This is a genomic window from Nocardia sp. NPDC050413 (assembly GCF_040655475.1).
GTDB classification, from domain to species: Bacteria; Actinomycetota; Actinomycetes; order Mycobacteriales; family Mycobacteriaceae; genus Nocardia; species Nocardia coubleae.
The window spans coordinates 339690-395310 of sequence record NZ_JBFAJZ010000001.1; the positions used below are offsets into that span (position 1 = coordinate 339690).

Sequence of the window (55621 nt, forward strand, 5' to 3'; positions counted from 1 at the left end):
AGGGCATCACCGGCGGCGGTTTTGGGCTCGGCGGCTCGATCGACCTGGCGGTGCAGCGCTTCCATCTTCTCGTCGAGCTGGGTGGCCGCCTCGGCCGCCTGGGCGAGGTCGCTGCGCAGGTTCGGCGGCACCTCACCCCGGTATTTGTAATAGATCTTGTGTTCGAGGCTGGCCCAGAAATCCATGGCGATGGTCCGGATCTGGATCTCCACCGGGACCCGCTGGGTGTGCCCGGCCCGAAACACCGGGATCGACACGATCAGGTGCAGGCTCTGGTACCCGTTGGGCTTGCGGTGGGTGATGTAGTCGCGCTCCTCGAGCACGGTGATGTCGGCCTGGCTGACCAGCAGGTCCCGGATGGTGGCGATATCGGAGATGAAGCTGCACACCACCCGCACGCCGGCGATGTCGAGCACGTTCTCGCGGATGGCGGCCAGGTTCATCGCGTAGTTCTTGCGCCGCACCTTCTCGAGCACGCTCTCGGGCGACTTGAGCCGCGAGCCGACGTGCTCGATGGGGTTGTAGGCGTGGGTGTTGTTGAAGTCCTCGCGCAGGATGTTGATCTTGGTGGTGACCTCGTCGATCGCGAACTTGTACCCGAGCATGAAGTCGACGAACTGGTCGCGCAGCGCGCGCACGTCGTCGACATCGACCAGTTGCCCGTTGGATGCCGAGCCGGTGTCGGGTTGCCAGGGTTTCACCCCGACCATTGTGCCCGTTACGTGGCCGACGGCCCCGCGGGGGCGTCACAGCCCCGGCTCGTCCTCATCGAGCCGATGGTGGTTGAGCTGGGCGAATCCCCACGCTGCCAGGGCGGTGAAGCAGGCGATGTAGAGCATGTAGGCGGTGAGCACGAGCACGATGCCGTAGTCGTGCATCCAGTGCCCGAGGGGGAACACCGCGAGTGCGCCGAGGGCGAGCATCACCACCGAGGTACCGAGGGCGGGCAGTGCGAGAGGGGTGAGGTCGGTGCGTTTCGGTTCCGGCGCGGGAGTGGGTTCCGGGGGAGCGATCTCGGGGCAGCGGTCGGGTTGTGCGTCGGTGATCATCGAGAATTCCTCGCGTTCGGGCTCGAAATATCAACGGGGGCAGCGGGAGTGGGGCGTGTCGGCGGTGACTCGCGAGGATCGCCACCCGCCGATGGGCGGTGACCCGTCATGTATTCGGCCCGGCGGGCCGATGGGATGGGACCGATCTGCGTGTCGCAATTTTCCAGCTAAATCGTGTCGCCGAGCATGAAAGTGGTGGTCTCGTGGCATGGAGTGAGCGTCAGCGCTCGTGCGCGCCACCGCGCCAGCTACGTTTTGGCACACCGGTACCGTTTGCGGCGCGGTCGGCGGGGTAGGGCCACGGCATGACCGAACCAGACGACACCTACGACCCACCCCAGGACACCGGCGCGCCCGACTCGGTCGAAACCGATCCGGCCGCGCTCAACAGCAGTGAGGACCTCGACGAGGACCGCCTGCGCGAAGACCCGCTGGAAGCGGGCATGGACCCGCCCGAGCACTGGACCGGCGTCACGAAATACGGGATGACCCCGGCCGAAGAGGCCACCCCGCGTGGGCTGGACGAACGCCTGGCCGAGGAGGAACCCGATGTGGTTCCCGGTTCCGCGCCGCAGGCGGCCGGGTCGTCCTCGGTCGAACTCGATCAGGACGGCAACGAGGTCGCTCCGCGGGTCGGCTACGAAGAGGACCTCGGCATCGCCGCCGACGTGGCCGGTGGTTCCGTGCCCGACGAGATCCGCAGGCCGGAGCCGCCGGAGTGATCCGGACCGTTCAGCTGCCCGCGTATTTCGCGGCGTAGAGAGCCTGATCGGCGCGGGTGAGCAGGTGGTCGGGCCCCTGGCCCGCCAGCTCGACGAGGACCGCGCCGATGCTCACCGTCACGTCGATGCTCACGGTATCGACGGTGACCGGGGTGCTGAGCGCCTTGTGGAGCGCGGCGACCAGCCGGTCGAGGAGGTCCTGGTCGGCCGGTGGCTCGGCGAGGACGACGAACTCGTCGCCGCCGGTCCGCGCCAGCACGCACCCGTGCGCGGCGGCCGCCGACTCTAGCCTGTGCGACACGGCGGCGAGCAATTTGTCGCCGACGATGTGGCCGAACGAGTCGTTGACCTCTTTGAAGTTGTCCAGATCCAGCGCGCACACCCCCGCCCTCGCCTGCGGATCCGCCTCATCGATGACGGTGTTCAGCCGGTCGAGCAGGTACCGCCGGTTGGGCAGGGCGGTGAGCGGGTCGTGCATCGCCTGCCACTGCAATTGCTCTGTGGTCGTGCGTCTTTCGGTGATGTCCTCGCCGAAGCCGAGCAGGTACCGGCGTTCGCCGTCGGCCGAGGCGCAGCGGGTGACGGTCCAGGAGGTCCACACCATCGATCCGTCCTGGCGGGGGAATCGGCCTTCGATCTGGATGCTGCCGGTCGCCGAGTCTTCGAGGGCGCGCATCACCCGCTCGCGCACCTCGGTCTGCCGGTCGGCCGGGAACATGGTGAAACCGGTCGTGCTGCGCAGCTCGGCCAGGTCGCGGCCGATGAGCCGTTCGAAGGCCGGGTTCGCGTCGAGGATGATGCCGTTCTCGTCGCCGATGGAGATGCCGATGGAGGAGTGGTGGAAGGCGATCTCATAGCCCTCGGCATGCGCAGGCCCGGCGCACAGGGCGCGCGCGAAGCCGGTGCCGAATCCGCCGAGCAGGGCATCGCCGACGGCGAGATCGCGCGGCCTCGCCGACTCGGCGACCGCGCGTAGTACCGGAACCGACGCGGCGATGACGGCCGGGTCGCTGAGGCCGAGGTCGGCTATCGCTCGCGCGGCTCGTTCGCCTGCCTCGAACGCGGACTCGTGCGGTGCCTCGCCGAGCTCGGCGACTATGCGGCGGACCTGTTCGACGAGCGAATCCCGCGAGACCGGACCGAGCTCGGCCAGGCGCCGAGCCCACTCGTCTGCGTGGTCGTCGAGGTTCATAGCGAAGCCGGTTCCAGGTGGGCGGCGTCCTTGCCGCGGCCGATGCGGTCGGTGGTGATCATGCCACGTCGGGCCCGGGCAGCGTCCGCTCGGCCGCACCGATACGGTGCGGCGGGAGTCGGGCGGGCTCAGCTGTCGAAGTGAACGTCCAGCAATCGCTCGCTCGCGCGCAAGTGCTCGGCCATGGTGACGAGCAGGTCGATCGAGTCGCGGGACAGGCCGATCGTCTGCACGAGGAACAGGCGCGGCCGGTCGAGCTGCAAGCGCGCGAGCAGGGTGCTGTCGTCGACGTTCGAGTCGTTCAGGTCGCGGCCGAAGAAGTAGTCAGGTTCCACCTGGAAGTAATCGGCCAGTGCGGCAACAGTTCTCCACGAAGGGTTGCTGCGACCGCCCGACCGCAGCTGGGACAGATACGGTGCCGAAATGCGATGCCCCGCCGCCTGCAACGAGCGTGCGACCTGGCGGTTGGTGCACCGGTCCGCGACCTGCTCGGGTGGATTGCGGAAGAGCTCGTTGAGGCGGGTAGCGAAGTGCGACACGGCGATTCCTCGACATCAGGTTGGTCAGAAGACCATCTTCTGCCGCTCGCTGTGTCGCTGGCAATAGTGCCAGCTAACTTGTGGCTTCCATCACGAAATTCGGCCGGGGCGTTTGTTCCACGGCGAAACGCGGTGGCCTGCCTCAGTAGGCGAGAGGGTAGTCGTCGTCCGGCATCGGAGTGATCCACGACTGGTCGAATACGTCGGCCGGGTCCGCGGAATCCCAGGCGGCGCGGGCGAATTCGCTCGGGGGTGTGAGCGCGTCCAGATCGAGGCCCGCTTCGCGGTCGGCGTCGTCGGCCACCGCGAGCTGTTCGGCGAAGTCGGCGTCATCGCGGGTAGGGATCATTCTCGACCTCCAGATGCGGATTCGGCGGGGTGGGCCGGCTGCCGGACCGGCCCACCCCGAGGTGGAAGAGCGACGTGACTTTCGAGGTGTTCTCGCCGTTGCGGCGGGGGTCCGCGCTGGGTCGGCGGACGCTGCAGCGGGGTCATGACGCGCCTCCTCGCAGGGAAGCGTCCGGACGGGTCAGGCGTTGATCGCCTGGCGCTGATGTCCGTTGGAGTGTGCGATCTCGATCTTGCGCGGCTTGGCCTTCTCGGCCACCGGGATCGTCAGGCGCAGCACGCCGTCGGTGTATTCGGCGCGGACGTTGTCGGTGTCGAGGCCCTCGCCGAGGAACAGCTGACGGCTGAACACCCCGCGCGCGCGTTCCGCGGCGATCATCTCGCGGCTCGAGTCGAGTTCGGGTCGCGATGCTCGCACGGTGACAACGTTGCGTTCGATATCCAGGTCGAGCGAGCTCGGGTCGATACCCGGCAGGTCGAATTCGACGAAGAACTCGTCGCCCTCACGCCAGGCGTCCATCGGCATCACCGTCGGCCGGGCCGCGGTGCCGAGCACCTGCTGCGTGAAACGGTCCAGATCGCGGAAAGGATCGGTACGCATCAGCATGGTCGCCACCTCCAACTCACTCCATTTCTCTCTCGTAGGTCAGGTAACCTATGCCGTGTGGCATAGATTTGTTTTAGCACTCTCGGCATGAGAGTGCAAGAGAGGAGTGAGATGTCGCTGGACCCGCACGCGGGATCCCCGCTACCCGACCCGGCGCAGGCCGTGTACGGGATCTCGGTGACAGCTGAACTGACGGGGGTCGGTGTGCAGACGCTGAGGCTCTACGAGCGGCACGGGCTGCTCACCCCGGCGCGCAGTGACGGCGGTACCCGTCGCTACAGCAGCAACGACCTGGCGCGCCTGCAGCGCATCGTCGCGCTCGCGGCCGCGGGGGTGAACATCGCGGGGATCGGTCGCATCCTCGAGCTCGAGGACGCCAACGCCGTCCTCCGTGCTCGGCTGCGCGGCGAGCTACCCCCGGATTAACGCCTACCCGATGGTCTGTTCCTGTGGGTGAGCATGGGGTCGCGCGGAAAGTGTCGTGAATCTTCCAATGACTTCGGTTAACGGTTTTTCCTGGTGAGGGCGGGTCCTAGGTTTCAGGGCGGCTGTCCGGCCGAATTTCGCCTGCGAAAGACCGAGTGTGCGTGTGACGAGTTGGGTGCCGATCCTGCGATCGGTGCTGGTGATCGCCCTGATGACCGGCGCCGTCATCGCCCTGCGCGGTCGGGTTCCCGGGGTCGTCCCGGCGGCGGGGGAGCGGCCATCCGCGCTGACGGTCGCGGTGATGCCGGTGCTGTTGCTCGTCTCGGTGGTCATTCTGGCGGCCGGGGTCCTGATCAGCCAGCACCGCTTGCCGTTGGCGATGCCGCAGATCGAGACCGCCGGTGGCGGGCTGCCACGGTTGCGGGTCGGACGGCTGTCGGTGCTCCTCCCGGTCGCTGTCGGGGCCGCGGCGCTGGTGTTCGCCGGTGGGATCGTCGCCCTGTTCCTGCTGCCCGGCGCGAAAACCGAGCAGACGCCGCCCGAGGACGCGCCGGTACGCGACCGCCCGACCTCGCTCGATGCTACAGCTCCCGAATCCCCTTTCAGCACACCGGATCTGAGTGGTCTCACCCTCGTCGTCGCGACCGTGCTCGCCCTGCTGTTGGTGGCGATCGCGATGGTCGGTCTGGCAGCGGCGTTCGGTTCCGCGCGTCGCGTCCCCGACCACGTCCCACCGGCCGACACCGAACTGCCCGCGCCCGAAGTGGATTCGCTCACCCGGGCCGCCGAAATGGGTCTGGCCGCGATGATCGCCCCCGGCCAGGACACCCGCGAGGCCATCATCGCCTGCTACGCCGCCATGGAACGCGGCCTGTCCGCCGACCGCGCCGCCGCCCCCCTCATCTCCGACACCCCCAACGAGGTCCTGGCCCGCGCCTTCACCACCGGCGTCCTGCAGGACTCCTCCGCCCACGAACTCGTCACCCTCTTCGAAGAAGCCAGATTCAGCCCCCACGACATGCTCGGCTGGCAACGCATCCGCGCCGAACAATCCCTACGCGCCGTCCTCGCCGACCTCCAACGCCGCACCGCCGAACTCGTCGCCTAGCGCCCGGCGAGGTGGGGAGGTACGCCGCGTCTTTGCTACGGTGGCGGTGTGTGCTGGAGCACACCTGTTCGGGTAGCAGCTGGTGGCGGGCCCGTGAGGGCGTGCCGCGGTGGTCGGTGGTGAGGTCGGTGTCCCACGACGAGAGGCCGTTCGATGCGTGCGCAGATCAGTTTGACCGTGGACGGGCATACGCGGGAGGTCGGTGTCGATACGCGGGCCACGTTGCTCGACGTCCTGCGTGAACAGCTCGGTGTGACCTCTCCGAAGAAGGGGTGCGATCACGGGCAGTGCGGTTCGTGCACGGTGTTGCTCGACGGGCGTCGCGCCACGCTGTGTCTTGCGCTGGCCGTCGCGCACGACGGTGCGACCATCGTGACCGCCGACGGGCTCGCCGACGGTGACGACCTGCATCCGGTGCATCAGGCTTTTCTCGAGCACGACGGTTTCCAGTGCGGTTACTGCACGCCGGGCCAGATCTGCTCGGCGGTCGGCATGCTCGAAGAGGTGAAGGCGGGTGCGCCGAGTCATGTCACCGCCGACCTCACCGGTTCGGTCGAGCTCACCGACGACGAGATCCGGGAACGGATGAGCGGCAACCTGTGCCGCTGCGGCGCCTATCCGCATATTGTCGCCGCGATCGCGGAGGCCGCCCGGTGAGGGACTTCGGCTACGAACGCGCGATCGGGCCCGAGCAGGCGGTGGCGACGATGCTCGCCGAACCGGACGCCGTATTCCTCGGCGCCGGAACCAATCTCGTCGATCACCTCAAGCTCGGTATCACCGCACCCGGCCTGCTCGTCGACGTGAGCAGGCTGCCGTTCGACGACATCACCGAACGCCCGGACGGTGGCGTGCGGGTCGGCGCGACGGTGCGCAATGCCGACCTCGCGGCGCACCCGGTCATCCGCGCCCGCTACCCGATGCTCTCGGCCGCGCTGCTCGCCGGCGCGTCACCCCAGCTGCGCAATCTGGCCACCACTGCGGGCAACCTGCTGCAACGCACCCGTTGCCCGTACTTCCAGGACGTGACAACGCCGTGCAACAAGCGCACGCCCGGCAGCGGTTGTTCGGCCATCGGGGGATACGACCGCGACCAAGCCGTCCTCGGTGCCTCGGACCGGTGCATCGCCACCCACCCCTCCGACATGGCGGTGGCCATGACCGCGCTGGACGCGACGGTCCACGTGCTCGGCGCCGACGGCGAACGCGAGATCCCGCTGGTCGATCTGCACCGGTTGCCCGGCACCGAACCCGAACGCGACACCGTCCTGGCCCACGGCGACCTCATCACCGCCGTCGACCTGCCCGCCCTGGACTGGGCGGCCACCTCCACCTACCGCAAGGTGCGCGATCGGGCGTCGTACGCCTTCGCGCTGGTCTCCGTCGCCGCGGCCGTCGACATCGTCGACGGGCAGGTTCGCGATTGCCGCATCGCGTTCGGCGGTGTCGCGCACAAACCCTGGCGCGCCCACGCCGCCGAAGCCGCGCTGCGCGGTCGGCCCGCCACCGAAACGAGCTTCGCCGCGGCCGCCGACGCCGAACTCGCCGCCGCACGCCCACAGCGGCACAACGCCTTCAAGATCCCACTGGCACGCAAAGTCCTCGTCGCGACCTTGCGCGACCTGACCGAGCAGGGGGCGCGATGACACCCGCGATCGGCAGTTCCCCCACCCGTGTCGACGGACCGGCGAAGCTGCGCGGCCGGGCACCGTACGCGATGGAACATTCGCTCCGGGATGCCTTGCACGCCTTCCCGATTCAGGCCACCATCGCGCGCGGCCGGATCGGGGCGATCGATACCCGCGAGGCCGAGACGATGGACGGTGTCGTCGCGGTGCTCACCCATCTCAACGCGCCACGGCTGGCCGCCGACGACGACAACGAACTGTTCATCCTGCAGAACGACGAGGTCGCCTTCCGCGGCCAGCTGATCGGGGTGGTTGTCGCCACCAGCCCCGAGGTCGCGCGCGAGGCGGCCACACGGGTGCGGGTGAGCTACGACGAGAGCCCCGCCGACGTGGTCTTCGACGCCGACCGTGACGACCTGTACGCACCCGAGGACGTGAGCGGCGGCTTCGCCACCGACACCACCATCGGTGATGTCGAGAAGGCACTCGATCTGGCCCCGGTGACCGTCGACCACACCTACACCACCGCGATGGTGCACAACAATCCGATGGAACCGCACGCCACCATCGCGCACTGGACCGAGGACGGCCTGATCCTCTACGACTCCACCCAGGGCCCGCACGTGGTGCGCTCGACGCTGGCGCCGCTGTTCGGGCTGGAACCCGAACAGGTGCATGTCATCGCACCGTACGTCGGCGGTGGGTTCGGGTCGAAGGGCGAACCGCACGCCAATATCGTGCTCGCGGCCATGGCTGCGCGGTTCACCGGCGGCAAACCCCTGAAACTGGCACTCACCCGCCAGCAGCTGTTCTCCCTGGCCGGTTACCGCACTCCGAGTGTGCAGCGGATCCGGCTCGGCGCCCATCACGACGGTACCTTGACGGCACTGAGTCACGATGTGGTCCAACAGGTTTCGAAGGTCAAGGAATTCGCCGAGCAGACCGCGATCGTGTCGCGAGTGATGTACGCGTCCGGTACCCGCGCCACGACCCACCGGTTCGCGGCGCTGGACGTGCCGGTGTCGTCGTGGATGCGGGCGCCGGGACACTGCCCCGGGATGTACGCGGCCGAAACGGCGATGGACGAGCTGGCCGTCGCACTCGGCATGGACCCGATCGCGCTGCGCATCCACAACGAACCGGAGGTCGACCCGGAATCGGGGCGCCCGTTCTCCAGTCGTGGGCTGGTCGAATGCCTGCGTACCGGGGCACGGCGGTTCGGCTGGGCCGACCGCGATCCGGCGCCGAGATCGCGCCGGGACGGACGCTGGCTGGTCGGCTCGGGGGTCGCTGCGGCCACCTATCCGGCCGATGTGAATCCGGGCAACAGCGCCCGGGTGCGTTTCACCGGCGGACGCTACGAGGTGGCCATCGACGCCATGGACATCGGCACCGGCACTTGGACGACACTCGGCCAGATCGCCGCCGACGCGCTCGGTGTCGCCGGTGACCGCATCGACCTGCGCATCGGCGACTCCCGGCTGCCCGCCGGAACCGTCGCGGGTGGTTCGAGCGGGATGGCGTCGTGGGGATCGGCGGTGGTCGCCGCTGCCGAGGACTTCCGCCGCCGCTACGGCGACGACCCGGCCGACGGTGCCGAGACGACGGTGGAAACGTCGAAAGACCCGGCGCGGGAGAACTTCTCGACTCACGCCTTCGGCGCGCATTTCGTCGAGGTGCGGGTCGACACCGACACCGCCGAGATCCGGGTGCCCCGGGTGGTGAGCGTGTTCGGCGCGGGCCGCATCATCAACCCGCGCACCGCCCGCTCGCAGTTCATCGGTGGCATCACCATGGGCATCGGCATGGCCCTGCACGAGGAGAGCGTCTTCGACACCCGCATCGGCGAGGTCGTCAACCACGACCTGGCCGGCTACCACGTTCCCGTCAACGCCGACATCGGCGAGATCGACGTCAGCTGGATCGACGAACACGACCCGCACGTGAATCCCATGGGCGCCAAGGGAATCGGTGAGATCGGCATCGTCGGCTCGGCGGCGGCCGTCGGCAACGCGATCTACCACGCCACCGGAGTCCGCGTCCGCCATGTTCCCATCCACCTCGAGGACCTCCTCGACGCCGTCTGAGCCCATCGCCTAGATTCGCCGGATGACCTCCACCGCCCTGTACTGCGGCACGCGCTGGGACGAGCAGGGCCGATGGTGTTACGAATTGCTGCGCGCGGACGGCATCGTCGACCTGCTGCCCGGTCTCGGCACCCGGCTCGCGTTCCGGGTCACCGAGGGCCGCTACTGCCTCGGCTATCGCGCGTTCGGCGGCGAACCCGGGCGCCGGATCTGCCCGCACGAGGCGCGGATCGACACCGGTCACCAGTGCGAACGGTGCCGGATCCGGGAGGGGTGGTCGGTGGTGCACAGTCATCGCGGCCCGCTCGCTGCCCTGCCCGAACAGGTGCGCGACTACATGGCCCGCCCACACCACCTCTACATCGCGTACTTCGGTGACGGGATGGCCAAGGTCGGGACGGCTTCGGCGATGCGCAGGCACCGCAGGCTGTTCGAACAGGGCGCACTGGCCGCCCGCTTCATCACCGATTCGCCCGACGGGTTGCATGTGCGCGAACTCGAACGGGTGGTGACCGAGCGGGCCGGGCTGCGCCAATCGGTGCCGGGCGTCACCAAGACGCGGATTCTCACCCGCCCGTTGCGGCCGTGGTCGGCGGTGGAAGCAGGAGTGGCCGAGGCCGCCGCACACGCGGCAAGCGCCCTGCCCGACGACATCGTCCGCACCGATATCGCGTGGTCGGGCGGTCGCGACTTCTACGCGACCATCCAGGCCAGCGGCCGATTCCCGGATCCCATCGAAATCACCGCCGCCGCAGGCGAATACGTGTTCGACGCGGTAGCCGCCCACGGCCACACCCTGGCCTGCCGTGATCCGGCGGGAGCCGCTGAACTCGTCTTGGTCAACGACTCCCGCCTCGTCGGTCGCCGGATCGAACTCGATCCGGCGATCAGCGTCACCCCGGAACCGGCGCAGACCAGCCTGTTCTGAGGTGCCGGATCAGGCGGGCACGGGGGTCCACTGCTCGGCCGGTGGGCGGCCGGGCAGTGGCTTGCCGATGAGCGCGAGCGGGACGAAGAAGTTCACCTGCCCGATCGCCATGGCGAGGGTGGCCAGAGCCGTCTCGTCGTAATGCTTCGCGGCCGCGTCGTAGAGCTCGGCGGTGACCCGTTCGCCGTGCGCCGCAGGAAGCAGGACGGCCTCGGTGAGCGCGAGCGCGGCGCGTTCGGGCTCGGTGAACGACGGTGCGTCACGCCAGGTCGCGACGGCGGCGATCCGGTCCTCGGATTCCCCTGCGGCGCGCAGGTTTCCGGTGTGCAGCGCCGTCAGATAGGTGCTGCCGACGATCTGGCCCGCGCGCAATTGGATCAGGCTGATGGTCGAGCGGGGGATCGCCCCGTTGCCGACGGCTTTGAACAGTGCGGCGCCGACCTCGGCGAGGGCCGGGACGAGCTGCTGGGGGTTGGGCAGGCGGGAACGGTCGGACATGATGATTTCCTTTCCGGTGGTGTGATTCTCAGGCGATGCGGGTTCGGGAGCCGGTGAGGGAACGCAGGGCCGCGGTGGTGGATCCACCGGTGGGCAGCCAGGCGCGGGCGGCGAAGGTGGCGGCGGTGAAGAACAGGGGCATGGCCCATTTGTCGGGGCCGTCGCCGACGGCCAGGTGGGACGCCGCCGCACCGCCGTAGACGAAGACCAGTCCGGCGTAGGCCCATTCCTTCGTGCGCGGGTGGCCGGGCGTGAGAATGGTGGCCAGCGCGGCGGTTTTCGCGACTCCGAGGACGGTGGCGAAGTACATCGGGTAGCCGAGGTGGTCGAAGGATTCGCGGACGTAGGAGATCCGGGCGAGATCCCAGTAGGCGCCGACGGCGGTTTCGGCGAGGACTGCGGCAACGGGCACCCAGCGCGCGAATTTCGCGACGCGGGTCAGGCGAGTAGTCATGAGTGAGTTCTCCTGTGTGGGAAGGGAATCGGTCAGGCGGCGGCCGCGACATTGGTCGCGGCCCGGTGGAGGACGGCGGCGAGCCGGGCGTTCTCGGGGGCGTTGAAGGCGAAGGCGGCGCGACGGCGGGTGTAGCCGTAGGTCAAGCCGCTGTGCGGGTCGGCGAACCCGTCCGATCCGGCGGAACCGGTGTGCCCGATGGCGTAGGCGCCGAGGAACGGAGTGAGCAGGCTCTTGGCTTCGAAACCGAGCGCGTACGGTGCGTTGTCACCGCGCACCAGGTCGCGACCGCCGGAGTGGACGGTGGACACCGTCGCGATGGTTTCCAGCGACAGCAGTGGTTCGCGTCCGTCGATCCCGGTGGTGGCCGCCGCGTACATCGCCGCGATACCCGCCGCGCTGCCGACCCCACCCGCCGAGGCCTGGCCGAGCCTGCGCACGGTGCTGTCGTTGGGCAGCGCCATCACGTCGGCGGCGGTGAAGCCGTGGGCGTTGAGGTTGTAGGCGATGCCCGCGATGCTGTGCGGCGCGGGGGAATTCGCGGCGAAGGCGGCTTCGGCCTCCGGTGTGGCGCGCCAGGGCAGGATCGGCAGGTAGCGGTGCTCCAGGTCGGCGGGCAGGCCGAGGTGGATGTCGAGGTCGAAGGGCGCGCGGATGCGCTGCTCGAACAGTTCGCGCACGGTGGCGCCGGTGACGGCCCGCACCACCTCCCCGACGACGGCGTAGGTGACGAACCCGCCGTATCCGTGCACGGTGCCCGGCTCGAAGTAGGGTCGCTGCCCGACGAGCCGTTCGGCGATCACCCGGTCGTCGGCCAGTTCCGCGACGGTGAAGCCACCGTCGACCCCGACCACACCGGAGCGGTGAACCAGCATGTCGCGCACCGTGATCCGTTCCTTGCCCGACTGGGCGAAGCGCGGCCAGTAGTCGGCCACGGGCCGGTCGATGTCGAGCACACCGTCCTGGATCAGCAGCGCGATCACCAGGGCGGCGGCGCCTTTGCTGGTGGAATGCAGCCCGGTCAGCGTCGTACCGGACACCTCGTGCCCGGACCAGAGGTCGACCACTCGACGACCACGCACGAACGCTGCCAACTGTGCGCCCGGGTCGCCCTCCTCGCTCACTACGGCCGCGAATTCGGCCCGCACCTGTTCGTATCCCTCGGCGACGAAGCCGTGCACCTCGACCATGATGTTCTCCTTTCGGCCGCAGCTTCCGGCCGCGGCGGATCGTGTTCTGACGCACTGACGTAAGCCACGGGCAGAACGTGACCCGGTCGTGGAAAAACACTGGTCACGGCACTACGGTCACACTCGGCGCCCCCCTTTCGTCAGAGTGGTGGGACGACATCGAGGAGGACCCCGTGCAGAACGCACAGTTGCTGGCCGAACAGTTCGAGGACAACCGCGCCCACCTGCGGGCGGTCGCCTACCGGATGCTCGGCTCGCTCACCGAGGCCGACGACGCGGTACAGGAGGCCTGGCTGCGGCTGGCCCGCACCGACACCGCCGAGGTGGACAACCTCGGTGGCTGGCTCACCACCGTCGTCGGACGGGTCTGCCTCGACATGCTCCGCTCACGCAGGAGCCGCGGCGAGGAACCGCTCGACAACGATCGTCTGCCCGATCCGGTGATCACGAGCGAGACCGTCGCCGACCCCGAACAGGAAGTGGTGCTCGCCGATTCGGTCGGCCTGGCCCTGCTCGTCGTGCTCGAGTCGCTGCGTCCCGCCGAACGGCTCGCCTTCGTGCTGCACGACATGTTCGCCATGCCCTACGAACAGATCGCTCCGATCGTGGACCGCACGCCACAGACGGTGAAGAAGCTGGCCAGCCAGGCGCGCCGCCGCGTGCAGGGCGCAACGCCGGGTCCCGATCCGGATGTCGCGCGCAGGCGCCGCGTCGTCGACGCCTTCCTCACCGCCGCGCGTGGTGGCGATTTCGACGAATTGCTCCGCCTGCTCGATCCCGAGGTGGTGTTGCGGGCCGACGCGGGTGCGGCGATGCGGGTGATCCGTGGTGCCGCCGCCGTCGCGGGCCAGGCCGAGACATTCCGGCGCATGGCCACCCTGTGCACCGTGTACCCGGCCCTGGTCGACGGCCGCTGCGGGCTGGTGAACACCGTGGACGGTGACCCGTTCTCGGTCATCGGCTTCACCGTCGCCGACGACCGGATCACCGCGATCGACATCCTGTCCGACCGGGAGCGGCTGGCCCGTCTCGATCTGACGCCCGTCCTGGGATAGCTCGATCAGTCCGTGGCCAGCTGGGTGCGCAGGGTGTCCAACCCCATGCCGCCCAGCTTCAGGGCCCGGGTGTGGAAGTGCTGCAGGTGGAATTCCGCGCCCGCGCGGCGCCGGGCGTCGTCGCGGGCCGCTAGCCAGGCTTGTTCGCCGAGTTTGTAGGCGGCGGCTTGGCCGGGCCAGCCCAGGTAGCGGTCGATCTCGTCGCGGGCCGTGACCGCGTCTTTGAGAGTTCTCGTCAGCAGGAATTCCCGGCCGAGGTCCGGGGTCCAGCGTTCGCCGTCGTGAAAACCGGTGCCCGGCGGTATCGGCAGGTCGAGGTGCATGCCGATATCGAGGACGACGCGGGCCGCGCGGAAGAGTTGCTCGGAGAGCATGCCGAACAGGGCACCGTCGTCGTCGAGAAAGCCGAGTTCGCGCATGAGACGCTCGGCGTAGAGCGCCCATCCTTCGCCGTGCCCGTCCACGAACGACATGAGTCGTTGAAACCTGTTGAGCGACTTTGCCTCCCGCACAGCCGTGGCGACCTGGAGGTGATGACCCGGCACACCCTCGTGGTAGACGGTGCTGATTTCCCGCCAGGTGCTGAACCGCTCCCGGCCCGCTTCCACCGACCACCACATACGGCCGGGCCTGCCGAAATCCTCGCTCGGGCCGAGGTAGTAGGCGCCGACTCCGCCACCCGGCGGTGCGATGCGGCACTCCAGTGCCATCAGCTCGTCCGGAATCTCGAAGTGTACGGCGCGCAACGCGTTCAGTGCTCGATCGGATGTTTCCTGCAGCCAGTTCGCCAGGGCGTCGTGCCCGTGCAGGTGGTACCGGGGGTCGGCGTCGAGGACCGCGGCGGCTTCGGCGAGGGAGGCGCCCGGTGCGATCCGGCCGGCCACGGTCGTCATCTCGTCATGGATACGCCCGAATTCCGCCCATCCCCAGGTGTATGCCGCATGCGGGTCGATCTCGGCCCCGGTGAAGTACCGCGACCACAGCCGGTAGGTATCCGCACCCACCGCGTCGGCACGAGGAGCGTGTGGCGCGAGCTCGGTCCGCAGGAACCCGGCGAACTCGCTCAAAGCTTGGTCGGCGGCCGCGGCGACACCGGACAGATCCGGGGCACCCGGCACGTGGGCGGCGGGCGCGGCGAAGGCGGTGAAGAACCCGGCTGCCCACGTCTCGACCTGTCCGGCCGTGCCGAGGACCTGCCGCAGCGCCGCGCCACGGCCCCGCTGCTGTGCGGTGAGCAGGGAATCACGCAGTCCCGCGATACTGCCCGGAACGGCGGCGAGGCGATCACCGATCACCGCCCAGTCCTCGGCGGTTTCGTCGGCCATCACGTCGAACGCCATGCGCAGGTCCTGGACCGGCGAGGCGATGACATTCAGGGCGCCGAGCCGCAGACCCGCATCGTGCAGCTCGACCTCGAGGCCGATGCGTTCGGCGAACACCGCCGCTGCCACCCGCTCATCGTCGGCGGGCGTGGTGGCGGCGATGGTATGTGCGGCTCGGCGGGCGAGTTCGGCACGGGCTTCGTATCCGGCGGGGGAGTAGTCGGTGAGCCGATCGTCGTGGCCGGTGATGCCGAGCAGGGTCGCCGTCACCGGGTCCGCGGCGGCGAAATCGTCGACATACCGGTCGCAGATCCGGTGCACCCCGGAATCGGTGCGCACGCCGTCAGCTGTCGGCGGAACGGTTGCCGAGCGCCTCGCGCAGATCGGCGTTGATCCGATGGGCCTCGGCGAGCTGGTCTTCGAGAATCACGATGCGACAGGACGATTCGAGGGTGTTGCCGGCGTCGACGAGTTCGCGTACACGCGCGGCGATGCGCAGCTGATACCGGGAGTAGCGGCGATGACCGCCCGCGGAGCGCTGCGGAGTCAGCAGTTCCGCGGCGTCGAGGGCGCGCAGGAACGCCTGGGTGACGCCGAGGATTTCGGCGGCGCGACCCATGCTGTAGGCGGGGTAGTCGTCGTCTTCGAGTCGGTCGGCGGCACTGATGCCGTCGTCGGTGTTCACGTGCTGCACTGCGCCTCTCGGTCAACGCTGGCAGGCCCGGCGCGCTGGGCGCCGGGCCTGGGATCTACAAACGAGGGATTGACTTCACATTCACTCCGCACCCCGACACTTTCCGGGACGCGGGACTGGTAAGTGACTGCTCAGTGACCACCACCTCCTGTGACTGCCGGTTATGTCGAAGCTCGTGTACATCAGCGACTGTACAACTGCTCTCGCAAAATGTCTACAGTCATCACTGCAGATTTCTTCGACCGGCGACAGGTCAGTTCAAGATCGGCATCGGCGCGGTCTCGGGGAAGGTGACCGGCAGCGCCGTCAGTGCCCGGTGGAAGGGGCCCGGACGCCACGTCAGCTCCGATTCGGGCACCGCGAGTTTCATCTCGGGCAGAGCGTCGAGCAGTTGATCGATGGCCTCCTGGACGATCAGATAGGCGGGGGATTTGGCCGGGCAGCCGTGCGGGCCGGTACTCCACGCGAGGTGGGCGCGATTGTCGAGGAACTCGCCGGTGCCGATGGCCGGATCGGTGTTGCAGGCCGCCATGCTGATGAGCACCGGCTGATGCGCGGGCAGCCACACACCCTCGACCAGGATCGGCTGACGCGGATAGGTGATGCAGTGGTTCGCCATCGGCGGATCGGTGTAGAGCACCTCGTCGAGCGCGTCGCGCGTCGACAGGCTGCCGCCGAGGATGCTGCCCGCGAAGCGCTGATCGGTGAGGATCAGTCGCACCGTGTTGAGGATCAGGTTCAACATCGGTTCGATACCCGCGCCGTACATGGTGAGCAGCTGGTTCATCAGCTCCTCGTCGTTGAGCCGGGCGGGGTGCTGCACCAGCCGGGTGGTGACGTCGTCACCGGGATCGAGCTGTTTGTGCCGGATCTGTTCGTACAGCGCGTCCTCGAGCATCTGGCCGCCCTGCGCCGCGCTCGCGCCGCCCTCGAAGATCGCCGCCATACCCGCGGCCGCTCGGGCGCCGATGTCCTCGGGGACACCGAGCATCGAGTTCAGCGCCGCGAAGGCGAGCGGGAAGGCGTACTGACTCAGCAGTTCCGCACTGCCGTCGGCGCAGAAGGTGTTGATCAGGGGGATCGCGAACTGCTCGACGGTGCGCTGCAACCGGTACAGGTCGACCCCGGCCAGGCTGGCGACGGTGGCCTGCCGGTAGCGGGCGTGCTCGGCCCCTGCGGTGCGCAGGGCGTTGGGGCGGTAGCACATCATCGGCAGCACCGGGCAGTCGTCGGGCACGGTGCGTTCCCACATGCGGGCATCGGCGGGGAAGTGGTCGGGATCGTTGAGGATCTGGACGGCGGTGCGATAGCCGATCACCAGGGTGGCGGGCACGCCGGGCACCAGATCGACCGGGACCAGCGAGCCGAAGCGGCGCCGCATCTCGCGGTAGGTGCTCTGCGGGTCGGCGGCGAACTCCTCCGAGTACAACGCCACCCTGGCCTGCCCGCTGTTCGAGTCGGGGGAGATCGGGGTGGGGCCGAAGGAGGTCTCGAGCGTCACAGCGACGTCTCCGCTCGACGGAACTCGTCACGCCGGGGCGCGGCACCCAGCTCGCGGCCGACCCGTTCGGCCAGATCGTTCATCCGGTGCGCGACGAGTCCGAGATCGACATCGGCCGTGGTCGCGACACCGAGCAGGGTGCCCGCCCCGGCGGCGGTGATCAGAATCATCCCCTCGTCGTACTCGGTCATGTTCTGGCGCACCGTATTCGCGAAACCGCCGCAGAACTCGCCGAGCGCCTTGCCTAGCGAGCGCAACCCGGAGGCCGCGGCGGCGAACCGCTCGGCCTCGTCCTTGCTGATACCGGGCGAGTGGGCCACCCGTAGACCGTCATCGGATAAGAGGACCGCGAACCGCACGCCGTCGAGCTCCAGATCGTCCAACAGCCAAGCCAGGCGGTTGGTGCTGTCGGTGAGGGAAGTGCTCATCAGCTGTCCTGTCCGTCGATGGAACGTTCGGCCGCGGCGCGGCCGTGCCGGGATCCGCTGTGCCAGGCGGTGACCAGTTCCGGTCTGCCGGGCGATTCCGCGCCCGTGGCACCGCCGGTGGCGGGGGCAACGACTCGTCGCGTGCGTTTGGGTAAACCACCGGGGGTCGTGTCGGGTGCCGTGTGTTCGGGTGGGGCCGCCACAGCCACCGCCTCGACTTCCCGTGGCTCGGAAACATCTTCTCGCACAACGGGTTCCGGTGGCACATCGGCCTGCTCTAGCTCGTTCGAGCGGGCGTCGGACTTGTCGACGAGCAGCGCGGAGGGGATGAAGACCATCGCGCGGGTACCGCCGTAGACATTGGGACCGTCGACGTAGGCCGCGAAGCCGTAGCGGCGGGCCAGTGCCGCCACACCGGGAAAGCCGATCTTCGGTGACGGCCCGAGTGCGTTGATATCGATCACGCGCTCGCCCGACAGGATCTGGCGCGCCTCCTCCATCTGCTCCTGGCTCATCCGCACGCCCGCGTCGTCGATGATCAGGGTGACGCCGTGGTGTCCCTGCTGGAAGGCGACATCGACGAACGACGAAGGCGGCGAGTAGCGCAGGGCGTTGTCGAGCAAGGTGGCCACGGTGTGCACCAGCGGCTCGACGGCGCGGCTGATGACCACCCGGTCGCAATGTCCCGCCCGCACCCGCAGGTAATCGCGTACCCGGCTGGTCGCGCCCGCGACCACGTCGTCGACGGTCTGCTGCGGCCAGCGCCTGCCGGGCAGGCCGCCGGAGACGAGCACATACGACTGCGCCTGCCGGATCATCTGCTGCACGGTGTGGTCGATGCGGCTCAGGGTGCCGTACACCTCGTCGTTGCGGTTCTCGCGCAACGCGTTGCTGACCACCTGGCCCACGTCGGCGCCCAGGCTCACCACGGTGGTGCCGAAGGCGCGCACCGCGTTGCCCGTCGCGGCACGGGCTTCGGCGGCGACCTGCGCGCGGGTCTCCGCGCGGACGGCCTCCACCCGGTCGTCGGCGCGCTCCTGCGCCTCGTGTTCCACGGCGAGGCGGGTTTCCTCGCGCACCAGGGCGAGATCGTCGGCGTGCTCGGCCGCGATCCGGGCGATCTTGTGCGCGAACGGCGAGTCCCGCAGCTGGGCGGGGACCTCGGCGGTGACGTCGGGTTCGTCGTTGCGGCGGATGGCTTCGGTGATCCTCGGCAGGGTTGCCTCGATCAGGCGCGTCATCGCCTCGTCGTGCGCGTAGAGCTCGCGTTCGGCCGAGGACAGCCGGGCACGGACGTGACGCTCGTTGCGCAGTGCGACCAGAGCCACCGCGACAGCGCCGAGCAACACCAATGTTGCGATACCGAACAAGAACACCGCGATTGTCGGGGTCATCGGTTCCTTTGTCGTCTCACCGGCCGAAGAGCCTGGTGGCCGGAACCTCGCCGGTCCCTCCGGCGAGACTGTTGCCGGCGGTGCAACCGTGCGAGTGCGGCCTGTCCCCGTCCCGCTGTGCTGCGCTTCCGGCGAATCCGCACACACCTTATCAGTGCGTATTTCGCGGTCGGAAAGTGTTGGTACCGAAAGTGATTCGTCCCTATTCCGCATCCGGTGACGGCGTGCCAAGATATATGTGACACGAAGTTCCATCTACACTTGAATGGAACCGCCGGTACCACTAAACTGAACAGTGGAACCACCGCTAGGAGACACCGATGACGTTGTCCACTTACCACGATATTCTGCAGGGCTTGTCCGAGGGATCGGTGAGCAAACACTTCGACCCCTATGTCGACATCGATTGGGACGCACCGGAAATGGCGGTGCATTCCGACGACCCTCGCTGGATCATGCCCACCGAGGACCCGTTGGGTCGCCACCCCTGGTACCGGGCTCAGCCCGTGGAACGCCAGATCGCCATGGGTATGTGGCGGCAGGCGGGCATCGCCAAGGTCGGTATCGACTTCGAACAGCTACTCATCCGTGGCCTGATGCAGTACCTGATCTCGGTGCCCAACGGTGATCCGGAATTCCGGTACGTCACGCACGAGGCTGCCGAAGAGTGCAACCACACGATGATGTTCCAGGAGATGATCAACCGCATCGGCTACCGCGATGTGATCGGCATGGGCCCGATCGACCGCAAGCTGACGATGATCATCTGGCCCGCGGTGAAGTATTTCCCCGAGTTGTTCTTCACCCTGGTGCTCGGTGGTGAGGAGCCGATCGATCACCTGCAGAAGTCGTTGCTGCGCGGCGGTTTCGACCTGCATCCGATGGTGCACCGGGTGATGCAGATCCATGTCGCGGAGGAAGCCCGCCACATCTCCTTCGCGCACGAGTACCTGCGCAAGAACGTGCCGGCGATGCACCCGGCCACTCGGTCGCTGCTCTCGGTGCTGTTCCCCGTCGTGATGCGGGTGATGCTGTCGATGATCGCCACCCCGCCGAAGGAATTCGTGGACAAGTTCCATATTCCGGGCGAGGTGATGCGCGAGGCCTACTGGGGTAGCACCGAATCCCGGCACACCAAGCGTGACGTGTTCACCGACGTGCGCGCCCTGGCCACCGACATCGGCCTGATGAACCCCGTAGCCAAGCTGGTGTGGCGGGCGCTTGGCATCGACGGCCCCGTCTCGCGCTACCGCAGCGAACCGGCCCGCCGGGTCACCGCGTGATCCCGGAGAGCTGGGCGGCCCCCACCGAGGTGCGGCTGCCCGACGCCGATCCGTTCTATGTGCCACGCGACGGATTCGACAGATCGGCGCCGGGCACGCTGTTGCGCTGGCGCCCGGTGGAATTGGCGGCGTTCGGGCTGATTCCCCTGCGGGCCCGGGCCTGGCAGCTGCTGTATCGCAGCAACGATCTCAACGGCGTACCCGAGGCCGCCGTCACCACGGTGATCGCTCCGGCCGACGGTGTCGCCGAGGGTGCGCCACTCGTCTCGTTCCAGTCCGCGATCGACGCCATCGCGCCGCGCGCCTTCCCGTCCTACTCGCTGCGCCGCGGCTCACGGGCGATCGGCACCTGTGCCCACATCGAACTGCTGCTCTTCGCCGACGCGTTGTCCAGGGGCTGGGCGGTATCGGTGCCCGATCACGAGGGCATGCTCGGTGCGTGGGGTGCGCCACGGGAACCGGGCTACCGCGCCCTCGACGGCATTCGCGCGGCACTCGCCTTCGAACCGGGCGGCCTCGCGCCCGACGCCCAAGTGGGCTTGTGGGGCTACTCGGGAGGCGGCCTCGCCTCGGCGTGGGCCGCCGAGATGGCGCCGACCTACGCGCCCGAGCTCGATATCGCCGGCGCGGTGCTCGGCTCACCGGTCGGTGACCTCGTCTCCACCTTCCACCGGCTCAACGGCGGCCTGCACGCGGGCTTGCCGACCCTGGTGGTCGCGGCGCTGCGCCGGGTGTATCCGGCGTTCGCCGAACTGGTCGACACCCATTTCTCCGACGAGGGCCGTGCGGTGCTCGACAAGGCGGCCGAGTCGACGACGGTGGGTGCGGTGTTGCGGCTGGCCAGGTACAGCGTCGACCGCCACTCCGGTGCGCCCATGACCGAATTGCTGGCCCTCGAGGCGATGCTCGAGATGTTCGCCGACCTCACCCTCGGCGACCGAGCCCCGGCGGCGCCGCTGCTGGTGACCCAAGCGGTGCACGACCAGATCATCGCGGTCGACGACATCGACGCGCTCGTGCAGCGCTACCGGGCCAACGGCGCGCACGTGACCTACCTGCGCGACCGGCTCAGCGAGCACCTGAGCCTGCTGGCAGGCTCGGCCCCGCTGAGCCTGAACTGGCTGGCCGACCGCTTCGCCGGGCTGCCGGTGACACCCTCGCAGACCAGGACCGTGCTCAGTGTCCTCGGTCTGCCCGCGGGCCGCCACGGTCTCGCCGACCTGGCCAGGGCTGTGGTGCGAGTCCTGTTCGCGCGCCCGATCACCAAATCGGTGACCGGGCGCGAGCTCGCGAACCCGGCGAAGCGGGACCAGCGCGCCGCCTGACCGAACCCTAAACTTACTCACTGGTAAGATACTCGCCCGTAGGGACTGCCGACGGCAGCCGGTGAGATAAGGGGTTATCGGTGGGGATTGTGACCGATGTACCGCGCGCGGTACGGAATGTGTGGGCCGTCTCGTTCGGCGGTGGGCTCGAATCCGGCGAGCCCACCCCGTCGACCACGGTGTACGAGCGACCGCACCGCCATCTGAAGCGGTACGAGGCCGCCGGCCACGCCGGGGGAAACCCGGTGCTGCTGGTGCCGCCGCTGGCGGTGACCCCTGCGTGCTTCGATCTGCGTCCCGGTCAGAGCCTGGTTCGCCACCTGATCGAGCAGGGGCGACAGCCGTACGTGATCGATTACGGCCAATTCGGTTACGCCGACCGGAATCTCGGCCTCGAGGATTGGATCGACGACATCCTGCCCGAGGCCATCGCGTGGGTCGCCGCCGAACACGACCGGCCGGTCGACCTCATCGGCTGGTCGCTGGGCGGGGTGTTCGCCCTGCTCACCGCCGCCGCCGACGCCGGCCTGCCGATCGCGTCCATCACCGCGCTCGCGGCCCCCATCGACCAGCGCCGCACCCCGCTGCTGGCGCCGATGCGCCTGGCCGCCAAGATCACCGGTGGCAAGGAGATGGCCCTGGCCACCCGGATCATGGGTGGTATCCCGCAGGAATTCGTGCGTCTCGGCTTCCGGTTGCAGGCACTGGACCGCGAGATCACCAAGCCCGCCTACCTGATCCGCAACGCGCTCGACACCGAGGCGCTGGCTCGGTTCGAGGCGACCGAGCGGTTCATGGCCTCGATGCCCGGTTACCCGGGGCGTTCCTACTGGCAGATCCACCGCAGCCTGGTGCTGCGCAACGAACTCGCCGAGGGCTATATCCGGCTGCGCTCGGATCTGGTGATCGAACTGGCCAAGGTCACCTGCCCCGTGCTGCTGCTCGGCAGCCGCGGCGACGCGGTGGTGCCCGCCTCCTCGGTGCGCCGCGGCCTGGACGTGCTGCCGAACGCCGAGGTGGAATTCGTCGAGGTGCGCGGCGGTCACCTGGGATTGCTCGCCAGTGCGACCGCCGCGCAGATCACCTGGCCGGCGATCGACGAGTTCCTCAGCCGCTGACCACCTGCGCCGAACCGTGCTCGGTGCGCAGTGCGTGCTTGACCACCTTGCCGCCCGCATTGCGCGGCAGCTCCTCGACCACCACCAGCGCCTTGGGGTGCTTGTAGCGCGCCAGGTGGGTGTCGAGGTGCTCGGCGAGGTCGGTCAGGGTGATGTCGGCGCCGTCCTCGGTGACCACGACGGCGACGGGCACCTCGCCCCACTTGTCGTCGGCTCGGCCGATCACCGCCGCCTCCCGGATGCGGGGATGGGCGAACAGCACGTTCTCCACTTCGGCGCAGTAGATGTTCTCGCCGCCGGAGATGATCATGTCCTTCTTGCGGTCGACGACGTAGACGAAGCCCTCCTCGTCGCGGCGCACCAGATCGCCCGAGTGGAACCAACCGCCGGCGAACGCGTCGGCGGTGGCCCGCGGGTTGTTCCAGTACTCGCGCATCAAGGTCGGTCCGCGGTAGACGATTTCGCCCACCTCGCCGGGGCCGACATCGTTCATCTCGTCGTCGACGATGCGGGTGGCGATGGTCGGGATCGGCTTGCCGACCGAACCGAGTTTGCGGATCGCGTCCTCACCGTCGAGCACGCAGGTGATCGGAGACATCTCCGTCTGCCCGAACACCGCGACGTTCAATGCGTTCGGGAAGGTCTCGGCCATCGCGCGCAGCACGGTGTCGGAGGCGGGGGCGGCGCCCCAACTGATCACGCGCAAACGCAGATCCCGCCGCGCCACGGTGGGATCGGCGCACACGATCTGCCACTGCGCGGGCACGAGGAACACCGAGGTGGCCCGTTCGCGCTCCCAGGCGTCGAGCACCTCGGTGGCGTCGAAGGCCTTGAGCGGGTGGATCACGGTGAGCGCGCCGAGCACGAAACACGCGGCGACACTGCCCAATCCGGCGATATGGAACAGCGGTGAGGCGCAGAAGGCGATGTCGTCGGCGCGGTACTGCATGGCCCGGATACAGGTGAGGGCCTGGGAGTTCATGTTCAGGTGCGTGAGCACCGCGCCCTTGGGATTGCCGGTGGTGCCCGAGGTGTACATGATCAGCGCGGCACTGTCTTCGGGGACATCGAGCGGCTCGTGCGGGTCGCCCTGTTCGGCGAGCAGGTCGTCGTAGCCGAGGACGCCGTCACCGGTGGTGCCGCCGACCACGATCCGGGTGGCCAGCGCGTCGGTCTGCGCGGCGACGGCCCCGACCAGCGGCGCGAGGACTGCGTCGGTGATGATCGTGCGCGCACCGCTGTCGGTGACCTGGTAGACGATCTCGGGCGGGGTGAGCCGGAAGTTCACCGGCACCGCGATGGCGCCGAGGGTGTTGATCGCGAACACCGACTCGATGTACTCGGCGTTGTTGAGCATCAGGATCATCACCCGGTCGCCCTCGCCGACACCTCGGCGCGCGAGCGCGTCGGCCAGGCGTTGTACGCGGTCGTGCAGTTCGCCCCAGGTGGTCGTCTTGCCGAGGAACCGCAGCGCGGGCGAATCGGGAATCGTGGTGGCGTGGATCGCGATCTGGTTCATCCAGTGATTGCGTCGCGAGCGCATCGGTTCGGTAGCGGTTGACATCTCGTCTCCTGCGGAACGCCGGACTCAGGCCGGATCGGTGATGGGGTGGACGGCGCCGTCGAACCGTGGCGCCCGGCGGGTGAGCATCGCGGTCATTCCCTCGAGGAAATCGGCGGAGGTGAGCAGCTCGGACTGGCCGGTCTTCTCCCTGGCCAGGGCGGCATCCAGCCCGGCGAGGGTGGCCGCGTTGAGCGCGGCCTTGGTGAGTTGCAGCGCCCGGCGCGGTCCCGCGGCGAGCTTGGCGGCGACGGTTTCGACGTGTGCGCCGAGCTCTTCCGACGGAATCGCGCGGGTGATGAGGCCCGCGGCGGCGGCCTCGGTCGCGGGCAACCGGGCGCCGAGCAAGGCGAATTCGGCGGCGCGGGCGCGGCCCATGGACGCCGCGACCACGGCTGTCGCGCCGCCGTCGGGCATCAGCCCGATGGAGGTGAACGGCAGCAGCAGGTAGGCGTTCTCGGCGGCGTAGATGAGGTCTGCAGCCAAGGCGATGGATGTGCCGACACCGGCAGCGGGGCCGTTGACCTGCGCGATCACCGGCAGCGGCGAATCGACGATGGCCCGGATAAGGTCGTTGGCGCGATCCATCACCACCTCCGGGGACGCCTCGTTGCCACCCGCCGCGCTGGCCGCGGCCAGATCGGCACCGGTGCAGAAGGCAGCCCCCGCCCCCGTCAGCACGATGACCCGCACCGACGGCGTCGTCGCGGCCGCGGTGACCAGGTCGCACAGCTCGGTCATGGTCACCAGATCGATGGCGTTCATCCGCGCCTGACGGTCGATCGTGATCCGCAGGACGCCGTGTTCCTCGGTGCTGAGAACGCTCGCGCTCATCGGGCCACCGCCTCGACGATCGAGCCGGCCAGGCGGTCCGCGATCAGTTGCTCGGCCTCGCGCACCATCCGGTCGATCAGGTCGGCGCAGGTGGGGATGTCGTGGATGAGGCCCTGACATTGGCCGACGCTCCAGATGCCCGCGTCGAGGTCGCCGTCCTCGTAGACCTTGCGCCCGCGCGCACCGGCGACCAGGTCACGCACATCGGCGAACGTGCCGCCCCCACGCTCGATCTCGACCACCTGGCGGCTGACGGCGTTGTCGGCCACCCGGGCGGTGTTGTGCATGGTGCGGAAGATCAGCTTCGTGTCGAGCTCGGTGTTGGCCACGATCTTCTCCTTCACGGCGTGCGCGATCGGTGACTCCACGGTGCACAGGAACCTCGTGCCCATGTTCACCCCGTCGGCGCCGAGCGCCATGGCCGCGACCAGGCCGCGCGCGTCGGCGATCCCGCCGGAGGCGATCATCGGGATCTCGAGCTCACGCGCCGCGGCCGGGATGAGGACCAGGCCCGGGGTGTCGTTCTCGCCGGGGTGCCCGGCGCATTCGAAGCCGTCGATGCTCACACCGTCGACACCGACCTGCTGCGCCTTGAGGGCGTGCTTGACGCTGGTGCACTTGTGCAGCACCTTGATGCCCGCGTCCTTGAGGAACGGCAGGTGGGTGGCCGGATTTCCGCCGGCGATCTCGACGATCTTCACCCCGCCGTCGATGATCGCCTGCCGGTACTCCTCGTAGGGCGGCGGCGTAATGGACGGCAGGATCGTCAGGTTCACCCCGAACGGCTTGTCGGTGAGATCCCTGGTGCGGGCGATCTCTTCGCGCAGTGCCTGCGGCGTGGGCTGGGTGAGGCCGGTGATGATGCCGAGACCACCCGCTTCGGACACGGCGGCGGCGAGTTCGGCGCGGCCGACCCACATCATCCCGCCCTGCACGATCGGGTGCTCGACACCGAATGCCTCGGTGAATCGGGTGCGCAGCATCGCGCTCTCCCTCCGGATTCAGACGTTCCCGCCGGTCGCGGGCAGAACCAGGACGGCTCTGGGCAACCGGACAGAATCATGATTAACTTAGCGAGAATTGTGATTAACTTAATGGCGGCCGACGCGGCCTGTCAACACCTCGTGCGGCGAGTTGCCCGCCCAGTGGAACCGCGCACCGCCACACCGCGAACGAGTGACCTGAAGGAAGGTCGACAATGACCGAAACCCCCACCGCAACACCGATTTCTGCGACAATGATCGCCACCGCGAATCCGGCCACCGGCGAGCCCGTCGGCAGCTGGCCGGTCGACGACGCCGAGCGGGTGTCGGCCGTCGTCGCGCAGGCTCGCGTGGCCGCACAGTCATGGCGCGAACTCGGGTTCACCGAGCGGAAGCGGGCGTTACAACGCTGGGCGTCCCAGCTGGTGCTGCGCGCCGACGAGTTCTGTGCGCTGATCCACGCGGAGAACGGCAAACCGCTCGACGACGCCTATCTCGAGATCATCACCGCGGTCGAACATCTGAACTGGGCCGCCGAAAACGCGCAGCGGGTACTGAAGCCCAAGAAGGTCTGGCCGGGGCTGATGATGGCCAACCACGAGGCGGTGATCGAGCAGCGTCCGCACGGTGTGGTCGGTGTGATCGGCCCGTGGAACTACCCGGTGTACACCCCGAACGGGTCCATCGCCTACGCCCTGGCCGCAGGCAACACCGTCGTGTTCAAGCCGAGCGAACTCACCACCGGCATCGGGCACTGGTATGTGAACGCCTTCGCCGAGGCCAATCCCGGCCTGCCCGAGGGGATCCTGAGTGTGGTGACCGGGCCGGGGGAGACCGGCCGTGCGCTGGTGGAGTCCGGTGTCGACATGATCGCCTTCACCGGCTCGACCGCCACCGGCAAGCGGATCATGGCAGCTGCCGCCGAGCGGCTCACCCCGGTCGTGCTGGAATGCGGTGGCAAGGACGCGGCCATCGTCGCCGAGGACGCCGACGTGGCCGCGGCCGCCGACGCGATCGTGTGGTCGGCGATGGCCAACTCCGGGCAGACCTGTGTCGGCACCGAACGCTGCTACGTGGTCGCCTCGGTGTACGAGGAGTTCCTCGCCGAACTGACCAAGCGGGTGCGCGAGCTGGTACCGGGCTCCGACGGCGACGCCGCCTACGGGCCGATGACGTTGCCCGCCCAGGTCGACGTGGTCGCCGAGCATGTCGACGCCGCCCTCGCCGACGGCGCGACCGCCCTGGTCGGTGGCGCCGACTCGATCGAGGCGCCGTTCGTCCGCCCGATCGTGCTCGTCGACGTCCCGGAGAACTCCCTCGCGGTGCGCGAGGAGACCTTCGGCCCGACCCTGACGGTGCGCAAGGTCCAGGATGTGGCCGAGGCGATCCGCCTGGCCAACGACTCCCGCTACGGGCTCGCCTCGTCGGTGTTCTCCCGCAAACGCGGCATGGCCATCGCGCGCGAACTGCGGGCGGGCGCCACCTCGGTGAACAGCCCCGCCGCCTACGCCGCCATTCCCGCACTGCCGTTCGGCGGCGTGGGGGAGTCAGGGGTCGGCCGGATCCACGGTGCGGCCGGGCTGCTCGGCTTCACCCGCCCGCATTCGATCGCGCGGCAGCGCTTCGCGATTCCCGGCATGGCGTTGCAGTCGTTCGCCAGGACCGAATCGACCATCGCGATGGTCAGGAAACTCACCGTGCGCCGCTTCGGCCGCGCCAAGTAGACCCAGCAATCAGGAAGCAGAGGAACAGTATGGGCGTCGAATTCACCTCGGAACAGAAGGATTTCGCCGCGGCGGTCGCCGCGTTCGCCAAGCGCGAGGCGGGTACAAGGGCGCAGCGTGACGAGCTCACCGATCACGACAGAGAACAGCACAACCCGGCGGTCTACGCGAAGATGGCCGAGCTCGGGTGGCTGGGGCTGACGGTGCCCGAGGAGTACGGCGGGTCGGCGGCCTCGATGGTCGACATGTGCATCCTGCTCGAGGAGACCCACCGCGGCATGCTGCCGATCGGCGCGATCGGGCCGACCCTGATCACCGGCGGTGCCTACGCCAAGTTCGGTACCGACGCGCAGAAGGAGAACGTGCTGCGCGGCATCGTCCGCGGTGCGTCGCAGTCGATCTCGATGTCGGAACCCGAGGCGGGCTCGGACGTGGGCAACCTGTCGACCAAGGCGGTCAAGACCGCCGACGGCTGGCTGATCAACGGCCAGAAGACCTGGTGTTCCAACGCGCACATCTCCGAGAACATCCTGCTGGTGGCCCGCACTTCCAAGGAGGGCGGAAAGCACGAGGGACTCACCATGTTCCACGTGCCCGCGAACACCCCGGGGCTGCAGATCACCCCGATCGAGCTGATGGGCAACCAGAAGGAAACCAACGACCTGTACTTCACCGACTGCGTGCTCCCCGAGGACGCGGTGGTCGGCGAGGAGGGCAACGGTTGGCGTCAGCTCATGACCGGCCTGAACTTCGAGCGGCTGATCCTGGCCGCGATGAGTCTCGGTGCCGCCGAACGTGCCTTCGCCGACACTCTGGAGTTCGTCACCCAGCGCAAGCAGTTCGGCAGGCCGGTCGGCACCTTCCAGGCGCTGCGGCACCGGCTGGCCGATCTGGCCACCGAGATCGAGTGCACCAAGCTGCTGATCTACAGCGTGGCCCGCGAGGCCGACGCGAATCCGGACAAGATGCTGGCGCGTGAGGCCTCGATGGCCAAGCTCAAGGCCACCGAGACCGCCAAGCGGGTGGCGCTCGAGGGCATGCAGATGATGGGCGGCTACGGGTACGCGCGCGAGTTCGACATGGAAAAGCATGTGCGCGGCGCCCTGGTGTCGACCATCTTCGGTGGCACCAGCGAGATCCAGCGCGACATCATCGGGCGCACGCTGGGCCTGTGACCCGCGGGGTTCTCGCCGCCGCGACCGTTGGGGGGTGGCGGCGAGAACCCACGCGCTACCGTGGTCGGCATGGCCGAACGCATGGTTGTCATCGGCGCCGACGCGACAGGCATGTCGGCGGCCTCGCAGGCGCGCAGGCTGCGCGGCGCCGACGAACTCGAGATCGTGGTGTTCGAGAAGGGCAGACACGCCTCGTATTCCGCGTGCGGCATTCCGTACTGGGTCAGCGGTGACGTCGCCGAGGCCGACGACCTGATCGCCCGTTCACCCGAGGAACACCGTGCCCGCGCGATCGATCTGCGCATGCGCACCGAGGTGATCGAGCTCGATATCGCTGGGCGGCAAGTGCTCTCGCGTGACCTCGACACCGGCGACGAGGCCTGGACCGGCTACGACAAGCTGGTGCTCGCTACCGGCGCCACCCCGATCCGCCCGCCGCTGCCCGGCATCGACGCCGACGGTGTGTTCGGCGTGCAGACCCTCGACGACGGTGAGGACCTCATCGAGGCGCTGGTTTCGTCGTCGGGACGCGACGCCGTCGTCGTGGGGGCGGGCTACATCGGGGTCGAGATGGCCGAGGCACTCATCCGGCGCGGATTCCGGGTCACCATGGTGACCCGGGGTCCGGAGCCCATGTCGACACTCGATCCCGATATGGGCGCGCTGGTCCGAGAAGCCATGGTCGGCATGGGAATCCGATTGGTCACCGGCACCGAGGTGACCGGTATGCGTACCGATGCCGATGGGCACGTGCGTGCGGTGCTCACCGCCGACACCGAGTACCCGGCCGATGTGGTCGTCCTCGGTCTCGGCGTACGACCGGCCACCGACCTGGCCCGGCGCGCCGGTCTGCCGCTCGGTGAATCCGGCGGCCTTCTCACCGATCTCGCCCAGCGGGTGCGTGGTCACGACGACATCTGGGCGGGCGGCGACTGCGTGGAGGTACTCGATCTGGTCTCCGGTGAGCTGGTGCACATCGCGCTCGGCACCCACGCCAACAAACACGGCCAGGTGATCGGTACGGGCATCGGCGGCGGGTACGCCACCTTTCCCGGCGTGGTCGGCACCGCCGTCAGCAAGGTGTGCGATCTCGAGGTCGCCCGCACCGGTCTGCTCGAGGACGACGCCGAGCGAGCCGGCCTGCAGTTCCACACGGTCACCATCGAATCCACCGGGCGTGCGGGTTATTTCCCCGGCGCCGAACCGATGACGGTGAAGATGCTCGCCGAACGCCGCACGGGCAGGCTGCTCGGTGTGCAGATCGTCGGGCGCGAGGGCGCGGCCAAGCGCGTCGACATCGCGGCGGTCGCACTCACCGCCCGGATGACGGTGGAGCAGATGACCGCCCTGGACCTCGGCTACGCGCCGCCGTTCTCGCCGGTGTGGGATCCGGTGCTCGTCGCCGCCCGCGCGGCCACCCGTGCGGTGGCGCGCGGCGACTGAACGACTCAGCGGGGGAGCGGACGACCGAGGGTGACGGTCTGGAGCAGCCGGACCACGAGATCCTGCGGGCAGATCCCGTCGTCACCGAAGACGCGTCCGAGGTCGACCACCAGGCTGAACGCGGCGTGGACCAGGATCCTGGCCTCGCCGATCGACAGCTCCGGCCTGGCCTCGGCGACGAGTTTCGCCCACTCGGTGATGATGAGTTGCTGCAGGTGCCGCAAGGTCACCTGATCGGCCTGGTCGACATGGGTGAACTCGGCGTAGTAGACGAAGGTCAGCGCCCGTTCGTCGAAAGACCCGGCGACATAGAGATCGATGAGCGTGCCCAGCGCCTCGGCGGGTGTCCCGGCGGTGTTGATCGCCGTGGGAATCGCCGCCGACACCCGGTCGGCGGCACGCCGGAACGCCGCCGCGAGCAGGTCGCTCTTGCTGCGGTAGTAGCGGTACACCGCGGAGGCCGCCGAAAGATCGGCGGCCACGGCGATGTCTTCCATACTCACATTGGGGTAGCCACGCTCGTGGAACAGCTCGACCGCTTTGCGCAGCAGCAGTTCGTGTTTGAACGGTTGCGGCAGGTCGGGGCCCCGCCGGGCCGCCGCCGTGCTCGGCTCGCCGCGCAGATCGGCGTCGACCAGTGCCCAGCAGGTCGACTTCAACAGCTGGGCAAGGGTTTTGGCCGACAGGCTCGCGTGATGGTCGCCGATGCTGCTGACCACCGCGAACACCGACACCGCGCGCACGGCACGGTCGTGCCCGTCGAGTTCGGGGCGCACGTCACGGATCAGGCCACGCAGTGCGGCGATCGCGGTGACGAACTGCCCGGTGAACTCGGTGAAGTCGGCGGGCTCCAGATAGCGCCGCTCCCAGCGGGCCAGCGCCACGGTCGGCCGGTTGGTGACCGTGGCGGCGATGATCGCGTCGAAGACATGATCGAGACGTTCCCTCGGCGACCAGCCTTCGGCCTCCGGCGGCAGTTCGACCGCGCTGAGCGCCAGCCCCGACAGCCGGAGCAGCTCCTCCCGGAACAGCGCGTACTTGCTGGGGAAGTGGCGATAGAGAGCGGCGGAACTGATGTCGAGCCGACGGGCGATGTCGTCCATGCTCACGCCGTGGTAGCCGTGCGCACCGAAGGCCGCCGCGGACTCGGCCGCGATCTGTGCACGCCGGTTCTTCGGCCTGCGGCGGATCTGCCGTGCCGGGGCGGCGGGTTCGTCGATCTGCTTGCTCGTCATCTCGCTTGTCATGCTATCGCCTATCGGTACCCGGTCGGACCGGCCGCTGGAGTCACTGGGCGGGCGTCGCTGTCAGCGGGGAATTCACCTTCTCGACGAGCCAGCGGCCACCGTCGTTGTGCAGGCTCATCACCATCGACAGCTGGCCCGGCTTGGCCTTGTGCTCGGTGCCGAGGCTCGAGATGGTCGTGCCGATCACCACGATGGCCTCGGCGGAGTCCTCGTCGCCGGTGCGCAGGGCGCACTGGGTGTCGGTGGCCTTCGAGGTGACCTGGCCCTGGGTGAGGGCTTCGCGCAGCTCGGTGCTCGTCGCTTCGAACTGCTTCTTCCAGTCGCCGGTCGCGCCGTCGAGGACGGCCTGGAAATAGCCGTCGAGGCTCTTGCTGTCGTAGTCGGCCAGGACCGGGGCGTAGCGGCAGGCGGCTTCGCGGGCGCCCTGCTGGGCGGCGAGCAGGTCCTTGCTCTCCTTGTTCTCGAGGAACAGGATCACCGAACTCGCCACCGAGGCGCCGACGGCGAGGGCCGCGGCGGCACGGAGGACGAGGGACTTGCGCTCGGCGGTCCACCGCCCGGTGACGGCCGGTTCCGCGGTCTCCACGGCGGGGGTATCGGATTCCGTTGTGCCGGTGTCTTTTTCGTCTGTGCTCATGAGGTCATCTCCTTAACGGGGTGCGGGCACCGCGGGCTGGGACAGTTCGTCGCCGGTCACCCCGGGCGGCGGGCCCGCGCCGTTGTCGGGGCCCGGGGGTCGTGGCGCGTTGGCCGAGCCGCGCACCTGCAGCGCGGGGTTGTCGGTGACGCAGTAGTTGTAGAGCCGCACCCTGGTGTCGGTGGTCGGCGTGGTCGGGACGATCGGGACCGTGTCGTAGTCGCAGGTCGGGCGCGGCCACGGATCGACCAGGGTGAAGAAGGCATTGTCGTGGGCCGGGATGCCGACCGCCTCGGCGAAGCGGCTCAGCGTGGGGAAGAGCAGCTCGATGGCGGGCTGGCGGAGTTTGGCCGCCCGGGTGATCGCGACGAAGTTCGTCACCAGGTCGGTGATCGGGTCCTGGGTGCGCGAGACGAACCCGCCGAGCGTGGCCAGCTGACCCGGCCCCTCCTCGAGCAGGTGCCGCAACTCCGCGTCGGCGGCGGTGAACTGCTGGAACAGCGCGCTGCCCGCGTGCGTGATGGTGCCGAGGTCGGGTTGGGCGTGCGCGGTGGTCGAGGCGATGACCTGGAGATTGCGCAGGAGGTGCTCGGTCTGCGGGAGCAGGTCGGTGAGCCCGGCCATCGCACGGCTGAGCCCGGAGATCATATTGCGCAACCCGTCCGGCCCACCGGCGAGAGCTTTGTCGAGCTCGTCGACGATGACATTGAGCCGCTCGGGATTCAGCCCGCTCACCAGGCCGGTCATATTGGCCAGCACCGACTGCACCTGCACGGGCACCGCGGTGTCGGCGCGGGCGATCACGGCGCCGTCTTCCAGGAACGGGCCGGTCTCGGTCTCGGGGCGGAAATCCAGGTACTGCTCACCCGCTGCCGACAGGCGGGCGACCGCCACCCGGCCGCCCCGCGGGATTCGGGTGCCCTCCTCGATCTGTGCCACGGCGGCGATGCCGTCACCGGAGACGCGCACGTCCTGGACCCGGCCGACCCGGACCCCACGGAACGTCACATCACTGCCCGCCGTGAGCCCGCCCGAGGTGGCCAGCTCGACGGTCACCTCGTAGGGCGAATCGGTCGGGTCGATCCGCAGGACCACCCCGCCCAGGTAGAGGGCGCCGAGCACCAGGACGACGACGAGGCCGGCGTTGGCGACGGCGACGCGGCGCCGCACCAGCCACTGCCACAAGGGTGAGTTCATCGCGGACCCTCCTGCGGTGTGCTGTTGAGGCGGCCGGTGACCTTGGCGATCACCTCGGCGAGGCTGCCGATGAAGGCGGGCACATCGGTGCCGTCGGGCCAGCGACTGCCGGTGGGGTCGGTGACCGCGCCGACATCGAGGTAGGACAGGATCGCCCCGACCGAGAGGTTCGGCCCCCGCATGCTGTCCATCACCGAGGGATAGATCTGGTTGAAGCCGTCGAGGGCGCCGGTGAGGTCGTCGCCCATTCCCACGAACCCGTTCATCAGGTTCTGGATGCTCTGGAACAGGCTCACGAACTGCGGCCCGTTGGTGGCGCTGAAGTCGCCGAGGGCGTCCATGGTGATCGCGACCCGGTTGATGAGATCGACGATCGCCTGATTGTTCTCGGCGAACAATCCGATCAACTGGGGGAAACTGTCGGCCGCCGCACCCAGTTCGGCTTTGCGCCTGGCCAATTCGCCCGTGAGCACCTGCAATCCGCCGAGGGTGGCGTCGAGGTCGCCGGTGCGCTCGTTGAGCGCGGTGATGACCGAGGTCATCTCGCCGATCAGGTGCTGCAGCTGGGGTGCTTTGCCCGCGAAGATCGAGTTCAGTTCGGAGGTGATCTCGGCGGCCTGATTGATGCCGCCACCGTTGATGAGCATCGAGACCGACATCATGAGCTGTTCGACCGAGGCGGCCGAGGCGGTGTGCTCGGTGCCGATGGTCGCGCCCTCGCGCAGCGGCGGACCGGCGTTCGCTTCGCTCGGCAGGGTCATGGCGACGAAGACATCGCCCAGTGGCGTCGCCTGCCGCAACTCCACGGTTGTGCCCTGCGGCAGCCGGATGTCCTCGCGGATGAGCATTTCCACATCCGCCAGGAACGAGGTGGTCGAAATGCCGGTCACCACACCGATATCGGTGCCGCCGATCTTCACATGAGCCCGGTCGGGCAAGTTGAGCGCGTCGCGGAAGGTGGCGTGCACGGTGTACCCGGGACCCCCGATCCCGGGCTCGGGCATCGGCAACTGGGCGACGGTCATCGAGCAGCCGGCGCTCGATGCCGCGACGGCGGCCGCGCACAGGGCGACGGCGACGGTACTGCGCAGTGTCTTTGCGTGAGTGGTCATTTCGTGAGTCCCAACAGCGCGGCGGTCAAGCCGAAATCCGGGCCCATATCGGAGATCTTGCCGGTGCGGCAGCCGTCCAGACGCATCTGCACGCGCTCGCAGAACGTCGCGAGGATCTCGCTGTCGAGCACGATCTTGTCGAGCAGGCCGTGCAGGCGAAGGGCTCGATGTTCCCGGCTGATCGCGTTGTCGAAGTTCTGGAACATCAGCGGGCCCACGTCGATGATCTCGGTGAGATTGCGGGCGTTGGCTCGCATCTGGGCGGCGATGTCGACGAACTTGGTGAGCGCGCCCGCGAGCTGGGTCTCGTTCTGGCCGACCACCGAGGACGTGTTGGTGATGAAGTCGTCGAGTTGCTTCAGCACCGCCTGCAGGCCGGGAGACTGCTGGGCGAACAGCGCGACCAGCTCGGTGATCCGCCCGCTGAAGTCGCGCACGGTCTGGTCGTTGTCGGCGATGATCTGGGTGATCTCGCCGAGCCGGACCACGGCATTGGCGATCTGGTCCTTGTTGGCCAAGGTCACCTCGAAGGCCGCCGACAGTTCGTCGAGCGTGGTACGCAGCCGGTCGCCGTTGCCGTCGAGCAGCGGGAACAGCACCCGGCTCGCCATCGGCCCGCTCTGGCTGTCGCCCTTCAGCGCCTCACCGAGCTGATCGAAGTTGGCCAGGATGCGGTCCAATTCGACCGGGGTCCGTGTCTTTCCGAGCGGAAGATGGGCGCCGTCGGCGAGCTCGGGGCCCGACCCGGTGTAGGCGGGCGCCAGTTCGACGTGCCGATTGGTGATCAGCTGCGGCGAGATCAGGGCCGCCATGGCGTCGGCGGGAATGCGCACATCGCGATCGACCTTCATCACCACCTCGACATAGCTGCCGCGTGGTGTCACCGAATCGACGACACCGACCGGGACCCCGAGCACCGCGACCTCGTTACCCGGATACAGCCCGGAGACGTTCTCGAAGTCGGCGCTGATGGTCTTCTGCTCACCGAGCGCCCGGTCGGCGAACCCGGACACGCTGTCGGGTACCAGAGAACAGCCGGTGGTCACGGCCAGAGCCAGGCACAACGCGGCCAGTTTGCTCGAACGTGTCGTCCTCATCAGTTGCACCCCTGTACGGCCTGCGCGAAGCACAGCCAGTTGTCCGGGAAGATCCACGGTGCCCAGATCTCGCCGTAGGGGCCGTTGCCGAGCAGATTGTTGAACTGCCGCAACGTCACCGGGGCGATCTCGTAGAGCCGGTCCAGGTTCTCCTTGTTCTTGGTCAGGCCGTCCGCCATGGTGTTGAGATTCGTGATCAGCGGTGCGAGCTCGCCGTTGTTCTCGACGCCCATCTCCTGCAGCAGCCGCGACATCTGCGCGACGTTGTCGAGCAACTGGGTGAGCAGGGTCTGGCGTCTCTGCACGGCCGCGCCGATCGCCTCGCCCCTGGTGATCAGGACGAGCACGCTGTTGCGGTTGTCCGACACCAGTTGCGAGACCTGATCCAGGCTCTTGAGCAGGGTGTCGACCTCGTCGCGCCTGCTGTTGATGACCTGCGCCAGCGCGCCGATGCTGTCGAGGGCCTGCACCGCCATGGCGGGGGAGTCACCCAGCTGGCTGCTGAACACATCGAGCGCGGTGCGCAGCTTGTTCGGATCGATGCGTTCGATCCGCTCGAACGACGACGAGTACTTCGGGTCCTGGATCACCTTGCTCAGGTTGTAGGGCACGGTGGTGTTCTCGAGCTTGATCCGGTTGTCCGGCAGCCCTTTTCCGTCGCCGGGGCGCAGGTCGATGTGCAGCCTGCCGAGGATGGTCGACATCTCGATCGCCGCGTGCGCGTCGGCGCCGAGACGGATGTCACGACGGACGCGCAGCGCCACGTCGACCCGGTCGTTCACGAGTTCCACCGACTGCACCTCACCGACCTCGATGCCCGAGATGTCGACGGTCGCGCCGGGCCGCAATCCGGCGGCCTGCGCGAATTCGGCGTGAATCGTCTTGTCGCCCAGTTGGATCCGGGCGAGCAGATTCGAACCACCGAGCAGCACGAGCACCGAGGCGGCCGCGATCAGGCCGAGGCGCAGATTCCGGTTGCGCCGCAAGAACTCTGGTACGCGAGGCCGGTTCATCGGCACACCCCCGACTGCGCGTTGCCGCCGACCTGCGAGAACAAGCCCTCCGGCAACAGCACTCCCCACAGCGACACATCGAGGCGGCACAGATAGGCATTGCCGTAGGTGCCGTACTGGGTGAAGCGGGCCACGCCGTTGAGGAAGTCGGGCAATTGGACCGCGCCGCGATCGAGGGCGGCACCGTTGGCCAGCAGCATCGCCACGCCCGTCGTCGCGTTGCGCTGGGCGTCCGATACACCGGGCTTGACCTGTTCGATAATCGTGACCAGCGAGTTCGTCGCACCGGCCACCCGTTCGACCGAACTCTTCAACGATTCTCCTTCGGCGTAGAGCCCGTCCATCAGGCTGCGGGTCTGGGTGATCAGGGTTTCCAGTTCGCCGCTGCGATTGGCCAGCCCCGCCATCACGGAACTGAGATTGCTCAGCACGTCACCGAGGATCTGATCGCGTTCCCCGAAGGTGGCGGCCAGCTGCGCGGCCTGGGTGATGAGCGCCGACAACGACACCTCGTTGCCCTGCAGCGCCTGGATGAGCGTTTCCGACAGCGAGTTGATCTGGTCGGGCTGCAGCACGCTGAACAGCGGCTCGAAGCCCGACAGCAGCGCGGACACGTCGAACGACGGTTCGGTCCGCTCGAGCGGAATCTCCGAGCCCGGTGCGACGACGGTGCCGCCGTCGGTGCCCGGTGCCAGCGCGAGATAGCGCTGACCGATCAGATTCTGATACCGCACCAGCGCCTTGGTCGTATCGGTCAGGCGCTGGCGTTCCTCGATCCGGAAATCGACCCGGGCGGTGTAGTTGTCGGCGAAATCGATCTTGTCGATCCGCCCCACGCGCACGCCGGCCATCCGGACGTCGTCGCCGACGCGCAGCCCGAGCACATCGGTGAACACCGCCGAATAGCTGCTGGTGGTGCCGGGCACGCTGCGTTGCAGCGTCGACCAGATCGTGTAGGTGAGCACGGTCGCCAGGACAGCGAAGAGGCTGAACCCGATGAGTGCTTTGGTGGATTTCACTGTCGGACACCGTCTTCTGTGTCGGGAACGAGGGGGGTGTCGCCGAGGATCGAGCTGAGCAACAGCAGCTGACTGAACGTCGGCCTCCCGCCGACCAGCGCCGATATGGCATCGATGCCGGTGAGCCGTTGTGCGGCCGGGGTGGCGGCGGGTGTGGGTTCGACCGCCGCGGCCGGTGCGGTGATCCCTGGGATGGCGGGCAGGCCCGGGATCGGGGGCAGGCCGGGGATCGCCGGAACGGTGATGCTCGGGAGCGCGGGCAGCTGCGGCACCGCGGGCACCACCGGTGCGGGCCCCGCGGCCTCGAGCCGGTTCGGCAGCATGCCGGGCGGATACTCCTGCGGCGGAGCGACTTCCGGGACGGTCGGGCCGCCGCAGCGAGGACCGATCATCTCGCCGTAGCGGGGGCAGTCGGCGGCGGTGTACTGCTGGAAGGGCGTGAACGTCACATCCATTCGCCAGGTCATCTGCCTGCGCGGCCCGAAGTTGAAGACCTGCTGCAAATTACGCAGCGACGCGTTGAGGTTGGCCGCCGTCGTCTGCAGTGCGCCGGGATCGCGGGCGATGCCGCCGAGCAGGTCGTCCAGCCCGGCGACCAGTTCCTTGCCCGCGTTCGGGTTCGCACCGAACAGCACGTTCACCGATTCCACGGCACTGTTGCCCTGCATGAGCAGTTCGATCAGGTCGGTGCGGTGCTCGTTGAGGGTGCGGGCGGAGTTCACCGAATCGGCGAGCACACCGACCAGTTCCGGCGCCGACTGGCTGAGCGCCGTCGACGCGCGGCCGAGATCGCCGAGCAGATCACCGATCTCGGGAATCCGGTGCACGGTCGTGAGCCACTGATCGAGGCGCTCGATCGTCGAGCCCGGCACGCGACCGGCCGGGTCGAGCGCCGCCGACAAGGTGGCGAGCACCCGGCCGAGCTTCTCCGGCTGGATGGTGGTGAGCACGTCGCGCAGGGTGTTGAGCGTGGTCTGCAGCTGGATGGTCGCCTCGCTGGTGTCCTCGGCGATCACCGCACCCGCGCGCAGGCCCGAGGTGGCGGCGCCGTTGTCGACCAGTTGGATGGACGAGACACCGAAGATGTTGTCGGGCACCACACGGGCGGTGACGGTGTCCGGAATCGTCTCGGCCAAGCCAGGTTTCAGCTCGAGGGTGGCTCGCTGGCGTTCACCCGCCGCGACCATCTCCACCGAGCCGACGACGCCGACGATCATGCCGCGGAACTTCACATCCGCGCGCTGCGGTAAGCCGTCACCGGTGCTGGTGAGGTCGGCGCCGACGGTCACCGTTTCCTCGAACTCGCCGTTGTAGCGCAGGGCGAGCAGATACAGCGCGACCGCGAACGCGGTGATCACCGCCAGGCCCGCCACGGTGAGCTGCAGGGGTTTGGGGCCGCGGCCGCTGAGATCGATAATCATCCGATCGACCTATCCCGAGATCCGGAATCCGGGGTCGATGCCCCAGATTGCAAGCGTGAGAAAGAGATTCGTGAAGACCATGACGACGATGACCATCTTGATCGCCCGCCCGGCCGCCACTCCGACGCCTTCGGGCCCACCGGTGGCGACGAAGCCGTAGTAGCACTGGATGAAGGCGGCGATCAGCACGAAGACCACCACTTTGAGCAGTGAGAAGAACACGTCGGGGCCGAGCAGGAATTGGTAGAAGTAGTGGTCGTAGGTGCCCGCGGTCGTGCCGCCCAGGAACAGCACCGACAGCTTGGTCGCCACATAGGCCACCGCGAGACCGACGGTGTAGAGCGGGACGATGGTGATGGTCGCCGCGAGCATCCGGGTGGTCACCAGGTACGGCAACGGCCGGATGGCGATGGACTCGAGTGCGTCGATCTCCTCGGAGATCCGCATCGAACCGAGCTGAGCGGTGAACCGGCACCCCGACTGGATGGCGAAGGCGAGCGTGCCGAGGATCGGCGCGATCTCCCTGGTGGTCGCGAAGCCGGAGATGGCGCCGGTGAGCGGGCCCATGGTGAGCAGGTTCAGCGCCGAGTAGGACTCCATGCCGACGGTGATGCCGCCGAACGCGCACAGCACGATCACCACGCCGACCGTGCCGCCACCGACGATCAGCGACCCGTTGCCCCAGCCGACATCGGCGACGAGGCGGGCGACTTCCTTGCGGTAGTGGCGCAGCGTGAACGGGATCGCCAGCAGCGCCTGGAAGAACACGATGGCCTGATGACCGAGCCGCTGATTGGCCTGGATCGGCACCTTGGCCGTGGCCGCCAGCGCCTGCACCGGGCGCATCGCGGGTGGGATGTATTCGGCGGCCACGTCACACCACCTTCGCCGGGAAGAGGGCGTTGTAGAGCTGGGTGACGATGATGTTCGTCGCGAACAGCATCAGCGCCGAGGTGACCACCGCCGAGTTCACTGAGTTCGCGACCCCGCCGGGGCCGCCCTCTGTGTGCAGGCCGATATCGCAGGCGATGATCGCGGTGAGCGCACCGAAGATCGCCGCCTTGAACAGCGCGACCAGCAGGTCGTTTGCCACCGCGAACGAGGCGAACGAACTGATGAACGAACCCGGTGTGCCGTGCTGGGCATACACATTGAACAGGTACGCGGTGGCGAAGCCGACGAAGACGATGAACCCGCACAGCAGCATGCTCACCACCACCGCGGCCACCAGGCGGGGTGCGACGAGCCTGCGCACCGGGTCGACGCCCATCACCTTCATCGCGTCGATCTCCTCGCGGATCGTGCGCGAGCCGAGGTCGGCGCAGATGGCCGAACCGACCGCGCCCGCGATCATCAGCGAAGTCACCAGCGGTGCGCCCTGCCGAATGATGCCGAGCCCGGCGACCGCGCCGATGAAGGTGGTCGCGCCGACCTGGTTGACCAGCGCGCCCACCTGGATCGAGACGACCACCGCGACCGGGATGGCGACGAAGACGGTCGGCAGCGCCGAGACATTGGCCATGAAGGCGCACTGTTTCACGAACTCCTGGAACGGAAATCGTCGCCGCACCAGTGAGAGGAACAGTTGCACGATCGCGGATCTGCCGAGCAGGACCTGCCTGCCGAGGGTCTCGACCGATCGCTGGGGATGTCGTCGCCAGAGCCCGGTGGCGCTGTCGATGATCCGTCCGACCTCGGACGGTTCGGTGGCCGGTTGTGACGTCATGCGGCACCGATCCTCGTGCTGAGCCAGTGGTCGAGCAGGACGACGAGTCCGGCGAGGGCGGCGAGGCCGAGCCCGAACGCGCACAGAACGGCGATCCACATACCGAATCGGAGCACCGGATTCACCTCGGTACGTCCGCCGAGGATCTTGACGACGGTCACCACCAGATCGATGACCCAGACCAGCGCCATCATCAGGTCATCGTCACATTCGCGAAGGTGAGCACCGGCCAGCACACGATCGACCCGAGGAACGAGACAACCAGGTCCGCGCCGTGGAGATCACGCAGGTGGCTCGTGTGGGTGAAGGTCCAGATCACCCCGACGAGACCGTAGGGGATCGCGAGAATGATCAGGGTTCCGAGGAATTCGGACACCTTCATCTCGTAGCTGAGAAATCTGTCCAGCCGTCGCAACATGGCGTGCCGCTGTTCCTTCCTGCAGGACCGTGGATCAGCGGGGGCCGGTGGGCGGCCGACGTCGCTGACGGTCGAGTGATGTTGCTTGGTGTTCGGTGGGGAGAAAGGAATCGGCTATTCGGGATCTTCCCCTGGATCGTCGGATAGCGTGGGGATTACGGTGCTCACCTACGGCGACTGCACCGATTAAGTTACTACGCATTCCTCGCTCTGTGACGAGAATTACGGGTAACATAGCGCAAGAATCGCTGATTGCCTATAGGTAGTCGACCGGGAGCTCACCTGGTTGTCGTCGGCGAGAATGGCTAGTAACTTATCGGTGATGTCGCCGCAGGGGTGGCTGTGCAGGAGGAACGCAATGTCCGCAGTGATCGTCGATGTGGTTCGCACCCCCTCGGGGCGGGGCAAACAGGGCGGTGGGCTCTCGTCGGTGCACCCGGCCACCCTGCTCGCGGGCGTGCTCGCCGAGCTCGTCGCCCGCACCGGCATCGATCCCGCCCTGGTGGACGATGTGATCGGCGGTTGCGTGACGCAGAGTGGTGAACAGGCCAACAACATCTCCCGCACGGCGGTACTCGCCGCCGGATTCCCCGAATCCGTGCCGGCCACCACGGTCGACCGGCAGTGTGGATCCAGCCAGCAGGCCGTGCATTTCGCGGCCCAGGGGGTGCTCGCCGGCGCCTACGACATCGCCATCGCCTGTGGCGTCGAGTCGATGAGCCGGGCGCCGATGTTCTCCAACACCCAGGGCAAGGACTCCCTGCGCGGTCCGCTTGCCGCGCGCTACCCCGACGGGCTGATCGGCCAGGGTATCGCGGCCGAAATCCTCGCCGCGCGGTGGAAACTGGACCGGGCGACCCTCGACGAATTCGCCGCCCGCTCACACCGCCTCGCGGCCGCCACCGCGCAGGCGGGCGGGTTCGACGCCGAACTGGTGTCCGCGGGCGAACTCACCGCCGACGAGACCATCCGGGCAGGCACCACCGTGGAAGGGCTGGCCGGCCTGCGCCCCGCCTTCACCGATCAGGCTATGGCACAGCGTTTTCCGGAGATCGACTGGTCGGTGACAGCGGGTAATTCCTCGCCGCTCACCGACGGTGCCTCGGCCGCGCTCATCATGAGCGAGGCGATGGCGTCGAAGCTCGGCGTGACCCCGCGCGCCCGCTTCCACTCGTTCGCGGTGGTCGGTGACGACCCGACCCTGATGCTCACCGCCGTCGTCCCGGCGACCCGCAAAGCGCTCGAGCGCGTGTCGCTGACCGTCGACGACATCGACACCTTCGAAGTGAACGAGGCATTCGCGCCGGTACCGCTGGTGTGGCAGCACGAACTCGGCGCCGACCCGGAACGGGTGAACCCGCGCGGTGGCGCCATCGCGCTCGGCCACCCGCTCGGTGCCTCGGGCACGCGCCTGCTCGCCACCATGGTCAACCACCTCGAGCAGACCGGCGGCCGCTACGGGCTGCAGACCATGTGCGAAGCCGGTGGCCTGGCCAACGCGACCATCATCGAACGGCTCTGACGCGCCCGCGCCTCGATTCCGTGATCAACCAGACCCTGGAGTAGTCATGCGTCGTCGGACCGCAGCGGTACGAACATCGGAACCGTCGGGCGACCGGCGGCGTTACATGGCCGGTCCGGCGGCGCTTCTCGGCGGCCCCGCGAATGTGATCATGCAGCTGAGCTGGGCGCCGGTCGGTCGCGGTGTCGTGGAAAGCACCGTGACCAGTGGACGTTTCGATCTGCGTCCACAGAAGCGGGGACGGACCACGTTGACGTACCTGGCGGTCGCGATGCTCGGCACCGAGGAAGATCGGGTCGCCTTCCGCGCGGCCGTGAACACCGCGCACCGGCAGGTGCGATCCCGGCCCGACAGCCCGGTGCGCTACAACGCCTTCGATCCGCGGCTGCAACTGTGGGTCGCGGCCTGCCTCTACCGCGGCACCCTCGATTCGCTGACCTTCCTGTTCGGCGCGCCGGACGAGGAGTCGGCGGACGAGTTGTACTCGGAATCAGCGCGATTCGGGACAACGCTGCAGGTGCCACCGGAACTCTGGCCCGCGGATCGTGCCGCCTTCGCCGACTATTGGGAGTCCATGCTCCCCGGGCTGTCCTTGGACGACGAGGTCCGGGATTATCTGGTGAGCCAGGTGGTCGACATGGGCCCTTACCGGCCGTGGGAGCGATTCCTGTTCCGCCGGGTGAACAGGTTTTTCACCACCGGCTTTCTGCCGCAACACTTTCGCGATGAACTCGGGTTACCGTGGAGTGGTCGCAAGCAGCGCGCGTTCGAGATCACGATGCGGACGATCGGCCGCGTGCTGTCGGTGGTCCCCGAGTCCTGGCGGCTGTACCCCTTCGAGACATATCTGCACGACATGCGCCGCCGACGTGCGCGCGGCCTGCCGTTGGTGTGAGCGGCCTGCCACGAATCCGTACTGTTATCGAGCGACCGGCAGACAGCGAACCGTGCGAGGCGCCAGATGGCCCGCGCCGCGCAGCGTCGCGGCGTAGGCGCTGAGGGCGAGGCGGTCCTTGCGGGTCACCGTGAGACCGAGCAGTCGCGCGGCCCGGTCGTGCAGCAGCGCGGGAATCGCGGCACTCGGCGTGTACTGCGGCAGCCAGGCGTCGGGCCGGAGTGCCTGCGGCGCAAGGGTGTCGGTGGCTGCCGTGACCTGCAGCATCGTCGAACAGGCCTGATCGAAGTACGTGCGGAAGTCGGCCCAGGTGTTCGGCATGGGGCGGGTCGACAGCTCGTATCGCCGATACCACTCGCAGCATTCGGCGTAGAGCCGTTCGTGCTCGTCGGCCGACATCGGGCGGATGAACGTGTCGACGGCGGTGAACAGCGTCTCCACGTAGGTGGCGTGCTGGAAGTGGAAGACCTCGGGATGCAACGCGTGGTATCGGTGCCCGAGGTTGTCACGACCTTTGACGTGTTCGTGCGCGGCGCGGATCACGAAGCGGGCGTCCGCGCCGGTGTAGGCCAGCCGGATCATCTGTGAGACAGAACGTTGTTTGTGCCACCACAACCGGTAGGACACATGATCGACGAGGCCGGCCGCGATCGCCGGATGCAGAACCTGCAGGGTGACCGCCCGGGGCAGGGCAAGCACGAAACGCCGATCGCCCAGATATCGACGCAGCAGCGAGTCCGTCGCGATGGGTGGCTGCGACATCATCGACCACCGTCGGCCGGTGGGAGGTCGTGCACCGGGGGCTCGGCCTTCGCGGTGGTGCCGCGTCGGACCCTGCGTATCGCCGTGCGCCACAACAGCAACGGCACCGAGCCGGCGATCCGGGGTGCCATCCCGGAGCTCAGGCCGAGCCGCCATTGATCGGCGAGGGCCGCGCGACGGATCGACGCCGATGTTTCGGTCGGTTTCGGCATGTCGAAGGGCGGTGCGGGGTCGTACTCGATGTCGAGTTGGATGATTCGGGCCCGCTCGGTGCCGCATATTCTGCCGACCAGCCAGAGCGCCAGATCGATTCCCGCGGAAACGCCTGCGGCGGTGGCGATTCGGTCGGTGTGGACGAACCGTTCGCCGGGTTGTGGGTGGGCGCCGAGTGTGGCGAGGGCTCGTTGAGCCGCCCAGTGGGTGGTGGCGGGTCGGCCGTCGAGCAGGCCCGCGGCGGCGAGGATCAGCGCGCCGGTGCACACCGACGTCGTCCAGGTCGATGTCTCGTGGACTCGGCGAAGCCAGGCCAGGACTCGTTCGTCCGTCGCGACCACCGTGGCGGCGGGGCCACCGGGCACGACGACGATGTCGGGATGCACCGTCTCGTCGAGCGTGTGGGTCGCGCCGAGCAGGAGGCTGCCGCTGTCGGTGACGATCGGACCGACCTCATGCCAGACGAATCGGATGTTCGTCGCCGGCATGAATCGGAGGACCTCGTACGGGCCGATCGCGTCCAGTGCGGTCATGCCCGGGTAGCACAGCACGGCGATTCGCATGTGGTTCACCGCCGCTTTTCGGTGCGGAACGCGCGGGCAACCATGGCCGACTTCAGCTGCCAGAGTCCGGTGGCGCCGGTCGCGTCGATCCCGGTCAAGGCCGCGATCCGGCCGAGCCGGTAGATGATGGTGTTGGTGTGTACGTGCAGCTGTCGCGCGGTGCGCTGGCGATTCATATTGTTGGCGACGAGCACCCGGACGGTCTTGGACAATGCGGGATGATCGTCGAGCGGTGCGAGCAATTCGCCGAGTTCGGCCAGGCCGGGTCCGGGCCGGGTGAGCTGGTATTCGAGCGCGAGGTCTTCGAATCGGTAGAGCGCAGGTGGATAGCGGAGTCGGCCCGCGATGTCGAGAAGTTCGTGTGCGAGCTGTGCCGCGTCGGGAATGTCGGCGGTCTCGCTGACGACCACGGCCGCGGTGATCTTGGCGCGCGCAGCGGTCGAGAGTGTTTCGACGAGGCTGTCGAATCGGACATCATCGGTGTCGTCACCGGGGATCAGGATGGTGCCGCCGTCGGACGACAGCATCGCGAGAGCGGTGTCGATGTGGCGCTCCAGTGCCTTGTGGACGCGGTGGAGTCGTCGCCGTGCCGTGTCGCCGGTCTGCCACTGCTCCGGGGATCTGCGGGGAATCGACACGGCGAGCACCCGATAACCGTCCGCGATGTGCACGCCCGACTCCCGGGCCATCGTCGTCGTCGCGCGGCCGGCCAGCAGCGCCGAGGTGACGGTGCGCATCGCGGTGTGGTGTTCGCCTGCGACCACGCGGTATTCGCGCAAGTACGCGCTGATCATCGTGGTGGACAGGAGATTCGACAGTCGTACGGATGCTCGCAGCCCCTGGGCGAGCGTGTCGTCGTCATCACCGTTGCGGGGCGAGAACACCGTGTCCACGCTCGCCCACAGCGCCTCGTGGAAGGCACGGAGGATGTCCTCGATCGACAGCCCTTCCCTGGCCCAGACGGCCGCGGCGGTCGTGAGCCAGTCGAGTTCGCCCGCGACATCCTCGTCGTCGACGATGCCCCGGCCGATGCGCGCACACATGCCGGTGGCCGCGGTGATCTCGTCCGAGATCGCATCACCGAGCAGCGCACGGCGCCTGGCGAGGTCGCGGACGAAGTAGCTGACGACCCGTCCGGTCATGACGGCGACATCGGGCTGCGCACACCGCAGTGGTCGGTCAGCCAGGTCGAGCGGCATCGCCGGATCCTCCTCGATGGCGCCACCCGCGGCGCCGTGGGTGCGGCCGAGTGCTGAAGCCGGCCTGAGCGGTGGTGCCGTCTGTGGTTCTCGGATCGTCATGGTGTGTCCACGGCTTCCAGTCGGTGTCGCAGGACTTTGCCGGTGGCATTGCGCGGCAGGGCGTCGACGAACCGCACCTCGCGGGGAACCTTGTGTCGCGCAAGGGTTGTACGCACGTACTCCTTCACCTCGCGCTCGGTGCACGAGGCGCCCGGGGCCCGCACCACATAGGCGCGCAGGCTCTGCCCGAAATCGCGGTCGGCGACGCCGACGACGGCCGCCTCGAGGATGTCGGGCCGGTCGACGAGCAGGTTCTCGACCTCGAGCGGGTAGACGTTCTCCCCACCGGAGACGATCATGTCGTCGTCACGTCCGTCGATGAACAACCTGCCCTCGGTGTCGAAATGGCCGAGATCGCCGCTCGAGCACAGCCCGTCGATCATCTCCTTGCCGGTGCCGTCGGTGTAGCCGCTGAAGCTGAGGCCGCTGGTGACGAAGACGGTCCCGACCACGCCCGGCGTGGTGATCCGGCAACGCTGCTCGTCGTAGATCGCGACCCGGCAGCCCACGGGCGGGCGCCCGACCGTGCCCGGCGCCTCGCGCAGATCCTGCGGTGTCGCGACGGCGGCCACGGCGACCTCGGTAGAGGCGTAGAGGTTGTAGAGCACCTGGCCGAAATGCCGCGCGGTGCGACGGCTCAGGTCCGGTGCCAGTGCCGAGCCCGCCGAGAAGATCACCGTCAATGCGGAGGTGTCGTATTCGGCCAGCACCTGCTCGCCCAGATCGACGATGCGCTGCAGCATGGTCGGAACAAGGACGAGCGCGCTCGCGCGGTGCCGGGCGACGGCGGCCAGGGTGTTGCGGGGATCGAACCGGTCCGGCAACAGCACCACCGTGTTGCCGAGCGCCCAGCCCAGGATCAGCTGCGACAGGCCGGTGCCGTGGAACAACGGCGCGGCGAGCACGATGGTGCTCGCCTTGGGTAGCGGGATGCGATCCAGGAACTGCGCCGACTGTAACGGCGAAACCTTGCCGCGCGGAGCACCTTTCGGTGTTCCGGTGGTGCCGCTGGTGAGCACGACGATGCCACCGGGTGCGGCGGGCGCGGGCAGTGGAACGCCGGAGTGCCACGCCGCGACGGCATGGATCGTCGGCCGCCCCGGCCGGTTGGTGTCGCCTGCGCGCGTGAGAATGATCGGCACCTCGCGTGCGAGATCGTCGAACAGGTCGGCGAACTCGGCGTCGACGAGCAACATCCCGATCCGCTCGCGCCCCACGACCGTGCGCAGTTGCGGGCCTGCCATGCCGGTGTTGAGCAGGACGATGCGTGCGCCGAGCTTGCCCGCTGCCAGCAGCGACAGAATGAAGCCGCGGTGGTCGCGGCACAACGCGCCGACCACTGTGTCGGCCGTGACCCCTTGTGCGGCCAGGCCGTTGGCGAGGCGGTTGGAGGCGTGATCGAGCTGTTCGAAGGTGATCGGTCCGCGGTCGTCGATCAGTGCGGTGGCCGAACTCGCGACGCGGGTGGCGTGCGCCAGTGTGGTCACGGCCGGACCGAGAGCGGCGGCGTCACGGGCCGTCCGTAAGAGCTCGATCGGGTGCCGGAGTTCGATCGCGCCGCGTCGGTACAGGACAGCGGCGGCGGCCAGGGAGTCGGCGACGGCGCGGACGACCTCGGTCGGTGCGAAGGAGACGGACGGCACGGATACCTCCGAGGGTCGGTCGTCGGCAAGGAGTTGCCGCCGGCTAGGCGGAATGGAGGCCAGCCTAGCAGTCGGGAGAATTGCGGGTAACTTAATCGTGGAAATCGCGAGGACGGCCAACGTGAATCACTGAGAGCCCGGTCGAGTTCGGCGCAAATCCTACCGAATCCGAAAGAATTGGCAGTAACATAGAGTCGACGTCGAGGCGTGCTCGGCGGTGATCCGCGCTCGCGAGATTCCGGGGCGAGACGCCTCTGGGAAAGGATGACGATGACCACGGCAACGAAGCCCGGCGACCCCGACTACTCGGACCCGAACAGCGAGGGATATGTCGAGGAGGGTCCGGGTGGGCACTGGCGACCCACCGCGGAATCGGGACTCGCGCCGGTTCCCCGCGCGCTGACCCTCGACCGGGTACGCATCCACATCCCCGACACCTACCGATCACCGCGCAAGCGGCCCGCGCGGCTGGCCGACGCTTTGGACTTCTGGATGTTCGCCGGTGCGGCCGCGAACGTGGCGATGCAGTTCGCCCATCAGGGTGTGGCCGCGGGCGTCATGGAAAGCCAGGTCGAATCCGGTGCGCTCATGGTGCACCCGTGGAAGCGGCTGCGCACCACCTCCGCCTACCTGGCGGTGGCCATCCTCGGCACCGACGAGGACAAGAAGGCGATGCGCGAGGCGGTGAACGTCGCGCATCGGCAGGTGAGGTCCCGGCCTGAATCCAAGGTGAAGTACAACGCCTTCGACCGCAATCTGCAGCTGTACGTCGCCGCCGCCATCTACATCGGCTTCGAGGACACCCACCAGTTGCTGTGCGGCAAGATGACCGAGGAGGAGTTGGAAGCGTTCTATCAGGGCGCCGACACCTTCGGCACGACCCTGCAGGTCCACCCCGACATGTGGCCCGAGACCCGCGCCGACTTCGACGAGTACTGGCTCCAGGCATGCGAGCAGGTGGTCTGCGACAACGAATTCCGTGCCTACATCGACGATCTCGTGCACCTGCGGATGATCCACTGGTCGCTGCGGCTGCTGTTCGGCGGCCTCCTCGAGTTTCTGACCTCCGGATTCCTGCCACCGCACTTCCGCGAGCAGATGGGCATCGAATGGAGCGAATCCGACCAGCGCCGGTTCGAGAACCTCTTCCTGTTCGTCGGTTTCGTCAACCGGTTCATCCCGAAATTCATCCGGTTCGCCGGAACCCACTCGATGATGCGTGACGTGCGGCGCCGCATCCGCAAGCAGAAGCCGCTCATCTGAGGCGGGCCGCACGTCGTCGCATCGGTCAGCTGCGCACCTGCGAGGCTGTCGGAGCCGAGGTGTCGGGGTCGGCCGATCGGCCAGCCGGCAGCGTGTAGGTCGCCGCGATCGACAATACGGCGACGACGAAGCAGGCGGCGGTGTACCAGAGGTTGCCGATGGGGTCGCCGTTGCCGGTCTCGCCGTCGGTCGCCGCGAAGAAGTCGGGCAGGGCGGCGAGCCAGAGACCGGCGAAGACCAGCAGGTAGAAGGTCGCGAAACGCTGGACGAAGGGGTCGGTGTAGCCGGGGTCGGGTGTGGTGCCCCGGCGCAGGTCCGACCACTGGCGGAACATGACGATCGAGGCCACGACCATCAGCACCGCGAGTTCCAGCGCGTACACCACCCCGCGCACCGTGGTGCTGCTCATGCCGAGCACGGTCGCCGGAAGCGGCAGCAGGAACGTGCCCACCGAGGCGAGCAGACCGATGACCACAGTGCGCCAGGTCAATTCGACGCCCGTGAACCGCTTACCCGCGTCGACATGCCGTCCGACGAAGTATTGCACGCAGAACGCCAGCGACATCGGCCACAACGCGGCGAACACCACCACGCTGCCCATCGGCACCGAATCGAACATCGGCTGGTTGATCGGATTGTCCACCGACCACTCCCACCAGCGCAGCTGCGGCCCGAGGTGGTCGAAGATCTCGTAGAACGCGTGGTGCACGAAACCAACGCAGGTGGCGCCGATCAGCACCCCGAACCGGCGGAAGATGCCGAGCATGCGCACCAGGCCGAAGGCCATCGTCGCCATCAGCGGATAGATCGCGATGATGTAGATCGGCAGGCGGCCCCACAGGAAGTCGACGGTGAACACGTTGTGCGCGAACATCGTGTCGACGTGGTCCTCGATGCCGAACGCGGCGGGGAAGTACAGCGGCGGCTCGATGATGAACAGGTACGCGGTCGCGCCGAACCACAGGACGAGGTTGGTCGGGTCGCCGTGGCGGCGCAGGCGGACGATCGCGAACCAGAGCGCCAGCACCGCACCGAGCACGATGGTCAGTTCGAGAACGGGCAGGGTCCAGTTCTCCAGCCCGAACGGGCTGCGGAACTCGACGAGTCCACCGGCCTCCGCACAGGAGAAGCCGAGTTGGACCGCGAGGTCGGCGAAGGTGGGGGAACAGTGTTCGGCCATGGGTCGGCCCTTCTAGGAGCTCACGGAATCGGCGGTGTACCAGCGGGTGACGTCGTAGCCCTCGTCGTAGCGGCGGAACCACTCACCGGCCAGGTCGGGCAGTTTCTCGTGCGCGGGGTTGTGCCCCGGCGTCTGGCTGCGGATGATCCCGCCCAGGGCGACGAGCTGTTCCTTCAGGCCCAGATCGTCGAAGGCGCGCGGCATCGTGCCGTTGTCGGCGGGGCGCAGGCCGGGCAGCAGCCGGCGCAGGGTCTGCTGATTGCGGTAGCTCGCGAACATCGACAGCGCGTCGACCTGCCGGTCTTCCAGTGGCACATGCTCGTTGAAGCCCGCGCAGGCCACCCGGATCACCCGCAGCACGTGCCGGAACACCGACGGCGCCACCCGCATCCGGTACAGCTCGCTGTTCACCACCGAGTTGAAGATGATCAGCGCCGAACTGCGGTGTTCGACCTCCTCGACGAAATGCCAGATGAACAGCGAGGCCACCCGGTCGTCGCCGGGGGCGAACAACGTGGAGTCGTTGTCGAGCATCAGCTTGAACACCGGGGTGAAGGTGGCCTCGAGGTCGGCGGTGTAGGCCAGGCGGTACTTCACCGGGGTGCTCGCGGTGAGTTCGTCGAACTCGCGGATCACGGCGTCCAGGGTTTGCTGCAGGCCCGGGTAGCGACGGATCAGGCCTTTCACATGCTGACGGTGAGCGGTGGAGTGCTGACCCTCCTGCCGCATGAACGCGTCGGCCTCCTCGGCCACCTCGGGGTCGGTGATCTGCGGTTTCGCCTGGTTGATGAGCTGCACGATCATCTTCTCGAAGCCGATCGCCAGGAACGAGACGGCGTTGGCCATCGAGGAGAACGCCGGATTCTGTGGGTTCCACAGAAACGGCACGTCGTAGTCGGCGAACGCGAAATCCATCTTGCGGACGTGAAGTTCGGTCACGGTGAGTACCTCGTTGTTCGGGCGTGCGCCGGTCCGGCCGCCACTCGGTTGGGTGAGGTAATCATACGACTGAACGTCAGTCTGTATGATTACTTTCGCGGAATCGGCTGTGACCAGGGCTTGTGCTAGCGTCCACCGGGTGGCGCGCAGACGGGGATGGGGCGGTAGTCCGCCGGGGGACGATGCGGAGGCGACGCGCCGGATCGTCGCGGCGGCAGTCGAATTGATCGGGCGCACCGGGGCGGAGATCAGCATCGCCGATGTCGCGGAATCGCTCGGTGTCATCCGGCAGACGGTCTACCGGTACTTCCCGAGCGCCGACGCGCTGATGACCGCCGCCGCGATGGCCTCGGTGGAGGGTTTCCTCGACCGGCTCGCGGCGCAGGTGCGCGGGCTCGGTGATCCGGTGGAGGCTATGGTCGAGGCGGTGGTCTACACGCTGGCCGAAGTGCGCCGCACACCGCACCTGGGCATCCTGCTGTCGAGTTCCTACTCCAACGTCCGCCCGGACAGCCTCACCTCCGAGGAGGCGCAGGCCTTCGGGATGACCATGATCCGGCGGTTCGACGTGGACTGGGCCGCGCACGGCTACGACGAGCAGGCGCTGCGGGAACTGGTCGAATACGTCCTGCGGACCATGCAGTCGTTCTTCTTGTCGCCCGGTGACCCGCCGCGCACCGACGACGAACTACGCCGTTACCTGCGGCGGTGGATGGGCACGGCCATCAGCGCTCAGACCGCGGCCGGGGAATTCCTCGAGCGCTGAGGCCGCTGCTGTTCTCTGGCGTGTCCCGCGGGGGCGTCCGACGAGGACTCCGTGCGATGACGTCGTTGGCATCGCCGTGGAGCGTCGGCCCGACCCCGCGGGTGCACCGGTGTCGACACCGTGACCGAAAAACATTGCTCCCCCGGACCGTTCGGCGCCTCGTACAACGGGCCGGTCGAGCACCACATCTGGGTGGTTCCCGCTGGGTGGCGGCTCAAACGTGGCTCGCCGTTGCTGGTTGAGGGCGGATTCACCGGGTAGGCGGCGGGTATGGAGATTCTCGTGATTCTCGCCGTGGTCGTCGTGGTGGCGGCCGTCGTGCTGTGGCGCAAGACGCGGGGCGGACCCAAGCCGCCGGACGAGCCCGAATGGACGGGCAATCCGCCGCGCTGAGCGTTCCGGCTCAGGGTTTTCTCGCGACGACCAGGACGTTCTTCCCGAACAGCTTGCCGGTCACCGACTGCAGGGCCTTGCTGAGCGGGAAGACGATCCGGTCGTAGAGCTTGAGCGCGCGCACATTGATGCTGCCGTCGTCGTTGCCGAGCAATTTGTAAGCCATGGTGGCGAAGAACCCGATCGGATCGCAGTAGCGCGAATCCACCACCTCGAGTCCTGCATTGCGCAGGATCCGGTTCAGCTGGGTGCGCCGGTAACGGCGGTAGTGCTCGACTTTCACATCCATCGAGGAGAACAGCATCTCGAGCGCGGGCACGTAGATCACCATCGTGCCACCGGGCCGCAACAGTGACGCCAGGTGTTCGGCGGCTTCCTGGTCGTTCTTGATGTGCTCGAAAACGTTGAAAGAATAGATGAGCCCGTATTTTTCGGCCTCGGGCGGCTCGGTGTCGCAGTCGACGACTTTGTAGCCCTTCGCCAGCAGCACTTTCTGCAGGTCGGGGTCCGGTTCCAGACACTCGGGGAAGATCTCGCGTTCGGCGAGCAGATCGGCGTAGGTGCCCTGCCCCGCACCGAAATCGAGCACACGCAGATCCGGTGTGGTGACATGTTTTTCGACGCAGTCGAGGAGAAATTTGTTGTAGTTGATCGCTTCGGCCATCACCTCCAGGTTGTCGCACCCGGTGTAGGCGAAATTGCTGCTCGTCACGCTCGGTCCCCTCAATCCATCGAAATGTGTGAGTCCGTCCGTTCGAGCGGCCATGATGCCACGTCGCGGTCACAATGGTCGTCGAACACCCGTACCGAACAGGGAGTGACCGTGTCGACCGTCTTCGTGGAATCGGGCGCGGGCGCGTCCCGTCGCCTCGTCGTCGCCCTCGGCGCGGCGATTGTGCTCGCCGTGGCGTTCGTGCTCGCCCCGCCCGTGGTGGCGGGGTGGTTGCCCGGTGCCGATTTCGCCGACGAGCAGGCACTGCGCGCGGGTTTCCGGTCCGCGTTCGTCACGTATTGGCAAGCGGGACAGGCCGAACTCACGCCCGAGCTGCAGGCGGCGGTGGACTACTGGTTCGGGTACCACCTCGTGAAGGCGGTGGTGGCGTTGCTGTGGTCGATCGTGCTCGTCGCGCTCGGGGTGATGCTGTGGCGGTCCTCGCTGCGTACCCGGCGGCCGAACCGAACGATGTTCGCGGTGGCGGGGGTGATTACCACGCTGGTGCTCGCGGTCGCCGGGGTGGCGGTGCTTGCCAATATTCAAGGGGCCGTGACACCGTTCGCGTCCTTGCTGCCGATGGCGGTCGACGGTGCGGCCGACGCGTCGCTTACCGGGGTACTGACCGAGGTGGGGCAGGGGCTCGACAACTACCCCGGTGGTCCGGCGCCGCTGGCGGTGATGGTCGAGGACTTCGCGCGCTATCACGTCGCGATGGCCGTGCTCGCCGCGGCGGCGTCGACCGGACTCCTCGGGCTCGGTGTCGTGCTGTGGCGGCGTCGCGCAGGCGCGGCCGGTCGAGTGCTCGGCGCCTATGCCCTGGCGGCGGTGGCCCTCGGCCTGCTGTTCGCGGTGGTCACGGTCGCCAACGTGACCACCGCGCTCGATCCTGCCCCCGGGCTCGCCGCCCTGATGACGGGTGGCTGGTGATCAGCGGGCCTGCCAGTTGGGGCTGCGTTTCTCGACGAACGCCAGCAGACCCTCGCGGACGTCCGCCGAGCGGGTGAGTTCGGCGATCTCGCGGTCGGACCGGTCCCAGGCGTCGTCGTCGGGCAGGGCGCCGTCGACGATGCCGAGCGCCACCCGCTTACTCGCCTGCACCGCAAGCGGCGCGTTCGCCGCGATCCGCGTCGCCAGTTCCATCGCGGTGTCGAGGACCCGGTCGGCGGGAACCACACGGTTGACCAGACCGAACTCCAACGCGCGTGCGGCGGTGATCGGCTCGCCGGTCAGGATCATCTCCATGGCGACCTTGCGTGGCAGCTGTTCAGGCAGCCGGAACGCCCCGCCCGCGGCGGCGAAGAGACCGCGTGCCACCTCGGGCAGCCCGAAGGTGGCGGTGGACGCGGCGACGGCCAGGTCGCTGGCCAACACCAGCTCGGTGCCGCCACCGAGCGCGAGCCCGTTCACAGCCGCGATGGTCGGCTTGCTGATCGGGTGGCGCATGTAGCCACCGATACCCCAGTGTTCGTGTCCCGCGGCCAGAATCGACTCACCGCGCCCGAGCGCGCGCAGATCCGCCCCGGCACAGAAGGCCCGGTCGCCCGCGCCGGTGAGGACGAAGGCCCGCACGGCCCGATCGTTGTCGGCCTGTTCCAGGGCCGCGCCGAGCTGGGCGCTGACCTCCCCGTCGATCGCGTTCATGGCCTCGGGCCGGTTGATGACGGCGACGAGCACATGCTCGTGCATCTCGACGAGAACGGCGCTCACGATCGACTCCTGCCTTCGTTGTCCCGGCCGGTCGTGGACGGAACCCGACCGACAAGTACCACGCCGCAAGTAGGCTCCGAAAAAAATTCGCGAAAGAATTTCCGGCGGGTGTCGATTCGCGCGATGCCCGTTCGACCTACGGATGAACGCAGCGCCCGCCAGGGGCACCGACCCGAAGGAGACACACCATGAAGTACATGCTGATCATGCGCGCCACCGACGAGGCCTTCGCCGAGTTCGCGAACGTGAGCTTCGA

The 55621-nt window shown here is 68.1% G+C and carries 58 protein-coding genes (2 of these 58 only partly in view); 21 read left to right on the plus strand and 37 right to left on the minus strand.

Annotation, left to right across the window (positions count from 1 at the left end; all coding sequences use genetic code 11):
* Together AB0I19_RS01635 and AB0I19_RS01640 are read right to left on the minus strand one after the other, a co-directional pair.
* Window positions 1-701 carry the 5' portion of a GTP pyrophosphokinase family protein gene (locus AB0I19_RS01635; RefSeq protein WP_243749964.1) on the minus strand. It extends 64 nt beyond the left edge of the window, so 701 of the gene's 765 nt are visible here — the first part of the coding sequence; its start codon is at window positions 699-701; the stop codon falls past the left edge of the window.
* Between the two features lie 45 nt (window positions 702-746).
* Window positions 747-1049, minus strand: coding sequence for a hypothetical protein (locus AB0I19_RS01640; protein ID WP_357143329.1), 303 nt, complete (start codon window positions 1047-1049; stop codon window positions 747-749).
* A gap of 305 nt (window positions 1050-1354) precedes the next feature.
* Here AB0I19_RS01640 and AB0I19_RS01645 point away from each other — a divergent pair, with 305 nt between their 5' ends.
* The gene (locus AB0I19_RS01645; protein ID WP_067639211.1) at window positions 1355-1771 is read left to right on the plus strand and encodes a hypothetical protein; all 417 of its coding nucleotides are present in this window, start codon (window positions 1355-1357) and stop codon (window positions 1769-1771) included.
* A gap of 10 nt (window positions 1772-1781) precedes the next feature.
* Here AB0I19_RS01645 and AB0I19_RS01650 read toward each other — a convergent pair whose 3' ends face one another.
* From AB0I19_RS01650 to AB0I19_RS01665, 4 genes are all read right to left on the minus strand, one after another.
* Window positions 1782-2963 (minus strand): sensor domain-containing diguanylate cyclase, encoded by a 1182-nt coding sequence (locus tag AB0I19_RS01650; RefSeq protein ID WP_357143331.1) that lies wholly within the window; start codon window positions 2961-2963, stop codon window positions 1782-1784.
* Window positions 2964-3091: 128 nt separating this feature from the next.
* Complete coding sequence (locus AB0I19_RS01655) at window positions 3092-3502, minus strand: helix-turn-helix domain-containing protein (protein ID WP_357143333.1); 411 nt, start codon at window positions 3500-3502, stop codon at window positions 3092-3094.
* Window positions 3503-3644: 142 nt separating this feature from the next.
* Window positions 3645-3851 (minus strand): hypothetical protein, encoded by a 207-nt coding sequence (locus AB0I19_RS01660; protein WP_357143335.1) that lies wholly within the window; start codon window positions 3849-3851, stop codon window positions 3645-3647.
* Window positions 3852-4031: 180 nt separating this feature from the next.
* Window positions 4032-4457, minus strand: a complete 426-nt coding sequence (locus tag AB0I19_RS01665; RefSeq protein WP_357143337.1) for an HSP20 family small heat-shock protein — start codon at window positions 4455-4457, stop codon at window positions 4032-4034.
* A 111-nt stretch (window positions 4458-4568) separates the two neighbouring features.
* Between AB0I19_RS01665 and AB0I19_RS01670 the strand changes: the two genes are divergently transcribed.
* The 6 genes from AB0I19_RS01670 to AB0I19_RS01695 all read left to right on the plus strand — a co-directional run bounded on the left by AB0I19_RS01670 (window position 4569) and on the right by AB0I19_RS01695 (window position 10634).
* Window positions 4569-4883, plus strand: coding sequence for a MerR family transcriptional regulator (locus AB0I19_RS01670; RefSeq protein WP_357143339.1), 315 nt, complete (start codon window positions 4569-4571; stop codon window positions 4881-4883).
* Between the two features lie 157 nt (window positions 4884-5040).
* The gene (locus AB0I19_RS01675) at window positions 5041-5991 is read left to right on the plus strand and encodes a DUF4129 domain-containing protein (protein ID WP_357143341.1); all 951 of its coding nucleotides are present in this window, start codon (window positions 5041-5043) and stop codon (window positions 5989-5991) included.
* A 153-nt stretch (window positions 5992-6144) separates the two neighbouring features.
* A complete protein-coding gene (locus AB0I19_RS01680) occupies window positions 6145-6648 on the plus strand; it encodes a 2Fe-2S iron-sulfur cluster-binding protein (RefSeq protein WP_357143343.1) in 504 nt (167 codons plus the stop codon).
* Window positions 6645-7637: a xanthine dehydrogenase family protein subunit M gene (locus AB0I19_RS01685; protein WP_357143345.1), complete on the plus strand. Its 993-nt coding sequence runs from the start codon at window positions 6645-6647 to the stop codon at window positions 7635-7637. Before AB0I19_RS01680 ends, AB0I19_RS01685 begins: the two co-directional genes overlap by 4 nt.
* Window positions 7634-9706 (plus strand): xanthine dehydrogenase family protein molybdopterin-binding subunit, encoded by a 2073-nt coding sequence (locus AB0I19_RS01690; RefSeq protein WP_357143347.1) that lies wholly within the window; start codon window positions 7634-7636, stop codon window positions 9704-9706. Before AB0I19_RS01685 ends, AB0I19_RS01690 begins: the two co-directional genes overlap by 4 nt.
* Window positions 9707-9728: 22 nt before the next feature.
* Entirely contained in the window at window positions 9729-10634 is a 906-nt protein-coding gene (locus AB0I19_RS01695) for a hypothetical protein (protein WP_357143349.1), read from the plus strand.
* 9 nt (window positions 10635-10643) lie between these two features.
* On the opposite strand, the gene AB0I19_RS01700 is transcribed toward AB0I19_RS01695, so the two are convergent.
* The 3 genes from AB0I19_RS01700 to AB0I19_RS01710 are packed head-to-tail and all read right to left on the minus strand — an operon-like array spanning window position 10644 to window position 12776.
* On the minus strand, window positions 10644-11132 hold the full coding sequence (locus AB0I19_RS01700) for a carboxymuconolactone decarboxylase family protein (RefSeq protein WP_357143351.1): 489 nt from the start codon (window positions 11130-11132) through the stop codon (window positions 10644-10646).
* Window positions 11133-11160: 28 nt separating this feature from the next.
* Entirely contained in the window at window positions 11161-11586 is a 426-nt protein-coding gene (locus tag AB0I19_RS01705) for a DoxX family protein (RefSeq protein WP_357143353.1), read from the minus strand.
* Between the two features lie 32 nt (window positions 11587-11618).
* A complete protein-coding gene (locus tag AB0I19_RS01710; RefSeq protein ID WP_357143355.1) occupies window positions 11619-12776 on the minus strand; it encodes a serine hydrolase domain-containing protein in 1158 nt (385 codons plus the stop codon).
* Between the two features lie 173 nt (window positions 12777-12949).
* Between AB0I19_RS01710 and AB0I19_RS01715 the strand changes: the two genes are divergently transcribed.
* Window positions 12950-13831 (plus strand): sigma-70 family RNA polymerase sigma factor, encoded by an 882-nt coding sequence (locus AB0I19_RS01715; protein WP_357143357.1) that lies wholly within the window; start codon window positions 12950-12952, stop codon window positions 13829-13831.
* A 5-nt stretch (window positions 13832-13836) separates the two neighbouring features.
* On the opposite strand, the gene AB0I19_RS01720 is transcribed toward AB0I19_RS01715, so the two are convergent.
* From AB0I19_RS01720 to AB0I19_RS01740, 5 genes are all read right to left on the minus strand, one after another.
* Window positions 13837-15492, minus strand: a complete 1656-nt coding sequence (locus AB0I19_RS01720) for a DUF885 domain-containing protein (RefSeq protein ID WP_357143359.1) — start codon at window positions 15490-15492, stop codon at window positions 13837-13839.
* A gap of 4 nt (window positions 15493-15496) precedes the next feature.
* Window positions 15497-15772, minus strand: coding sequence for a MerR family transcriptional regulator (locus tag AB0I19_RS01725; RefSeq protein ID WP_357145061.1), 276 nt, complete (start codon window positions 15770-15772; stop codon window positions 15497-15499).
* A gap of 328 nt (window positions 15773-16100) precedes the next feature.
* Entirely contained in the window at window positions 16101-17315 is a 1215-nt protein-coding gene (locus AB0I19_RS01730) for a cytochrome P450 (protein WP_357145064.1), read from the minus strand.
* A gap of 29 nt (window positions 17316-17344) precedes the next feature.
* Window positions 17345-17776, minus strand: a complete 432-nt coding sequence (locus AB0I19_RS01735) for a roadblock/LC7 domain-containing protein (RefSeq protein ID WP_067488887.1) — start codon at window positions 17774-17776, stop codon at window positions 17345-17347.
* The gene (locus tag AB0I19_RS01740; RefSeq protein WP_357143361.1) at window positions 17776-19170 is read right to left on the minus strand and encodes a sensor histidine kinase; all 1395 of its coding nucleotides are present in this window, start codon (window positions 19168-19170) and stop codon (window positions 17776-17778) included. Before AB0I19_RS01740 ends, AB0I19_RS01735 begins: the two co-directional genes overlap by 1 nt.
* 320 nt (window positions 19171-19490) lie before the next feature.
* On the opposite strand from AB0I19_RS01740, the gene AB0I19_RS01745 reads away from it, so the two are divergent.
* The 3 genes from AB0I19_RS01745 (at window position 19491) to AB0I19_RS01755 (ending at window position 22896) form a co-directional block, all read left to right on the plus strand.
* Window positions 19491-20453, plus strand: coding sequence for a diiron oxygenase (locus AB0I19_RS01745; RefSeq protein WP_357143363.1), 963 nt, complete (start codon window positions 19491-19493; stop codon window positions 20451-20453).
* Window positions 20450-21778, plus strand: a complete 1329-nt coding sequence (locus AB0I19_RS01750) for a lipase family protein (RefSeq protein WP_357143365.1) — start codon at window positions 20450-20452, stop codon at window positions 21776-21778. The genes AB0I19_RS01745 and AB0I19_RS01750 overlap by 4 nt, the downstream gene beginning before the upstream one ends.
* Before the next feature lie 80 nt (window positions 21779-21858).
* Window positions 21859-22896: an alpha/beta fold hydrolase gene (locus AB0I19_RS01755; protein ID WP_067488880.1), complete on the plus strand. Its 1038-nt coding sequence runs from the start codon at window positions 21859-21861 to the stop codon at window positions 22894-22896.
* Here the strand turns inward: AB0I19_RS01755 and fadD5 are convergent.
* From fadD5 to AB0I19_RS01770, 3 genes are read right to left on the minus strand one after another with little or no spacing between them, the layout of a single operon-like run.
* Window positions 22886-24460, minus strand: a complete 1575-nt coding sequence (fadD5, locus tag AB0I19_RS01760) for a fatty-acid--CoA ligase FadD5 (RefSeq protein ID WP_357143367.1) — start codon at window positions 24458-24460, stop codon at window positions 22886-22888. The genes AB0I19_RS01755 and fadD5 overlap by 11 nt on opposite strands.
* A 24-nt stretch (window positions 24461-24484) precedes the next feature.
* Window positions 24485-25291, minus strand: coding sequence for an enoyl-CoA hydratase (locus tag AB0I19_RS01765; protein ID WP_357143369.1), 807 nt, complete (start codon window positions 25289-25291; stop codon window positions 24485-24487).
* Complete coding sequence (locus AB0I19_RS01770; protein ID WP_357143371.1) at window positions 25288-26274, minus strand: nitronate monooxygenase family protein; 987 nt, start codon at window positions 26272-26274, stop codon at window positions 25288-25290. The genes AB0I19_RS01765 and AB0I19_RS01770 overlap by 4 nt, the downstream gene beginning before the upstream one ends.
* Window positions 26275-26489: 215 nt before the next feature.
* Between AB0I19_RS01770 and AB0I19_RS01775 the strand changes: the two genes are divergently transcribed.
* The 3 genes from AB0I19_RS01775 (at window position 26490) to AB0I19_RS01785 (ending at window position 30616) form a co-directional block, all read left to right on the plus strand.
* A complete protein-coding gene (locus AB0I19_RS01775) occupies window positions 26490-27998 on the plus strand; it encodes an aldehyde dehydrogenase family protein (RefSeq protein ID WP_357143373.1) in 1509 nt (502 codons plus the stop codon).
* 29 nt (window positions 27999-28027) lie between these two features.
* Window positions 28028-29173 carry an acyl-CoA dehydrogenase family protein gene (locus tag AB0I19_RS01780; protein WP_357143375.1) on the plus strand — a complete coding sequence of 382 codons (1146 nt, stop codon included), beginning with the start codon at window positions 28028-28030 and terminating at the stop codon, window positions 29171-29173.
* 69 nt (window positions 29174-29242) lie between these two features.
* Window positions 29243-30616 carry an FAD-dependent oxidoreductase gene (locus AB0I19_RS01785; RefSeq protein ID WP_357143377.1) on the plus strand — a complete coding sequence of 458 codons (1374 nt, stop codon included), beginning with the start codon at window positions 29243-29245 and terminating at the stop codon, window positions 30614-30616.
* A gap of 5 nt (window positions 30617-30621) precedes the next feature.
* On the opposite strand, the gene AB0I19_RS01790 is transcribed toward AB0I19_RS01785, so the two are convergent.
* From AB0I19_RS01790 to AB0I19_RS01845, 12 genes are read right to left on the minus strand one after another with little or no spacing between them, the layout of a single operon-like run.
* Window positions 30622-31863, minus strand: a complete 1242-nt coding sequence (locus tag AB0I19_RS01790) for a TetR/AcrR family transcriptional regulator (RefSeq protein WP_067639169.1) — start codon at window positions 31861-31863, stop codon at window positions 30622-30624.
* A gap of 40 nt (window positions 31864-31903) precedes the next feature.
* Complete coding sequence (locus AB0I19_RS01795) at window positions 31904-32500, minus strand: hypothetical protein (RefSeq protein WP_357143379.1); 597 nt, start codon at window positions 32498-32500, stop codon at window positions 31904-31906.
* Window positions 32501-32512: 12 nt separating this feature from the next.
* Window positions 32513-33697 (minus strand): MCE family protein, encoded by a 1185-nt coding sequence (locus AB0I19_RS01800; RefSeq protein WP_357143380.1) that lies wholly within the window; start codon window positions 33695-33697, stop codon window positions 32513-32515.
* A complete protein-coding gene (locus AB0I19_RS01805; RefSeq protein ID WP_357143382.1) occupies window positions 33694-34809 on the minus strand; it encodes an MCE family protein in 1116 nt (371 codons plus the stop codon). Before AB0I19_RS01805 ends, AB0I19_RS01800 begins: the two co-directional genes overlap by 4 nt.
* On the minus strand, window positions 34806-35906 hold the full coding sequence (locus tag AB0I19_RS01810; protein ID WP_067639162.1) for an MCE family protein: 1101 nt from the start codon (window positions 35904-35906) through the stop codon (window positions 34806-34808). Before AB0I19_RS01810 ends, AB0I19_RS01805 begins: the two co-directional genes overlap by 4 nt.
* Window positions 35906-36919, minus strand: a complete 1014-nt coding sequence (locus AB0I19_RS01815; protein ID WP_357143384.1) for an MCE family protein — start codon at window positions 36917-36919, stop codon at window positions 35906-35908. The genes AB0I19_RS01810 and AB0I19_RS01815 overlap by 1 nt, the downstream gene beginning before the upstream one ends.
* A complete protein-coding gene (locus AB0I19_RS01820) occupies window positions 36916-37938 on the minus strand; it encodes an MlaD family protein (protein WP_357143386.1) in 1023 nt (340 codons plus the stop codon). The genes AB0I19_RS01815 and AB0I19_RS01820 overlap by 4 nt, the downstream gene beginning before the upstream one ends.
* Complete coding sequence (locus tag AB0I19_RS01825; protein WP_357143388.1) at window positions 37935-39359, minus strand: MCE family protein; 1425 nt, start codon at window positions 39357-39359, stop codon at window positions 37935-37937. Before AB0I19_RS01825 ends, AB0I19_RS01820 begins: the two co-directional genes overlap by 4 nt.
* Window positions 39360-39368: 9 nt before the next feature.
* Window positions 39369-40232 carry an ABC transporter permease gene (locus tag AB0I19_RS01830; RefSeq protein WP_067639155.1) on the minus strand — a complete coding sequence of 288 codons (864 nt, stop codon included), beginning with the start codon at window positions 40230-40232 and terminating at the stop codon, window positions 39369-39371.
* Between the two features lies 1 nt (window position 40233).
* Window positions 40234-41085, minus strand: coding sequence for an ABC transporter permease (locus AB0I19_RS01835; protein WP_357143390.1), 852 nt, complete (start codon window positions 41083-41085; stop codon window positions 40234-40236).
* Window positions 41082-41279 (minus strand): hypothetical protein, encoded by a 198-nt coding sequence (locus AB0I19_RS01840; protein WP_067488850.1) that lies wholly within the window; start codon window positions 41277-41279, stop codon window positions 41082-41084. Before AB0I19_RS01840 ends, AB0I19_RS01835 begins: the two co-directional genes overlap by 4 nt.
* Window positions 41279-41503: a hypothetical protein gene (locus AB0I19_RS01845; RefSeq protein ID WP_357143392.1), complete on the minus strand. Its 225-nt coding sequence runs from the start codon at window positions 41501-41503 to the stop codon at window positions 41279-41281. Before AB0I19_RS01845 ends, AB0I19_RS01840 begins: the two co-directional genes overlap by 1 nt.
* Window positions 41504-41861: 358 nt before the next feature.
* Between AB0I19_RS01845 and AB0I19_RS01850 the strand changes: the two genes are divergently transcribed.
* Window positions 41862-43025: a thiolase family protein gene (locus AB0I19_RS01850; RefSeq protein ID WP_357143394.1), complete on the plus strand. Its 1164-nt coding sequence runs from the start codon at window positions 41862-41864 to the stop codon at window positions 43023-43025.
* Window positions 43026-43071: 46 nt separating this feature from the next.
* Entirely contained in the window at window positions 43072-43920 is an 849-nt protein-coding gene (locus tag AB0I19_RS01855; RefSeq protein ID WP_357143396.1) for an oxygenase MpaB family protein, read from the plus strand.
* 24 nt (window positions 43921-43944) lie between these two features.
* Here the strand turns inward: AB0I19_RS01855 and AB0I19_RS01860 are convergent, their stop codons facing one another.
* The 4 genes from AB0I19_RS01860 to AB0I19_RS01875 all read right to left on the minus strand — a co-directional run bounded on the left by AB0I19_RS01860 (window position 43945) and on the right by AB0I19_RS01875 (window position 48402).
* Window positions 43945-44682, minus strand: a complete 738-nt coding sequence (locus AB0I19_RS01860) for an oxygenase MpaB family protein (protein WP_357143398.1) — start codon at window positions 44680-44682, stop codon at window positions 43945-43947.
* Window positions 44682-45458, minus strand: coding sequence for a DJ-1/PfpI family protein (locus AB0I19_RS01865; RefSeq protein ID WP_357143400.1), 777 nt, complete (start codon window positions 45456-45458; stop codon window positions 44682-44684). Before AB0I19_RS01865 ends, AB0I19_RS01860 begins: the two co-directional genes overlap by 1 nt.
* A gap of 5 nt (window positions 45459-45463) precedes the next feature.
* The gene (locus AB0I19_RS01870) at window positions 45464-46657 is read right to left on the minus strand and encodes a helix-turn-helix domain-containing protein (RefSeq protein ID WP_357143402.1); all 1194 of its coding nucleotides are present in this window, start codon (window positions 46655-46657) and stop codon (window positions 45464-45466) included.
* A gap of 98 nt (window positions 46658-46755) precedes the next feature.
* The gene (locus AB0I19_RS01875; protein WP_357143404.1) at window positions 46756-48402 is read right to left on the minus strand and encodes an AMP-binding protein; all 1647 of its coding nucleotides are present in this window, start codon (window positions 48400-48402) and stop codon (window positions 46756-46758) included.
* 270 nt (window positions 48403-48672) lie between these two features.
* Between AB0I19_RS01875 and AB0I19_RS01880 the strand changes: the two genes are divergently transcribed.
* Complete coding sequence (locus tag AB0I19_RS01880) at window positions 48673-49665, plus strand: oxygenase MpaB family protein (RefSeq protein ID WP_357143406.1); 993 nt, start codon at window positions 48673-48675, stop codon at window positions 49663-49665.
* Window positions 49666-49690: 25 nt separating this feature from the next.
* Here the strand turns inward: AB0I19_RS01880 and AB0I19_RS01885 are convergent, their stop codons facing one another.
* Both AB0I19_RS01885 and AB0I19_RS01890 read right to left on the minus strand, forming a co-directional pair.
* Entirely contained in the window at window positions 49691-50845 is a 1155-nt protein-coding gene (locus tag AB0I19_RS01885; protein ID WP_357143408.1) for a hypothetical protein, read from the minus strand.
* Window positions 50846-50857: 12 nt separating this feature from the next.
* The gene (locus tag AB0I19_RS01890) at window positions 50858-51784 is read right to left on the minus strand and encodes a metal-dependent hydrolase (protein ID WP_225279526.1); all 927 of its coding nucleotides are present in this window, start codon (window positions 51782-51784) and stop codon (window positions 50858-50860) included.
* Window positions 51785-51923: 139 nt separating this feature from the next.
* Between AB0I19_RS01890 and AB0I19_RS01895 the strand changes: the two genes are divergently transcribed.
* Both AB0I19_RS01895 and AB0I19_RS01900 read left to right on the plus strand, forming a co-directional pair.
* A complete protein-coding gene (locus AB0I19_RS01895; RefSeq protein ID WP_067639140.1) occupies window positions 51924-52550 on the plus strand; it encodes a TetR/AcrR family transcriptional regulator in 627 nt (208 codons plus the stop codon).
* 270 nt (window positions 52551-52820) lie between these two features.
* Window positions 52821-52943 (plus strand): hypothetical protein, encoded by a 123-nt coding sequence (locus tag AB0I19_RS01900; protein ID WP_255284010.1) that lies wholly within the window; start codon window positions 52821-52823, stop codon window positions 52941-52943.
* 10 nt (window positions 52944-52953) lie between these two features.
* Here the strand turns inward: AB0I19_RS01900 and AB0I19_RS01905 are convergent, their stop codons facing one another.
* The gene (locus AB0I19_RS01905) at window positions 52954-53655 is read right to left on the minus strand and encodes a class I SAM-dependent methyltransferase (RefSeq protein WP_357143410.1); all 702 of its coding nucleotides are present in this window, start codon (window positions 53653-53655) and stop codon (window positions 52954-52956) included.
* Window positions 53656-53766: 111 nt separating this feature from the next.
* Here AB0I19_RS01905 and AB0I19_RS01910 point away from each other — a divergent pair, with 111 nt between their 5' ends.
* Complete coding sequence (locus AB0I19_RS01910; protein WP_357143412.1) at window positions 53767-54585, plus strand: hypothetical protein; 819 nt, start codon at window positions 53767-53769, stop codon at window positions 54583-54585.
* Here the strand turns inward: AB0I19_RS01910 and AB0I19_RS01915 are convergent, their stop codons facing one another.
* On the minus strand, window positions 54586-55368 hold the full coding sequence (locus tag AB0I19_RS01915; RefSeq protein ID WP_357145066.1) for a crotonase/enoyl-CoA hydratase family protein: 783 nt from the start codon (window positions 55366-55368) through the stop codon (window positions 54586-54588).
* A gap of 185 nt (window positions 55369-55553) precedes the next feature.
* Between AB0I19_RS01915 and AB0I19_RS01920 the strand changes: the two genes are divergently transcribed.
* A protein-coding gene (locus tag AB0I19_RS01920; RefSeq protein WP_357143414.1) for a YciI family protein crosses the window boundary here: on the plus strand, window positions 55554-55621 show its start. Its footprint extends 352 nt past the window's final position; 68 of the gene's 420 nt are visible here — the first part of the coding sequence; the start codon lies at window positions 55554-55556; the stop codon falls past the right edge of the window.

Excerpts from the sequence above, each read along its gene's own strand:
- AB0I19_RS01775 (WP_357143373.1), top strand. The coding sequence starts at position 26,490 with ATGACCGAAACCCCCACCGCAACACCGATTTCTGCGACAATGATCGCC.
- AB0I19_RS01745 (WP_357143363.1), top strand. The coding sequence starts at position 19,491 with ATGACGTTGTCCACTTACCACGATATTCTGCAGGGCTTGTCCGAGGGA.
- AB0I19_RS01880 (WP_357143406.1), top strand. The coding sequence starts at position 48,673 with ATGACCACGGCAACGAAGCCCGGCGACCCCGACTACTCGGACCCGAAC.
- AB0I19_RS01765 (WP_357143369.1), bottom strand. The coding sequence starts at position 25,291 with ATGAGCGCGAGCGTTCTCAGCACCGAGGAACACGGCGTCCTGCGGATC.
- AB0I19_RS01885 (WP_357143408.1), bottom strand. The coding sequence starts at position 50,845 with ATGGCCGAACACTGTTCCCCCACCTTCGCCGACCTCGCGGTCCAACTC.
- AB0I19_RS01670 (WP_357143339.1), top strand. The coding sequence starts at position 4,569 with ATGTCGCTGGACCCGCACGCGGGATCCCCGCTACCCGACCCGGCGCAG.
- AB0I19_RS01840 (WP_067488850.1), bottom strand. The coding sequence starts at position 41,279 with ATGATGGCGCTGGTCTGGGTCATCGATCTGGTGGTGACCGTCGTCAAG.
- AB0I19_RS01835 (WP_357143390.1), bottom strand. The coding sequence starts at position 41,085 with ATGACGTCACAACCGGCCACCGAACCGTCCGAGGTCGGACGGATCATC.
- AB0I19_RS01845 (WP_357143392.1), bottom strand. The coding sequence starts at position 41,503 with ATGTTGCGACGGCTGGACAGATTTCTCAGCTACGAGATGAAGGTGTCC.
- AB0I19_RS01705 (WP_357143353.1), bottom strand. The coding sequence starts at position 11,586 with ATGACTACTCGCCTGACCCGCGTCGCGAAATTCGCGCGCTGGGTGCCC.
- AB0I19_RS01770 (WP_357143371.1), bottom strand. The coding sequence starts at position 26,274 with ATGCTGCGCACCCGATTCACCGAGGCATTCGGTGTCGAGCACCCGATC.
- AB0I19_RS01800 (WP_357143380.1), bottom strand. The coding sequence starts at position 33,697 with ATGAACTCACCCTTGTGGCAGTGGCTGGTGCGGCGCCGCGTCGCCGTC.
- AB0I19_RS01785 (WP_357143377.1), top strand. The coding sequence starts at position 29,243 with ATGGCCGAACGCATGGTTGTCATCGGCGCCGACGCGACAGGCATGTCG.
- AB0I19_RS01690 (WP_357143347.1), top strand. The coding sequence starts at position 7,634 with ATGACACCCGCGATCGGCAGTTCCCCCACCCGTGTCGACGGACCGGCG.
- AB0I19_RS01740 (WP_357143361.1), bottom strand. The coding sequence starts at position 19,170 with ATGACCCCGACAATCGCGGTGTTCTTGTTCGGTATCGCAACATTGGTG.
- AB0I19_RS01850 (WP_357143394.1), top strand. The coding sequence starts at position 41,862 with ATGTCCGCAGTGATCGTCGATGTGGTTCGCACCCCCTCGGGGCGGGGC.
- AB0I19_RS01900 (WP_255284010.1), top strand. The coding sequence starts at position 52,821 with ATGGAGATTCTCGTGATTCTCGCCGTGGTCGTCGTGGTGGCGGCCGTC.
- fadD5 (WP_357143367.1), bottom strand. The coding sequence starts at position 24,460 with ATGTCAACCGCTACCGAACCGATGCGCTCGCGACGCAATCACTGGATG.
- AB0I19_RS01860 (WP_357143398.1), bottom strand. The coding sequence starts at position 44,682 with ATGTCGCAGCCACCCATCGCGACGGACTCGCTGCTGCGTCGATATCTG.
- AB0I19_RS01870 (WP_357143402.1), bottom strand. The coding sequence starts at position 46,657 with ATGCCGCTCGACCTGGCTGACCGACCACTGCGGTGTGCGCAGCCCGAT.
- AB0I19_RS01665 (WP_357143337.1), bottom strand. The coding sequence starts at position 4,457 with ATGCTGATGCGTACCGATCCTTTCCGCGATCTGGACCGTTTCACGCAG.
- AB0I19_RS01795 (WP_357143379.1), bottom strand. The coding sequence starts at position 32,500 with ATGAGCACAGACGAAAAAGACACCGGCACAACGGAATCCGATACCCCC.
- AB0I19_RS01710 (WP_357143355.1), bottom strand. The coding sequence starts at position 12,776 with ATGGTCGAGGTGCACGGCTTCGTCGCCGAGGGATACGAACAGGTGCGG.
- AB0I19_RS01815 (WP_357143384.1), bottom strand. The coding sequence starts at position 36,919 with ATGAACCGGCCTCGCGTACCAGAGTTCTTGCGGCGCAACCGGAATCTG.
- AB0I19_RS01810 (WP_067639162.1), bottom strand. The coding sequence starts at position 35,906 with ATGAGGACGACACGTTCGAGCAAACTGGCCGCGTTGTGCCTGGCTCTG.
- AB0I19_RS01865 (WP_357143400.1), bottom strand. The coding sequence starts at position 45,458 with ATGCGAATCGCCGTGCTGTGCTACCCGGGCATGACCGCACTGGACGCG.
- AB0I19_RS01645 (WP_067639211.1), top strand. The coding sequence starts at position 1,355 with ATGACCGAACCAGACGACACCTACGACCCACCCCAGGACACCGGCGCG.
- AB0I19_RS01640 (WP_357143329.1), bottom strand. The coding sequence starts at position 1,049 with ATGATCACCGACGCACAACCCGACCGCTGCCCCGAGATCGCTCCCCCG.
- AB0I19_RS01805 (WP_357143382.1), bottom strand. The coding sequence starts at position 34,809 with ATGACCACTCACGCAAAGACACTGCGCAGTACCGTCGCCGTCGCCCTG.
- AB0I19_RS01650 (WP_357143331.1), bottom strand. The coding sequence starts at position 2,963 with ATGAACCTCGACGACCACGCAGACGAGTGGGCTCGGCGCCTGGCCGAG.
- AB0I19_RS01700 (WP_357143351.1), bottom strand. The coding sequence starts at position 11,132 with ATGTCCGACCGTTCCCGCCTGCCCAACCCCCAGCAGCTCGTCCCGGCC.
- AB0I19_RS01660 (WP_357143335.1), bottom strand. The coding sequence starts at position 3,851 with ATGATCCCTACCCGCGATGACGCCGACTTCGCCGAACAGCTCGCGGTG.
- AB0I19_RS01695 (WP_357143349.1), top strand. The coding sequence starts at position 9,729 with ATGACCTCCACCGCCCTGTACTGCGGCACGCGCTGGGACGAGCAGGGC.
- AB0I19_RS01825 (WP_357143388.1), bottom strand. The coding sequence starts at position 39,359 with ATGATTATCGATCTCAGCGGCCGCGGCCCCAAACCCCTGCAGCTCACC.
- AB0I19_RS01735 (WP_067488887.1), bottom strand. The coding sequence starts at position 17,776 with ATGAGCACTTCCCTCACCGACAGCACCAACCGCCTGGCTTGGCTGTTG.
- AB0I19_RS01855 (WP_357143396.1), top strand. The coding sequence starts at position 43,072 with ATGCGTCGTCGGACCGCAGCGGTACGAACATCGGAACCGTCGGGCGAC.
- AB0I19_RS01680 (WP_357143343.1), top strand. The coding sequence starts at position 6,145 with ATGCGTGCGCAGATCAGTTTGACCGTGGACGGGCATACGCGGGAGGTC.
- AB0I19_RS01790 (WP_067639169.1), bottom strand. The coding sequence starts at position 31,863 with ATGACAAGCGAGATGACGAGCAAGCAGATCGACGAACCCGCCGCCCCG.
- AB0I19_RS01725 (WP_357145061.1), bottom strand. The coding sequence starts at position 15,772 with ATGGGTCGCGCCGCCGAAATCCTCGGCGTCACCCAGGCGTTCCTGCGC.
- AB0I19_RS01780 (WP_357143375.1), top strand. The coding sequence starts at position 28,028 with ATGGGCGTCGAATTCACCTCGGAACAGAAGGATTTCGCCGCGGCGGTC.